Below are 54,721 nucleotides of genomic sequence, written 5' to 3'. Positions count from 1 at the left end.
GCCGCTGGACGTCCTTCTCCGCCGAGGTGATCAGGAAACCGCTGGGCGCGAAGATCTTCGACGGTTCCTCCGGCGATTCGGTGGTCGAGGTATCGCCCGATTTCACGGTCCGGTAGCAGACCCATACCGCGGCGAGCACCACGATCAGCACCAGCACCGCGAAAACGATGGACAGCGCACCCTGGATGAACGTATTGCGGATGACCGCGTCCACGTCGTCCGGTGTTTTCGCCGTCAGGCACAGCTCACCGGCATCGCGGGCGGCCCGGCAGATGCTGTTCTGTTTCCAGTAGCCCACCTTCGGGTCGGCCGAGAAGATCTTCTGCCAGGACGCGGTCATGGTGACGATGAGATCCCAGGCCAGGGCGATACCGGGGATCCAGGCCCATTTCGTCAGGCCTTTCTTCACCAGGATCGTCAGCACCACCACCAGCGCGATCGCGGCCAGCAACTGGTTGGCGATACCGAACAGCGGGAACAGCGCGTTGATTCCGCCCAGCGGATCCGTCACACCCATCAGCAGGATCGATCCCCAGGCCGCCACCACGACCGCCGAGCACAGCCATGCGCCCACTCGCCATGACGGATCGGCGAACTTACGCGCCGGACCGCGCAGGTTGCCCAGCGAATCGGACAGCATGAACCGCGCCACGCGGGTACCCGCGTCGATGGTGGTCAGGATGAACAGCGCCTCGAACATGATCGCGAAGTGGTACCAGAACGACTTCATCCCGGCGCCGCCGAGGAACCCGGAGAACACTTCGGAGATCCCGATGGCCAGCGTCGGGGCGCCGCCGGTGCGGGAGATCACCGACTCCTCACCCACATCGGTGGCGGCCTGGCTCAGTTCGGCGCCGGTCGTCGGTGGACCGGACAAGCCCAGGCTGTTCGTGTAGGCCGCGGCGGTTTCCGCGGTGCCCCCGGTCGCGCCGGCGGGGGCGTTCATGGCGAAGTACAGGTGCTGATCGATGATCGACGCCGTGATGATCGCCATCACCGCCACGAACGACTCCATCAGCATGCCGCCGTAGCCGATCACCTTGGCATGCGATTCCTTCTCCAGCAGTTTCGGTGTCGTACCCGAGGACACCAGCGCGTGGAATCCGGACAGCGCACCGCAGGCGATGGTGATGAAGAGGAACGGGAACAGGCTGCCCGCGAAGGCCGGGCCGGTGCCCGAGGTGGCGAATTCCGAGACCGCGGGCGCCTTCAGCACCGGCAGGGTCACCAGGATGCCGACCGCCAGCAGGCCGATGGTGCCGATCTTCATGAAGGTCGACAGATAGTCGCGCGGGGCCAGCAGCAGCCACACCGGCAGGACCGAGGCGACGAAGCCGTAGCCGATCAGCATCCACGAGATGGTGACGGGATGGAAGGTGAACCACCCGGCCCAGGTGTCGTTGTGCGAGACCCAGCCGCCCGCGATGATCGCCAGGATCAGCAGGACGAAACCGATCGCCGAGATCTCACCGACCCGGCCCGGTCGCAGATACCGCAGGTACACGCCCATGAAGAGGGCGATCGGGATGGTCATCGCGATGGAGAAGACACCCCACGGGCTGTGCGCCAGCGCGTTCACCACCACCAGTGCCAGCACCGCCAGCAGGATCATCATGATCACCAGGACGCCGATGATGGCGGCCACACCGCCGACCACGCCGAGTTCGTCGCGCGCCATCTGCCCGAGACTGCGCCCGCGCCGTTTCATCGACACCCACAGCACCAGGTAGTCCTGCACCGCGCCGGCGAATACGACGCCGACGATGATCCAGATGGTGCCCGGCAGGTACCCCATCTGCGCCGCCAGCACCGGCCCGACCAGCGGTCCCGCCCCCGCGATGGCGGCGAAATGATGCCCGAACAGCACCCGCCGGTCCATCGGCATGAAGTCCTTGCCGTTGTCCAGGATCTCGGCCGGAGTCGCCAGGTCGTCGCGGGGTTTGACGACCTTGTATTCGATCAGCCGCGCGTAGAAGCGGTAGGCGACGATGTAGGTACACACCGCCGCGATCACGATCCACACCGCGTTCACGGATTCGCCCCGCGCGATCGCGAGAATCGTCCAGGCCACGGCGCCGAGTAGCGCGATGGCCGCGAAGATCGCCTTCTTCGCGGGCGTGATCGGGGACCGGTCGACCACACCCACGGGTGGTAGGTCGGGGTCGGTCTTGAGATATTCGATAGTCCCCATCGGGCAACTCCTGTACAGCGAGCTGGAACATGCCGGCCACACGAACGTAACCGATGGCCGTTCGGCGCTTCGACGGTTGCGGTGAACGGTCGCTGTGGTGCGCCGAGCGGAATGTTCCTCTCTTTCCCATTCGGGTAGTTATGGGAATCCCGAATGGTATCTAGTTTGGTATCATTGCGTATGGCCTGGACAATGCGTTTACCCGATGACGAAGAGCAGGCGCTCAACGCGCAGGCCGATGCCGAGGGACGTTCGAAGCACGAGATAACCCGGGATGCCGTGCGCGCCTATTTGTTGCGCCACCGCCGGTGGGATACGCCCCTCCTGACAGACGAGGAGACCTTCGACCTCGGTGGGCCGATCGGTAAGGATGAGATCCGCGATGCCATGAACCGGTCGGCGTGATAATCGTCGCGGATACTTCCGGACTCCTGGCTCTTTTCAACCGTTCCGACCCTGAACACTTCGCGGCGCGCAGCGCTGCTGATTCCGCCGGTGCCGTCGTGGTGAGTCCGCTCGCGCTGACAGAGGTACACCACGTGGCGAGTATCCGAGCCGACCGCCGCGTAGCGGACGGAATTCTGCGGCTGATAGCCGATCGCATCGCCGCGGGTCGTATCGTCGTGCCAGAAGTCGACGCCAGGGCGATCCGTACGGCTGTCGAGATCCGCGGACACTACGCGGCGATGAACCTCGATCTGGTCGACGCGATGTGCGTGTGTCTCGCGGAGGCGTTCGATACCGATGCGGTGCTCACTCTGGACCGCCGCGATTTCCGGGTGCTGCGACCGCTGACCGGATACTCGGCCTTCAGGTTGCTGCCCGATGATCTGCAGTAGCACCTCCTCCCGGTCGGACGGCAACCGCGCGAACCCGGTATATCGAGCAATTTCGGTCAAACGAAACACGGTCCGGCGCGCATACGGTGGGGCAATGCGCGAAACCCCCGAAGAACTGGCCGCCCTGCAGACCCTGCTCGACACCTCTCTCGCGGGTGCCACGGGGCATCTCCGCTCGATCATCGCCGCCGACCGCACCCTGACCGCCGCGCAGCTCACCTCGGTTCTCACCGGTATGTGCCTGCTCACCCTGTCCACCGTGACCGCCAAGGGCGAGCCGCGGGTGAGCGGGGTCGACGGGCATTTCCTGCACGGCCGGTGGTATTTCGGCACCGCGCGCACCGCCGCCAAGGCCCGCCACCTCGCCGCCCGCCCGGCCGCGAGTGTCGCGCATATGCGTGGTGAGGGATTGGGTGTGTTCACGCACGGCACCGCCGAGACCTTGAACCCGGCCGGTGGTGAACCGGATGCCGAGTGGCCGGAGCTGCGCGCCTACCTCCAGGATTTCTACGGCGACGACGCGTTCGACTGGGACAACGATGTGGTGTTCTTCCGGCTGCGCCCGCACTGGACGACCGTCTACGCGCCCGATTTCGCCGAGCTCATCGCGCAGTGATCGCCGCCCCGGCCGATCGGTGCCGGCCGGGGCCGCGCGGTAGCCGCGGGGAACGGTGTCAGGAACGCGGGCCCGGCGCGCTCGGTCGCCGCTCGGTGGACCGCCGGGTGACCGCGTCGGCCACCTCGTCGAGCGCGGTGCGGATCATCGCGCCGTAGGCGTCGTCGGAGAGGGCGTCCAGCCGTTCGCGTGCGGCGGCGAGCTGTTCGGCGGCGGCATCCCACGATCCCAGCCGTCGATAGTTGTCGGCCAGGTTCAGGTGCAGCGACGGATAGAACCCCGCGACGTGCAGGCTCGCGTGGTGCCGCTGCACCCGGTCGTCGGTGAGGGCGTCGGCCGCGTCGAGGGCGCGGATATCCCAGGCCAGCGCCTGGGCGGGATCGTCGTGGAGATCGGCCAGGTAGTGCGCGAGGGTGCAGCGGTGGAAGGGGTCACCGGCGACGCCGATACCGCGCCAGATCTCGAGGAGACGGGCGCGGGCGGCGGCGGTGTCCCCGGATCGGCCGAGCGTGACGGCCGCGGTGATCGCGTCCATGGTGGTGTCGGGGGAGCGCTGTTCGGTGGAGGTCATCGGGGGGATCCGTTCTGGTCGACAACTGCGGGGTCGGCCGGCATGGCCAGGGTGGTGAGGTCGCCGTTGTCCGCGGACCGGACGACCATCGGATCGGTGCGGCCGCCGATATCCAGCCGGACATCGGGTCCGATGGCGGTGGCGACGGCCGGGTGCAGGATGGTGAACCCGAAGACGAGTTCGCTGTCGGGGCCGGTGACCCGCGCGGCCAGTTCGGCCGGCGGCTCGCCTCCGGCGCCCGAGATGCTGAGGGTGCCCGGCACGGTCCGCACCCGCAGGTAGCGGTCGCGCTGCTGTTCCAGCGCGCGCATCAGGTCGTGTTTGGCGACCACGGCGTGGGTGGGTGCCGCCGGCAGGGCGGCCAGCAACCTGCGGTGGTCGGGGAACGGTTCGGCCAGCGTCCGGCAGGTGCGTACGGCGCCGTCGGCGGATCGGAACCGGACGCTGCGTTCGCCGGCTTCGATGTCGATGGTGTGGGCGCCGCGGATCTCCGGCAGCGCCGCGCTCAGTTCGACGCCATCGACCGTGGCGGCCCACTCGGCCGATCCGGGTTGTTCGGGAACCATCGTGCGGGTGGACAGCCGATAGCGGTCGGTGGCGGTGAGGGTGAGCGATTCGGGTGTCGCCTCCAGCCGCACTCCGGCCAGCACCGGCAGGTCGGGGTCGGTGCCGGTGGCGGCGAGTATCTGCTCGACCGCCGCCGCCAGCACCGGCCCGCGGACTGTCGCCACCCACCAGCCGGAGGGTTCGCCGAGCGCGGCCTTGACCACTTCGGCGGTCCGTCGTGCCTGCTGGGACCGCTGGAGCATCCCCGCCACATGGTCGTCGATGAGCCGGGCCGCGGTGTGCGGGTCGGTCGCGAGCACGCGGGCGATCTCGTCGAGCGGCATATCGATGGCGCGGAGGCGGCGGATCGTCACCGCGCGCTCGACCTGGGCGGGAGCGTAGTAGCGGTATCCGGTGGCCGCGTCGACCCCGGCCGGTGACAGCAGGCCGGAGTCGTCGTAGAAGCGCAGCGCACTGGCCGTGATACCGCACGAGCGGGCGAACGCGCCGATGGTGATCAGGTCGGATTCGGGCACGCGCCCATCATCGGGCTTCGAGCAACCCGAAGGTCAAGCCACGACGGCACGGCCCGTTTCGGAAAGGCGCCGCGGCAGGGCTCGACACCGCCGCGGCCACCGGGAACAGCGAACCATGTGCCGGCTCCGAACCGGCGCAGCGACGCGGTTCACTGCCCTCGATAGGTTCCGAAGCTCCAGTAGTTGCCCTCCGGATCGGCGACTGTGAACCCGCGCGACCCGTAGTCCTCGTCCTTCAGCCCGGCGACGGTTTCCGCGCCGGCCGCGGTGGCTCGCTCGTACAGCGCGTCCGGGTCGGCGCAGACCACATAGATCGATTCGGTGCCCGGTGTGCGCCGCTCCGGCAGCCCACCGCCTTTGTCGGCGGTGCCGAACATGATTCCGCCGCCTTCCGGCCAGCGCATTTCGGCGTGTTCGATTACCGACGGGTCGTTCTCGCGGGCGTACATCGCCGTCAGTTCGAAGCCGAACGCCCGGACCAGGAAGTCCGCGGTGCCGCGGGCATCGGTGAAGGCCAGGCACGGCCAGACGGCCGGTGCGGTGGTGGTGGTTGTGGGAGTGTTCTCGGTTGCGGTCATGGTTTCAGCCTGGTCCGCCGGCCATCTCCGGGTCTTGGACGGATGGAATCTCCTCGGCCAGCCACCGGGTGGGGCTGCATCCGGCCAGCCGGGCGAATTCCCGGTTCAGATGTGGCTGGTCGTAGTAGCCGCAGGTGGCGGCGACCTGGGCGATCGAGACGAACGACGGCGTGTGCAGCAGCATCTGTTTGGCCCGCTCGAACCGCGCCACCCGCCCCGCCACCTTCGGGCTCGAGCCGAACTCGCTCGTGAAACGTTTGGTGAGGTACTGGCGGCTCCACCCGATCCGTTCGGCGAGGGGTTCGACGCCCATCGTCCCGTGCGACCCCGTCACCGCCCGCCACGCCCAGCTCAGTTCCGGTCCCACCGACCGTTCGGGCACCAGCAGCCGGGTGAGTACCCGGTCGCACGCCGCGAACCGCTGCGGCCATCCCGGCTGTTCCTGGAGTTCCTCCCACAGCTGCCGTCCCGGCGCGCCGATGAGGTCGGCGAACTCGATCGAGGTATTCCACAGTTCCGCCGCGGGCAGCCCGAACAGGGCCCGGCTGCCCAGCGGGGTGAGCTTGATGGCCACACCTTCCTGGGTGCCGTCGTGCGCGATCATCGCCGGGCCGTCCTGGAGCCCGCTGAGCACACAGCGGTAGTCGTCCGGCGACTGGCGGGCGTCGGTCTGGCTGATCACGTCGATGGACGGTCCGATGGCGACGATGAACGTCATATGCCGCGAAGGCAGCCCGCGGTGCAGACCCGCCTCGTACCCGGTCATCCGATATCCGATGTACCGGTCGATGAAGGCGGCCAGTGCGGGGGCCGGGTATGCCGTCACCACCTGGGAGTTCGGCTCCATGAGGTCACGCTACGCTGCCCGGCCGACACATCAACGCTTTGACACGATGAGATAAAATCATTTCATTACTCTCAGGTTCTGGTATTCCGGGGCCCCGGTCGAGGAATTACGCAATGACGAGTTCGCAGGCGCCCGCGCAGCGGGAAATCGCTCACCACTCCCTGCTGCGCAGATATCTGCCCGACCGCCGCTTCCTGCTGACCCTGCCCCGCGCCGTCGCCCTGCAGATCCTGCACCCCGCGATCGCCGCGTCGTTCACCGAGCACGTCCACACCGGTCTGTGGGCGCACAAACAGCGCACGGTCGACCACATGATCGGTCTGGCCTGCCACGACCACCCCGACCCAGCCCGCGTCATCCGCTACGCCCACGAGCACGTCAAGGGTCGCGACCACACCGGCGCCCGCTATCACGCCCTGACCCCCGACCTGTTCCACTTCCAGCACGCCACCTACGTCGACACCCTGGTCACCGCCGTCGACACCTACGTCCACCCGCTGACCCCCGCCGCCCGCGAACGCCTCTACCAGGACTGCTGCGACTGGTACCGCCTCTACGGCATCTCCACCCGGCCCCTCCCCGGCAGCTGGCCCGAGTTCACCGAATACTTCACCGACGCCCTCGCCACCCGGCTCCAGCGCACCGAGGCCGCCGACCGCCTGGCCGCGCAGGCCCTGAACCCGCCGTGGTGGGCGCTCGGCGTCGTCCCCGGGTTCGCCGTCCGCGCCGTCCAGCACGAACGGGCCACCGAACTCCTCGGCATCACCCGGCAGCCCGGCGACCGTATGAAGTTCGCCGCCTTCTCCGCCGCCCTCCGTGCCGGTGCCCGCGCACACGCCCCGGCCGACCGTCGCCCTCGGCACTCACCCGCGTAGACTGCTGTCCTCGTGAGTCTCACCCTCGGAATCGTCGGCCTGCCCAACGTCGGAAAATCGACGCTGTTCAACGCGCTGACCCGCAACGACGTGCTCGCCGCGAACTACCCGTTCGCGACCATCGAGCCCAATGTCGGCGTGGTTCCGCTGCCCGACCCCCGCCTGGACAAGCTCGCCGAGATCTTCGACTCCGCCCGCACCGTCCCCGCGACGGTCTCCTTCGTCGATATCGCCGGCATCGTGAAGGGCGCCTCCGAGGGCGCCGGCCTCGGCAACAAATTCCTCGCCAACATCCGCGAAGCCGACGCCATCTGCCAGGTCGTCCGCGTCTTCGCCGACGACGATGTGGTGCACGTGGACGGCCAGGTGAACCCGGCCTCCGATATCGAGGTCATCGAAACCGAACTGATCCTCGCCGACCTGCAGACCCTCGAGAAGGCGGTCGTCCGCCTGGAGAAGGAAGCCAAGGTCAAAAAGGACCGCAAGCCCTACGCCGACGCCGCCAAGCAGGCCCAGGAAATCCTCAACGGTGGGCGGACCCTGTTCCACGCGGCGAAGGAGATCGACGGCGAACTCCTGAGGGAACTGTCGCTGCTCACCACGAAGCCGTTCCTGTACGTCTTCAACGCCGACGAGTCGGTGCTCAGCGACGAAGCCAAGGTTGCCGAACTGAAAGCCTCGGTGGCCCCGGCGGATTCGGTGTTCCTCGACGCCAAGGTCGAATCCGAACTCCTCGAACTCGACGAGGAATCCGCCACGGAACTGCTGGAATCCATCGGCCAGACCGAACCCGGCCTGCACGCCCTGGCCCGCGCCGGATTCCACACCCTCGGCCTGCAGACCTACCTCACGGCCGGCCCGAAAGAGTCCCGGGCGTGGACGATCCACCAGGGCGACACCGCGCCGAAGGCGGCCGGGGTCATCCACACCGACTTCGAACGCGGGTTCATCAAGGCCGAAGTGGTGGCTTTCGACGACCTGGTCGAGGCGGGATCGATGGCAGCGGCTAAGGCGGCGGGCAAGGTTCGGATGGAGGGCAAGGACTACGTCATGGCCGACGGCGACGTGGTCGAGTTCCGCTTCAACGTGTAGAGCTCTCGTGCCGGAAGAGTGGTTTGCTCTTTGCCTCAAAACCCTGACAAACAGCTCATGTTGCGCTTTGCATTGCTAATGCATGATGATCAACCTCGGCAGGGGGCAAAGTCTCTCTTCATCGAAGTTTGCTTCTACTGGGGGTAGACGTGTCCTTCACGGAAAACCGGACTCATCGGTTCGCTGTCGAGTAAAGGCACGTTCCAGATAGCAGTCCGGGCCTGACCGGCAGTTGATCAGTTACAGCGGATAGAACTCACTGAGGAGCCAGATGGACCCGCTCGTCGCCGGGCTTTTTAAGAGTTCTCGCAAACGGCTGATCCCCCGCGGCTACGCCAGAGTGCTGTCGGCGGTTGGCTCCCCACGGATTGATCATGGTGGTGTCGGTGGACGGCGAGCCCGCTGAATGACCGTACCTGCCGGAGTCGGTGGCACTTCACTGCCGATGGTTCGGTGATCAAGCAGCCCCTGGAGTCCGGTGAGCCTCAGACATCGACCGCGAATCCCAGATCGACATCGCACGCGGCCTGGCCGCCGCGGATCCCCCAGTTCTCCATGGGAATGTCCCGAATAGTGATCGAGACATGGTCCCGCGGGATCCCGATCCTGGAGAGACGCTCAACGATCTCGGCGTAAAGCCTTCGCTTGGCGTTGGTAGAGCGGCCCTCGAAGCAATCGATGTGGACCAAGGTCAGGAGGTCCGGCCGGGCCAGCGTCGAAGGGTGCGCGAAGCGATGCGGCTCATGAACGACCAGCCTCACGTGCTTGTCCTCGACAGGAATTCGGAAGGCGGCGACGAGGGCCCCGTGCACCGCATCGATGATGGCTACCTCCTCGTCGGTGGACCAGTGACGACGGACCTCGATCTGTGCGTGGGGCATTGCTGTGCGCTCTCCTTTTCGTTCGGTTGTCCGAGCCCGATCTTCTCCACCCCGGGCCGAGTCGTCGACCCATTTCCCGTGGGGAGGGAATTTAGGCGGTAGCCCGGAAGGTACCGCGTCGCCGCCGGGGCGATAGGCGTCGTCGTGGCGACGGCGCGGTTGGATGTGGCCCCATGGCGCGGGTCGATATATAATCGGTCATATAATACGGAGGAGGGGTAATCATGGCAGTCACCAGCGTCGACCTGGATCCGCAGCTCATCGAGCGTGCCAGAGAGCTCACGGGCGAGCGATCGAACCGGGCTGTGCTCGACCTCGCGTTGCGTCGGCTCATCGCCTCGAAGCAGAAAGGCGCGATGATCCGCGGCATCGCGGGACTGACCGACCTCGATAACGAGCTCGGCGCGCCAGTGGTCTCTCCGGGCGAGTCTCAGTCCGCGTGACCGACTACCTGGTCGACAACTCGGTGTGGGCAAGGCTGGCTACTGGAGACCCGGCTATCACTGCGCGCCTGCGGCGAATCGAACGAGCGCCGGCGGACCTGTTCGTCACGTGCCCGCCGCAGGTGCTCGAGTTCTGCCACAGCGCTCGGACGCCCGATGAACACGCGAACTACCGAGAGCAGATCTCTCTCGGGTTCCCGCTCGAGCGCGCACCGGACGAATCGCTTGTCCTCGATATTCAGGCAGCGCTATGGAACGCGGGGCTCGTCCGGGCGGCCGGCTCGCACGACATCCTCATAGCCGGCTACGCCATCGTGAACGATGCGACCGTGCTTGCCGCAGACCACGACTTCGAGCACATCGCAAGGGTGTCCGACCTGCAGTGCGAGTACATCGCGCCGTCGCCGTGACATTGCTTCGTACCGGTACGGAGTCGAACGTGGAGCGTTTCGCGGCTGTCACAGGATCGGCGAGCTTGCATGGTGGATTCCTGAACCATGCGGAGAGGTATCGGCTAGAGGCGTATTGCGGTGCGGACGAGGGCGGCGACGGTTTTGGATCTGCTGTGTGGTGGCCAGGCGATGACGGTCGTGACTGCCGGCGCGTCCGGTACCGGCACGATGGCGTGCTTGTCGTGCAGGTGAGTTCGGACGGACTCCGGCATGACCGCACAGGTCCGGCCGAGCGCGATCAGCTGGGTCAGCTGGGTATGGTCGCGGACCTGTGGGCCGGGGCCGTCCGGATAGCTCCCGTCCTGTCGAGGCCAGCGCGGCAAGGGCAGGTCCGTCAGGGCGGAGACCTCGGCCGAAGACATATGGGCCCGGTTGGCGAGGGGATGCCCGGCGGGTAGGACCAGGACCTGCTGTTCGGTGTGCAGGTCCTCGGTGTCGAATCCGGCCGTCGTGTCGAAGGGGCGGTGGAGCAGGGCAACGTCGGCACGACCGTCGCGCAGGAGTCTTTCCTGTTCGCCGGGCCCGCACAGCATCACTTCGACGGCGACCGCGCCCGGTTCGGCGGCGTATGCGTCCAGCAGCTTCGACAACAGTTCGCTGGACGCCCCGGCCTTCGTGGCCAGCACCACGCCCGGCCGATCGGCCGCGGCGCGGCGGGTGCGGCGCTCCGCGGCTTCGACCGCGTCGAGCACGGCGCGGGCCTCGAGCAGCAGCACGGACCCGGCCTCGGTCAACGCGATCGCGCGAGAGGTGCGGTGCAGCAGCACCACGCCGAGCCGCCGTTCGAGCTGCTGGATCGCCCGGGACAGTGGCGGTTGCGCCATGGCGAGCCGCTGTGCCGCCCGCCCGAAGTGCAACTCCTCGGCGACCGCGACGAAGTATCGCAACTCCCGCGTCTCCACCGTGGCATCGTATCCGGCGCTGACCGCGACCGATACCCGTGCGGTATCGCTGGCCACCCGGTCGGTCTTGGACGCGCTACCCGAGGCCGCATCAGGATCGACGGTATGAGTGCACAGACGATCGCGCTGGTGACCGGCGCGAACAAAGGAATCGGATATGAGATCGCGGCGGGCCTGGGTGCCCTCGGCTGGCGGATCGGTGTGGGCGCGCGGGATTCACAACGTCGCGACACCGCGGTGGAGAAACTATGTGCGGCCGGAGCCGATGCGTTCGGTGTCCCGCTCGACGTGACCGACGACGCGAGTGTGGCCGCCGCGGCCGAGCTGATCGCCGAGCGAGCCGGAGGTCTCGACGTGCTGGTCAACAATGCCGCGATCACCGGCGGTACGCCGCAAGAGCCCACCATGGTCGATCCCGCGACCGTGCGAGCTGTGGTGGAAACCAATGTGATCGGCGTCATCCGTGTCACCAATGCGATGCTGCCCCTGCTGCGCGGCTCGGCATCACCGCGAATCGTGAACATGTCCAGCAGTGTCGGCTCGCTCGTCCTGCAGACCACGCCCGGCGCCGAGACCGGCCCGATTTCCGCCGCGTACTCGGCGTCGAAGACATTCCTCAACGCCGTAACCGTTCAATACGCAAAAGAGCTGAGCGACACCGATGTCCTGATCAACTGCGGCTGCCCCGGTTTCACCGCTACCGACCTCAACGGCTTCCGCGGCCACCGCACCCCCGGACAGGGCGCGGCAATCGCGATTCGCCTCGCGACCCTTCCCGATGACGGACCGACCGGCGGATTCTTCGACGACGCCGGAACAGTGCCCTGGTGACAGGCTCAATTGTTTCGCATCCTCCGGCAGCGGTGCGTTCTGCCCTTTGGGCAGCGTCGGAGGAGTCACAGCCCATCTTCTGCAGCTGACGGAAGCAGCTCGGGGAGTACCGATCTGTTGGCACGTGGGGTCGAACGGTCGAGCCTGCAGGCAATGTCGTGGCACTGCACGGATATTCGACGATTCGGCGAAGCTTGCTGCCGGTTGGTTCCGAACTGCTATGCCAGAGTGCTGTCCGGGGTCGGCTGCCATGGGTTGATGATGGTGATGCCGAGGTCGGTGAATTCCTTGACGTTGCGGGTTGCCACCGGGCAGTCGTTCACCAGGCAGATCGCTGCGATCTGTGCATCCGCGTAGCCGATCGGGCGGCCGATGCGTCGGCGTGTGGCAACGATTCGGCCGTAGGCTCGTGCTGCCCGGGAGTCGTAGGTCTCGACCTCGTCGCCGAATTCGTCGAACAGGTCGGTAGCCAGCGTAACCAGGCCCGCCTTGCGCGTGCCCTCCGGTAGATTTTCGATACCGGCCCATATCTCGCCGATGGTCACGGTGGTGATCGTGATGTCCGTGGACTTTTCCAGCCAGCTGAGCACGCGGGTGTCCGGGGTGGGTTTGAACAGCTCCGACACCACATTCGTATCGGCGACGATCACAGTTGAGCTGCCCCGGCCTCCGGCTGTTCGGGAATATCCAGTTCGGTCGCGTAGGGGCGGCTGCGTTCGTAGATTTCGTGCAGCAACCGAGTCGGGCGTACTGCGGCGGCAAGGATATCCCGGGCTTCGGCTTCCATACTCCTACCGTGCGCGGCGGCCCGGCGCCGCAGGCGCTCCTTGACGTCGCGGTCCAGATCGCGGATGGTTATGCTTGCCATGCAATCAATGATAGCACTGGTTGCATAGTGGCCTGGGTGAAACCGCGGGACATCTGCCGAAGCGCCGTCCCTCTCGACACGGTCTACGGCCTGGCCGACGAGGTGATCGGCAGCCCGGTCGGGGCCCCGGAGTCCGGTATCCCCGCGTAGTCGGGCAGCTCGACGCCGTTGATCGCGCGCTCGACCAGTTCGGTGAACCATTCGCTGCCGAAATCGATGCTCGACTCGGGGACGTCGCGGCTGCGTACGTGCAACCGGCCGATCTCCTGGTTCGCCTCGACGAACGAGCGCATCCGCCGCTCGTAGCCGGCGAATCCGGCTTCCGGCTCCCACCCGGCGGCGGCCAGCTCTCCGGCCAGGAGGTAGGCGCCGACCAAGGCCAGCCCGGTGCCCGCTCCGGACATCGGCGACGAGCTGAACGCCGCGTCCCCGAGCAGCCCCACCCGTCCGATCGACCAGCGGTCCATCACCACCTGGGCGACCTGGTCGAGGTAGAAATCCGGGGTGTCGTCCAGGTGCGCGAGGATGCGTGGGGTCCACCAGCCCAACCCGGCCATCTGCTCGCGCAGCAGGCGTTTCTGGGCGGCGATGTCGCGGTGGTCGACGTCGAGGTCGGCCGCGGGGAAAGAGAGCATGGCCATCGCCCGGGTGGCGTCCCGGAGGGGCCGCAGGCCGGCGGAGCGCCCGGACTCCTGGTAGTCGAGCAGCCAGCGGTCCAGCCCGAACTCGTTGGGCACACTGTAGAAGGCCAGCACGTGCCCGAGGTGGCGGATGAACCGCTCATGCGGCCCGAAGGCCATCGCTCGCAGCGCCGAGTGCAGCCCGTCCGCCCCGATGACCAGGTCGAAGCGCCGCCGGTCGCCGCCCTCGAAGGCCACGTCGACCCCGTCGGCGTCCTGGGTGAGTTCGGCGATCCGGTCGCCGAAGATGTACTCGACCCTGTCCCGGGTGTCCTCGTGGAGCACCCGGGACAGGTCACCGCGCAGGATCTCGATCTCCGCTATGTACCCGTCGCCGCCGTTGTCGTCCGAGCGGTAGGTCTCCAGCACGTTCCCCTCGGCGTCCACGGTGTACGCGCCGGCGGTCTCGGTACGGGCCGCGCGCACCGCCGCGTCCAGCCCCATCCGCGCGATGACCTCCTTGGCGATCCCGCGCGCGTCCACCGCCTGCCCACCGGGACGCAGCTCGGGGGCCCGCTCCACCACGGTCACCTCGGCCCCCCGCCGGCACAGCCAGTGGGCCAGTGCGGGCCCCGCGATACTCGCCCCTGTCACCAAAACCCTGGTATCGCTCACTGCGCCACCTGCTCACTCGTCCGGATCGGCTGCTCCTGCTCGGGGCGCACGATGCTCATCCGGGTGTCCCGGATCCCGTGGTCCACCCGAGCGCTTCCGTCGTCGAGCGAGATGTAATGGCCCGGAATCGACTTCCGCATCCCAATGCCTCCGTGTGTTATTCCGCGCTGGGTCGGTCTCGGCACAGGCCCACCGCCATCGGTTCGTTCAGAGGTATCGACCGGGGATCCGTCCGAAATTCATCGGTTCGGCTGCACGTCGATCACCGGACCGACCGAGTGCAACCACCAGCCGGTGGCAGGATCGTGTGATGACAACTGCCAGGAGCGACCGGCACCGGGAACTCTCGGCTTTCCTGGCCGCCCGCAGTGACAGCGAACTCACCGAGCTCGTGGACAGGGGCCGACCGAACACCGTGGGAGTGGGCGGCGGTACGGCCGTCCTCGACATCGACGGTGTGCCGGTGTTCGCCAAACGAATTCCGCTGACCGATCGGGAACTCGCGCACCAGGGCTCCACCGCGAATCTCTTCGACCTGCCGGTGTTCTGCCAATACGGCATCGGTGGCCCGAGTTTCAACGCATGGCGTGAGCTGGCCGCGAACATTCTCGTCACCGACGGAGTGCTGGCCGGTGCGACACAATCGTTCCCGATGCTCTACCACTGGCGAGTTCTCCCCGGCCGCTCGCCGGTCGCCGCCGAACACGCGGACATCAACGCTGTGGTCGCCGCCTATGCTGGGTGCTCAGCTGTGCGTGCGCGTCTCGAGGCACTGGCCGCCGCACCGTCGAGCCTCATACTGTTCTGCGAATACATTCCGCGCGCATTGCCGGACTGGCTGCGCGAGTGCCCGGCAGGCAAGGCCACCGTGGTCGAACAGCAGTTCTCGGAGATCGTGACCTTTCTGAGCGATCGGCAGCTGCTGCATATGGATGGCCACTTCGGCAACCTCCGCACCGACGGGCGGCGGATCTATCTCACCGACTTCGGGCTCGCCACCTCGCCGCGTTTCGATCTGTCGCCGGCCGAACACGACTTCGCCGAACGCCATATCTCGCATGACTCCTGCTATGCCGCCATGCGACTGGTCAACTGGCTGGTGACCGACGTCTGTGGAATACCGGCGCCGCTCAGCGGCGGCCCCGTCACCCGCAACGAGTACGTACTCCGGTGCGCCGGCGGTGACGTCCCGGAGGACGTATCGCCGGTCGTGGCCTCGATCCTGACCCGCCACGCCCCTGCTGCCGCGCGGATGAACGCCTTCTACTGGAGATTGTTCGGTGGCGATATACGCGCGGAATACCCGGGCGGGTAACGCAGATCGGGTCGGCACCCCTCGCTTACAAGAATTTGCTGAGCGGGTGCCCGTAGCCGGCGCCGCTACTGATCCCCATCGAGAGACTCGGTGGGGAGCGGTCGTAGGGTCGGAGTGCTCGCTGCGCCGGCGGGAGTCGATGCGTTCGGGAAAGTGGGTACCGCAGACCGGCCTACGTTCAGGCCTGGATCACTTCGATCCTCGTCATTGCGTTGAACGAGTCGCAGCTGGCCCAGGACTGGTTCTGCCCGTACTGCACCGGGCCGTACTTCCAGTAGGTGAACGGGACCGGCCACGCGACGCAGGTGAGCTTCACCTGATGCCAGGTCGGCAGCTCGCAATTGGCCATCCCGCCGGTATTGAAGACGTTGTAGACATGACAGTTGGCCTGCCACACCGGTACGTCGGCCTGGGCCACGCCACCACCGGCGAGCACAGTGGCCGCAGTCGCGCCGGCGACGACGATGCCGGCGGCAAGCCGCTTCGCAGAGAACATTTCGAACCTCCTGATTTGATGTTGTATGAACACATCGCACAGGAATCGCGCTCGTTACTCGAACCGTTCATCACGTTAACTCCCGGATCGCTGGCAAGCCTGAATGCGCCCTGCGCCGCCTGCGAATATCGCTCGGCCGAAGAAGGCTTCGGGCGAGGATCCGTCGAGGCCGATGAGGGCCCGAGTTCGAGGCGGTGTCCATTGCCGCGGCGAGGTAAGCAGGCAAGGTCGGAGGGAGGTGAAGGAGCACGACGCGGCCGATGGTGACGTGGGGGCGTTGGGCCGGCCGGCAGCGACGTGATGGAGTTCCGGTATGGATGAAAAGAGTCTGCGGGCGGAGGCGAGCCCGTCGCCGCGATCACACCTGCGTGACTGCCTCGGGGCAGCCGAATACGGCCGCTTGGTCGGTGTGTGGCGCAGCGCGGTGAAGGCGACCCATCACTTCCTGGCGGAAGCCGACCGCGTGGATATCGAGAGTCGGTTGATCGATGCCTACTTTCCCCAGGTCCGGCTCACGGTTATGGACGTCGGCGGAGAGGTGATCGCCTTTTCGGGGACGGCCGGGGACAGCCTCGAAATGCTGTTCGTCGCGGCCGACGCCCGGGGTCGCGGTGCCGGGAGCGAGCTGCTCGCGCACGCGGTCCGCGAGCAGGGGGTACGGCGGGTGGACGTGAACGAACAGAACGAGCAGGCGGTGCGCTTCTATGCGCGGCGCGGGTTCGTCGTCGTGGGACGGAGCGATCACGACGAAGCGGGGAGGCCGTATCCGCTGCTGCATATGACGCTGGAAGAGTGAAGGTGGGGTGATCAGTGCTCGGGTCGCGAAAGCGCGCGATTCGAGGGATCGCGCCGTGGCCGGGCTCCTCCTCGAGCACCTGAGGCCGGAGCGCGGCTCGGATGGACGCCGGGCTCCGCTGCGGCCAGGTCGACGATGGTGCCGACGTTGCGCGGATCTCCGGTCGGGAGGCCGTTCCTCGAGGTAGCGCGGAGTCGCGGGCGGACCGAAGTCGATGCCGCGGTGCGCCGCTGACATTTCTTCAAGACACAGGTAGTTGCCGCCGCGCAGAGTAATCCTCCGGATCGTCGCCCGATGTCCGACCCATAAGCCCCGGGGCAGGTCGGCCTGCCCGGGCCCGATGAACGTGAGGCACACAATGCGGATCCTGATCTCCGGCGCCAGCATCGCCGGGCCGGTACTGGCCTATTGGCTCACCCGATACGGTTTCTCCGTCACAGTCGTCGAGCGAGCGCCGGAGCCGCGCAAGACCGGTGGCCACGCGGTCGATCTGTTCCGGCCCGCAATGGACATCTCGGAGAGGATGGGCGTACTTCCGCGCATCGAGGAGCGGACCACCGGCACGAACCGGATGGTCATCTTCCCCGAGGGGCAGCGGCGGCCCGCCCGGGTGGACCTGTCCAAGATCTTCGGTGCCGCCTCGGACCGGCATGCCGAGATCATGCGCGATGATCTGAGCGAGATCTATTACGCGGCCGCGTGTGACGAGGTGGAGTATCTGTTCGGGGACTCGATCACCGCGATCGCGCCGGACGGCGAGGTGCTGTTCGAAAACGCCGCGCCCCGTCGCTTCGACCTGGTCGTCGGCGCGGACGGGTTGCACTCCACCGTGCGCCGCCTGGTCTTCGGTGACGAATCCCGTTTCAGCACCTTCATCGGGGCCTATCTCGCGGTGTTCCCGCTGCCCGAAACCTTCGGCGTCGACGGCGAACTCCGCATCCACGTCGGTGTCGGCCGCACCGCCGGGATGTATCGCGCGCGGCACGTCGGCGAAGCGCGCGCCCTGTTCCTGTTCCGTAGTGAGCGCGAACTCGAATACCACCATCACGATGTGGCCCGGCAGAAAGAACTGCTGCGTACCGCGTTCGGCGGTGTGGACCCGGAGGTGCGGGGTTGGCTGGAAGCGCTCGACCACAGCCCGGCCTTCTACTTCGATTCGATCACCCAGCTCCGCATGGACACCTGGTCACGGGGGAGGGTGACGCTCGTCGGTGACGCGGGCTACTGTCCCGGCCCCGCCGTCGGCGGCAGCACCAGCCTGGCCGTCGTCGGGGCGTATGTGCTGGCAGGTGAACTGGCGCGGGCGGGCGGCGACCCGGAGCGTGCCTTTCCCGTCTACGAGCGTGCGATGGCCGAGCATGTCCGGGGCAGCCGGGCGGTGGGGCTGAGTGCGGCGAAAACCCTGATTCCCACGTCCCGCCTCGGGGTGCGGGGCCTGGTCATGGGCACTCGCCTGCTCTCGGTCCTGCCCGCGGGGGCCGGTCGGGCCTTCCTCCGCCTCACCACCGAGAGCGCCCGCGTCCACAACTCCATGACCGTCGACGACTATGCGTCGCTGCCGGAACCGTCGGCCTAACCGGCAGTGGCGGCGGGGCCACCGGGCCGAGCCCGCTTCAGGGTGCCGACACTCAGCGATCCACTCGCGGTGGTCCGCAGCTCTTTCTCCGCTGTGCGGACGTAGCCGACGGGATCCTTGTCGACCGGGCGGACACCGGCGTAGTTCCGCGCCTCGTACGCGGCGAAGGCGACGGCCAGCCGATGGCGGTGCGACAACCCCGCCAGACGACGGAAATCGGTCAGGCCCTCGCGCTCTTCCTCGGCCATATGATCGCTGTTGGCCGTGTTCGCTGCCGCTACTGCCGTGTACCAGTCATCGCCGCCGACCCGATGACGTGCCACGTCGGCGACCGCGTCCCTGATCTCGTTGTGGTCGTGGACGGCGTCGATGGTCTCTGCCTCCACCCCGGCCGCGCGCCGGGCCGCGATACCCACCTGGAGCAGCGCGGGATAGAAGATCTCCTCCTCCGCCTGCGCGTGCAGTTCGAGGAAGGCCGCCAGTCTGTCCCAGATCGCGGAGAGTACGCCGGTCTCCCGGCGATCGATCTGCTCCAGAATCGCGAACAGCCGCCGCTGCTCGTGATGGTCGTCGAGGATCAGCTGGGTAATGTCCATAGGCCCTCCCTGCTACCGCGCTTCGGGTCGGTACAAACGGTAATGCCGGCTGTCTCTCGGGCGGCCGGTATGTCCGTCAGGAGAGCCGACGATAACGCATCACCCAGCCGCCTCGTTGTGAACGCGCCGGTGAGCGGGCCGGTGCGGTGTCCGGCTCCGAGACGGGTGTCCGCTCGGGACTATCCGATTTCTCGATCGAGCCGCGTTTCGGGCCGCCGACTCGGCTACCCGCCGGAACCGCTGGACGAACCGCTCTTCAAGCCGTTCGCCGATCCAGAGGGTAAGCGGAGGTTGGCATCGGGAACGCCGGTTCCGTCTTCGGCCGGCACCCCGTCCTGATCGGCGTGGTGATGGTCAGGGTCCGGCCGTCTCCGGAGATCTGCCGGCGCAGCGGCAATGCCTGGCCGTCCAGGGAGTATGTCAAGGGCAGCGTGTCGACGATTTCGGCCGCGGTGTTGCGGATGGCAATCGAGTCGCCGGCGTCCGTGCGGGCGAACGTGCCGTGGTCCAGAGTCGTGACCACGGATCGTTCGACCAGCGCCGCGCGATAGGACACGATGGGCGCAGGCCGGTCCGGGTCGGCGTATGCGGTCGCGGCTACCGAAATGACGCCGATGGCAGTGAGCGCCGCGGTGAAGGTCGATCGGCCGAGTTTCATCGTGCCTGCCCGTCTGCGAGTTCGCGGATCGCCGTAGCGATGGGTTTCCATGCGTGTTCGGGTAGGTCGTGTCCGACTTCGGGCAGTAGTAGCAGGCGAGAGCCGGGAATCCGTGATGCGATGGTACGAGCGGCGCGGGGTTTGATCAGCGGGTCGTCCTCGCCATGGACGACCAGGGTGGGCCGGGTGATCTCGGTGATCGCCGGACCGTTCCACTGGGCCCCGATCTGCCGGCTCTGCGCCTCGTGGTCGTGAATCCCGCTGTCCGGGTTGCGCTCCAATTTCGCTCGTACAGCGGGCTCGTCGAATGCGCGCTTGGGAGAGGCAAGCAGTTTCGCGACCGCGACGCCTGCCTCGATCGCGCCCTCCTGGGTGTCGGGAAACTTCACCCTGGCGAACTTCGTGAGCGTACCCAACCGGATGTAGCGCAGGGTGCTCAGTCCGGTGACATCTCCAGGGATCGCGTCGGCCGATATGAGGGTTGTTACGCGGTCGGGGTGCCGGAGGGCGACGCGCTGGGCGACCGCGCCGCCGAGGGAAACCCCGAGTACATGAGCCGAGTTCCAGCCCAGTTCGTCGAGAACCGCTACTGCGTCGTCTGCCATGTCCTCTGCGGTGTACGCCTCACCGCGCCGGCTCAGGAGTGCGGTGATCGGGTTTCGCACGGCTATCGGTGGCAGGTGGGTCGATTCGCCGCCGTCGCGTTGGTCGTATCGCGCTACGGCGAAACCGTGGTCGACGAGTTGCTCGCAGAAGCCGTCGGGGATCCAGTGCCGGTTCGCGCCCAATCCGGTGGCGATAAGCAGCGGCTCTCCGCCTCGCTCCGGCGCGAACCGATCGAACGCGAGGCGTACCGCTCCGTTGTGCGCCCATCGTCGCGGTCCCCATGCGTCGTGGGACATCATCCCGAAACCTCCTTAAATAGCGTTCATCGAACGCAGTTTTAGAATAGGGCATGTCGGCGTCGGCGAGTGGAGGGGTATGGCGAGTGGAACAGCTCGGGAGGGCGGACCCGACGGTGTGGGAACGCACCGACGGTAAGCGCGGTCCGGCCCCGTCACGCAGCCGGGACGAACTCACCGCCGCGGCGATCGAGCTCGCCGACCAGGGCGGTTTGGCGGCTGTATCCACGCGCCGGATCGCACGTCGGCTCGGGGTGAGCCAGTCGGCGCTGTACCGCTATGTGTCGGGTCACGACGACGTACTGGACCTCATGGTCGACGCCGCTGCCGGCGAGATCGATGTCGACGTACCGCTGAGCGGTTCGGCGATCGACGACCTCATTGCGTTGGGAACCCGGGCGAAGGACGTCTACACGAGGTATCGGTGGTTGCTCGATATCCCGATCGAGCCGCTACGTGTCGGACCCCGGGGAATCGACTACCTCGAGTACGCACTGCGGGCAATGGCGGACGTGGATGTGCCGGGGCCGGTGAAACTGCAGACAGTCGCGGTGCTGAATGCGCTCGTCCAGCAATTCGCGCGCGCCGAGCTCGCTGGGAGGACAACGAGTCGGTCACGCCGGATCACCCACGCGGCCTACGTTCACAAAACCGCCGAGGCAGGTCATCATCGGTATCTCGCGCAAGCGCTTGCCGCTTCGACTCGCGACGCGGGCCCGGAGAATATGTTCGAGCACCTGCTACGCCGGGTGCTCGAGGGTGTGCTGACACCAGAGTGAAAACACCACCGCGTGCTTTCGATCCGGTCCGAGCGGTGAAACACCGTCGGCGGGCCGCGGCCGTGCTGACGGATCGGGTTTTCGGAAACTGGTCGGCGACGCCGAGCCTCAACGTATAGCTGGACTGGGGGCCGCCCAGACCATATGGACCCCGGCCGGCCCGGCGCCCCGATCGGTCGCGACGATCAATGCCACGCAACCGATTCCCGACAGCACCAGGCTCGACCCGAACAGCGCCGGATACCCGAGCAGCTCGCCGACCGTCCCCGCCGCGAACCCCGCGATGCCCTGCACCACCACGATCGCGCAGGCCAGCAGCGTGTAGTCGCTGCCGGCATGGTCGGGGTCGGCGGCGTCCATCATGAGGGTGAACACCGCTACGGTCGCGGCGCCGCCGAGAATGTGTTCGGCCAGGCTCGCGGTGACGATCAACTCGAAGCCGCCGATGCCCAGCGCGACGAGGAGGTAGAGGGCCAGGCCGAGGGTCTGCGTGACCCCGCCGATCAGCAGGGCGCGCCGCCGGCCGTGCCGGTAGCACAGCCAGCCGCCCAGGGCCGCGCCCGCGAGCGCGCCGGCGGAGGACAGAACCCCTTTGACCATTGCGATCTGCCCCAGGGTGAGTCCGGTGTCGGACATGAACGGCCCGACCATCGCCGAGCCCATCGAATCGCCGAACTTGAAGCCCCCGATGAGCAGGATGAACGCGAGCATCCCGGGCCGGCGCAGCCGCTGCCACCATCCGATGGTCAACCGGCTCGGGCTCGACGGCGTCTTCTCCGAGGTGCTGCGGAGCGTGGTACGCGGTGACCACCACACCGGAACGGCCGTGAGCAGCAACAGAATCGACATGGCGACGAACAGGACGCGCCACCCCGCGAGCGCGAAGAGCCACAGCAGCGCGCCGCCGCCCACGATCATGCCGATCCGGTACGCGCCGACCTGGATTCCGTTGCCCAGGCCGCGTTGCCGAGGTCCGAGGAGTTGGACGGCGAGCCCGTCGGTTGCGACATCCTGGGTGGCCGATATCGCGTTGACCACGGCGATACCCACCAGCAGGACGCGCAGTGACGCCGACAGGTCCATGCAGGCGAGCGCCAGTGTCACCGCCGACGCGGTGAGTTGCAGGGTCAGCAGCCACTGCCGGCGGGTGCCGTAGTGGTCGACGTAGGGCGCCCACAGGAACTTCAGGGCCCACGGCGCGAAGAGAATTCCGGTGGCGCTGATCTCGATGAGCGAGAAACCGGATTCGCGCAGCACCACCGGCAGTGCCTGGGTGAAGAACCCGTACGGCAGTCCCTGGGCGAAATACAGGGCGGACAGCAGAACCAGAGTCCCGGCGGAGATCGGCCCGGGGCGGGTCATGGTTCTCATGCGGTCATCCTGGCAGATCTTCGGAATCACCGGCTCCGGTGCACTCACCGTCTCGATCCGGTCGCGCGGCCCAAGGTGTACGAAAACGATTGCCGGTCTTGTATCTTGACCGGTATGGATCGGTCCGGCCTGAACCCGCACGAGCCGCATATCGCCCGCATGTACGACTACTACCTCGGTGGTAAAGACCACTACCCGGCCGATGCGGAAGCCGCGGAGAAGGTACTGCAGGCACTGCCCGACGTGCGGCTGGCCGCGCAGGCGAATCGGGGGTTCATCCATCGCGCGACCCGGTATCTCGCCCGGGAGGCCGGGGTGACCCAGTTCCTCGATATCGGTACGGGAATCCCGACCGAGCCGAACCTGCACCAGGTGGCCCAGGAGGAGGCACCGGCATCGCGGGTCGTCTATGTGGACAACGATCCGATAGTGCTCGCGCACGCCCGCGCCCTGATGGTCGGCACCTCGGAGGGGCGTACCGATTACATCCAGGCCGACGCGACCCGGCCGGAGGAGATCCTGGCGGCCGCGCGTCGTACCCTGGATTTCGATGAGCCGATCGCGGTGTCGCTGATCGCCCTGCTGAACTTCGTGCCCGGCGCCTACGAGATCACCGAAACCATCATGGCCGCGGTGGCTCCGGGTTCGTATCTGGCGATGACCCACCTGACCGCCGACTTCGACCCGAAGGGGATCGCGGCCACGGTGAAGGTGTACGAGGAGCGCGGCATGCACTGCCATCCGCGGACCCGAGCGGAGATCGCGAAGTTCTTCGACGGGATGGAAATCCTGGAACCCGGTGTGGTGCCCATCCACCGGTGGCGGCCGCCGATCGAACCGGCGAAGTCGATGGACACGAAGGTGCCCGGCTACGCCGCGGTCGGCCGCAAGTCCTGATCTGCGCGGCGTCGCCGAGCTATGAGCGACTGGAAGGTCGATCGCGTGCGGTCCGCGATCGAGGGCCGGAATCCGACCGTCTTCGCCGAGCTCGACGCGGCGTTCGCGGTGATCGGCGATGTCCAGTTCCTGCCCGGCTACTCGCTCGCCCTGACCAGAGTGCCGGGCGTCGACCGGCTCACCGATCTGCCCCGGGTCGAACGGGTGCGGTTCCTGGCCGATGTCGATCTCGTCGCGACCGCGGTCGAAGCGGTGTGTACGGCGCGGGACCCGGGGTACCGGCGCACCAATGTCGAGATCCTGGGCAATACACACCATTTCCTGCACGCTCATCTCTGGCCCCGGTACGACTGGGAACCCGAGGAGATCGTCGGCAATCCGGTGTGGCTCTATCCGCCCGGACGATGGCACGATCCGGTGACCGCGCTCGGGCGGCGGCACGGGGAATTGCGGACGGCCCTTGCCGCGGAGGTCGCCCGGCTGCGGGCCTCGGCCGAATACGGGTACGGCGCATAGATGTGGACTCGGTGGTCGTGCGCGCCGCGGTGGCCGGATTCGGCGGGAGTTGACCTCAACTTTTGTTGAGGTCATAGCGTCGCGTTCGGAAGGGAGTCGACGTGACGGTATTGGTAACGGGCGCAACCGGGAACACCGGCAAACACGTGGTGTCGGAGTTGCTGCGCAGGGGCAGGAAGGTGCGGGCGTTGACCCGTGATCCGGGGCGGGCCGCGGCGCTGCTGCCCGCGGACACGGAACTGGTGGCGGGTACGCACACCGAGCCCGCGACGCTGGACGCGGCGCTGGACGGCGTCACCGGGCTGCACATCACCGTGACCGCCGGCGTCGCCGGGACCGGACCCGAACTGGTCCGGCGCGCGGTCGCCGCCGGGGTCGAGCGGATCACCATCCTCTGGGGTGGTTACGTCGGCCCGGCCGAGTCGGCGGTGGAGCGGTCCGGGGTCGCCTGGACGCGGCTGGAACCGCAGGAGTTCATGTCCAATGCGCTCACCTGGGCGGAATCCGTTCGCGCGGAGGGGGTGGTGCGGGAACCGTTCGATCTGCCGAGCGCGGTGGTCCACGAGGGCGATCTCGGTGCGGTGGCGGCGATCGCGCACACCGAGGAGGGGCACGCGGGCCGTGCGTACAACCTCAACGGACCCGAAGCGCTGACCACCGGAGAGCGGGTGGCGCTGCTCGCCGGTGCGCTCGGCCGCGATATCGCCTTCGAGCAGATCGGTCGCGACCGGGCCATCGAAAGGCTGCTGCGCGAGGGGGTCTCGCGGTCCGATGCCGAGTACGTGGTGGGCTGGCACGCCGACCCGCCGCCGGAGGCGCGGATCCCGGACGGGACCGTGGATCGGATTCTCGGCCGGCCCGCGCGCACATTCGCCGACTGGTTGGTTGAGCACAAAGACCGGTTCTGAGCGGTGGGACGCGGCGGCGGACCCTCGGACGGCACCGCGGCCTCGGCCCGGGGCGATGAGATGCCCGGCGCACCGCCGATCGAGTAATGCCGAAGTCGACGCGGTGCGCGATCCCGGGCGCGGATTCCCGCGGGGACTCCGCGCCCGGGCGCCGAGGACTCGGAAGTGCCAGGGGAATCAGTCCTTGTGCTCCGCGATCTGGATGAGGTTGCCGCAGGTGTCGTCGAGGACCGCGGTGGTCACCGGGCCGTGGTCCACCGGGGGCTGGGTGAAGCGCACGCCCAGCCCTTGCAGCCGCTCGTACTCGGCGTGGATATCGTCGACCGCGAAGGAAGTGAACGGGATTCCGTCCTCCACCAGCGCGTTCTTGAAAGGTTTGGCGGCCGGGTGGGCGTCGGGTTCCAGGAGCAGCTCCACCCCGTCCGGCGCCTGCGGTGAGACGACGGTCAGCCAGCGGTACTCGCCGGTCGGGACATCGGTCTTCTTCACGAAGCCGAGTGTGTCGGTATAGAAGGTGAGTGCCTTGGCCTGGTCGTCGACCCAGACGCTGGTCACGTTGATCCGCATTCCTACTCCTTCAGCCAGCGGTCGGTGAGATTCCGCAACGGTTCTCGCTCGAGGTAGTGGAACTTGTACCGGCCTTCCCGGCTCGTCCGGATCAGACCGGCGCCAGCGAGTACGTCGAGATGCTGGGAAATGGCCTGCCGGGTGGACGACAACTGGTGGCGCATCGTCAATCGGCCGCACAGTTCGAACAGTGTCTGTCCGTCCCGTTCGGCGAGTTCGTCGAGGATCACCCGCCGGGTCGGGTCGGCCAGTGCGCGGAACACATCGGCCGAGTCGGTACTTTCGTTCACGCCACCACTATAGGCAAGTATTTACTTGCATGTCACGTCGCGGCCTCCACCGGCGCCTTCCTCGCCCGATCCGGGTTCCGGTCGTCGGGGGCTGTCGTCACTCGGGCCGGGAGCCGGGGGCGCGTGCCGCGGACGCGGTCACCATCTCGTGTTCCAATACCTCCTCCGCCGCCCGCTCACCCGACCGCACGGCGCCGTCGACCCACCCGCACATCACCGCGGAACTCTCGGTGCCGGCCCAGTGGATGCGTCCGCACGGTGCGCGCAGGGCGGGGCCGAACTGGGTGAGGACGCCGGTCGGCGCGTGGCTGAGCATCCCGCCACCGGAATAGCGTTCGGCGCTCCAGTTCTGTTCGATGTAGTCGGCCGGGGTGCGGGCCTTGTCGCCGAAACGTTCGGCGAGGGCGTCGAGGATCGTGTGCCGCCGCTCGGCGGGGTCGAGCCGGCCGATCTGCCGTGCGATGGGCCCCTCCACGATGACGCACAGGACGCCGGGACGGCCGGTATCGGTACAGGCGTCGAGGGTGATGGTGGCCGGCGAGCCCGGCGCCGCCGACTGTCCCGACAACCCGTCCGCGCGCCAGAACGGTTCGTCGTACACGAGGGAGATCTTGATGATGGCGCCGCTCGGCATCCGCTGGTGCAGCAGCGACCGGTCGACCGGCAGTATCGGCTCGTAGCGGATCTGGCTCGCGATCGCCAGCGGAACCGCCACGATCACCCGGCGGGCACGCACCGTCGTCTTGCCGGAGAACACCGTGACGCCGTCGGCGTCCTGCTGGATGCGGCGGACGGGCTGGGCGAGCATGACCGCGTCGCCGAGTTCGGCCGCCATCGGGCAGTAGATGGCGCCCATCCCGCCCACCGGCCGGGAATCCTGGGCGCCGTCCTCGATACCCAGGACGAAACCGGGTCCGCCGCCGGATGCCATCTGATATAGCGCGAACAGCAGCGACACCTCGGACGCGGCGGACGTGTAGGCGCCGGCGATCGCGGTTTCGAGCAGTTCGTGCGCGGCCTTGGAGACGACGTGGGTGTTCAGCCAATGCGCCAGGGTGAGGCGATCCCAGCGGTCGGCCTGCTCGGCCGTCCATGGTGCGTCGAGCGGTATGGACTTGCACAGATGACCCAGGTCGAGGAGCGCGGCGCCGAGGTTCATCGCCACCCACGGGCTCATCGACCACGGGATCGTGCCGGTGTAGCGATACTGCTTGCCCTCGACGAGCATCATCGCCTCACCGTCGGTGTACTGCTTGTAGCTCGCCACCCCGTAGTCCTGCATCAGGGCGCGGATCCGGTCCTGGCCGGGGCCGATCCAGGCGCCGCCGCGATCGATCCACGACCCGTCGGGCCGGGTTTCGGTGAACGTACGCCCGCCGAGCCGGTCGCGGGCTTCCAGTACGCGCACTGTGCGGCCTGCCTGTTTCAACCGCCGGGCGGCGGTCAGGCCGGCGAATCCCCCACCTACTACGCAATAGTCGACGTCTGTCATGAGCGCCGCCTCGGATCGGAGTTTCGGTGCGAAGCCGCCGCGCGGGCGGACGCACTCGTTCGCGCACCACACGGTGACGGTGCGCATCGCGGGAAGAACGGGTGAGCGCTTCGAGTTGTAGGGCAATTCTAGGGCAGGACGGGGTCCGGGGGCCGTCGCGGCCGCCCACGATCGGACGGTTCGCCGTAGAAGATCCGCAACGGAACTATCATGGGCGTATGACCGCAATGGCTCCCGTCCGCGCCGAAGCGGACCTGTCGTTTCTGCTCGACCGCACCAGTCACGCCCTGCGCACCCGGATGGCGGCGGCGCTGGCGGAGATCGGGCTCACGGCCCGGATGCACTGCGTGCTCGTCCACGCTCTGGAAGAGGAGCGGACCCAGGCGCAACTCGCGGTGCTCGGAGATATGGACAAGACCACCATGGTGGTCACCGTCGACGCGCTGGAGCAGGCCGGGCTCGCCGAACGGCGGCCTTCCACGGCGGACCGCCGGGCTCGCATCATCGCCGTCACCGACAAAGGGCGGGAGATCGCCGAACGCAGTCAGCGGATCGTCGACGGCGTGCACAGCGCGGCGCTCGGCTCGCTGCCGGCGGGGGAGCGGGAGGTTCTGGTGCGTGCGCTGCGGCATCTGACCGAGGGCCATCTGGCGGAGGCGGTGGAGGCGCCGTCGGCGGCGCGCCGCGCCCGCCAATAGATCTCCAATAGATTGTCTGCAACAAAACTATCTACTACAGTCTCTCCTGTCGGGTTCCGGACAGGAGAACATCATGAACACCCACGCACGTCTCGCCCTCGCCGTGCTGTCGGCAGCCACCCTGATGACCGTCCTGGACGGCAGCATCGTCACCGTGGCCCTCCCGGAGATCCAGCGTGACCTGGGATTCGGCTCGGCCGGATTGAGCTGGACGGTCAATGCCTACCTGATCGCATTCGGCGGGCTCCTGCTGCTGGGCGGACGCCTCGGCGACCTGTTCGGCCGCAAAACGGTATTCCTGATCGGGAACGCGGTGTTCACCGCGGCCTCCCTGATCGCCGGCGCGGCCACCACTCCCGCGCTGCTGATCGGCGCCCGCTTTCTCCAAGGCGTGGGCAGCGCCTTCGCCTCCGCCGTCGCGCTGGGCATTCTGGTCACCCTGTTCACCGACAACCGGCAGCGCAAAGTGGCCATCGGGGTCTTCGGTTTCACCGGCGCCGCCGGTGCCGCGATCGGGCAGGTCCTGGGCGGGGTGCTGACCGATGCCTTCGGCTGGCACTGGATCTTCCTGATCAATCTGCCGATCGGGCTGGCCACCGTGGCCCTGGCGGTCGCGGTGTTGCCGGCGGACCGGGCCGGCGGGGACGTACGCCGCGCGGATCTGATCGGCGCCACGCTGGTCACCGCCGGGCTGATGCTGGGTATCTACACGGTGGTCGGGATCGAGAGCCACGGCTGGACCTCGTCGCGCACGCTCGGTCTCGCGGCCGTATCTCTGCTCCTGCTGGCCGCGTTCGTCCTCCGGCAGTCCCGGGTCGCCCACCCGCTGCTTCCGCTGCGGGTCTTCCGTTCGCGTGCTGTCTCCGGGGCGAATCTCGTGCAGATGCTCACGGTTTCGGCCATGTTCGCCTTCCAGGTGTTGCTCGCGCTGTACCTGCAGCGCGTCCTGGGCTACGCGGCCCTGGAGACCGGGCTGGCCATGCTGCCGGCGGCCGTGGCGATCGGCGGAGTGTCGCTGTTCGTCTCGGCCCGCCTCATCCTCCGCTTCGGTGAGCGCGCCGTGCTGATCACGGGGCTGCTGCTCCTGCTGGCCGCCATGGTCCGGCTCGCGAGCGTGCCGGTGCACGCCTCCTACCCGGTCGACGTGCTGCCGGTGATGGCGCTACTCGCCGGATTCGGGCTGGTACTCCCGGCGCTCACCGCGCTCGGTATGTCCGGTGCCGCGGCCGACGACGCGGGGCTGATCTCCGGACTGTTCAACACCACCCAGCAGATCGGTATGGCGCTCGGCGTCGCTGTACTGACCACCCTCGCCGCGTCCCGCACCGGCGCCCTGGCGGCCGCCGGCGCCTCCGATGCCGAGGCGCTGACCGGCGGCTACCGAACCGCCTTCGCCGTCGCCGCCGGCCTGCTGGTGGCCGCACTGGCGGTGACGGTCACCGTGCTGCGCCCCGCGGCGACAGTCCTCCCGGCCACCCCGCCCGCCGCGGCTCGTCCGGCCTGACCCGGGCCGCTGCTCCCGCACGACCTCCCACCGAACCGAAACACCACGAAGGAACCGATATGACGATCGAATTGCCCGCAGAGGCCCGCCGCCTGCTGGACGGGAAGAATTTCGCCACCGTGGCGACCATCGACCCGGACGGCCGCCCCCAGACCTCGGTGGTCTGGATGGACCGGGAGGGCGACACGATCCTGTTCAGTTCGACGACCACCCGCCGGAAGGTGCGCAATCTGGCGCGTGATCCGCGGGTCGCGCTCACCGTTCTCGATGCCACGAACCCCTACCGCTCGGTGGATATCCAGGGCACCGCCGAACTGATCGAGGATCCGGACAAATCGTTGCCGTTGCGACTGTCCCGGAAGTATCTCGGCGAGCAGCCGCCCCCGGAGTCCGACAGTATCCGCCGGTTCATCGTCCGCGTGACACCCGAACGGGTCACCGGGTTCTCCCTGCCGGACCCGTCGAAGCCGGATGCCGGCTGATCGGCGCGGTGACCGAATCGGCCGGACCCGTCGAAACCCGACGCGGCCGAGGGCCCGGTGAACCGAATCGGCCGGTCGGGCCGACCCGGCAGCGCGGTCGCGAGGACTCCGCCGCGACCGCGCTGCTGTTCCTCGCTCCCGTCCAGGCCCGAACACGCCGGGTTCAGATGCCGGCCTCGGCCCGACCCTTCAACCGCACGAGGCCTTTCTCGAAGTCCGGGCCGATGAAGCGATCCATGGGGAACAGGAAGCCGACCACTTTGAAGAACAGATTCTTGCGGCCGGTCATCCGCCAGGTCACCTCGGTGGTTTCACCGGAGGCGACCAGCAGGAACGTCACCTCGTTCCGGCTCTCGAACGGTTTGCGGAAGGCCAGGTCGATCCCGACCCGCCCGGGCTCCGAGGCGGTGATCGTCATCGTCCCGGCGCCCGCCTTCCGGTTGCCCTCCCAGTCGTAGCGGGCGCCCACTCCCGACCCCGGACCGGAGTAGGTGCGCCGCAGATCGGGATCGGCGTCCTCCCAGGGCGACCAATCACGCCAGTGGTGGAAGTCGTCGATGAGGGCGCGGATCCGGGGCTCGGGCGCGGCGATCCTGGTCGCGCGTTCGACGAGGTACGTGCTCGAATCGGACATACCCACTTCTCCTGCGGGAAGGGAGGCGCGACGTCACGGGAATGCGCCACGGTCACCGGAATTATGCCCCGCGCACACCGCGATGTGCGGCTGCCACGGTTCACCCGTTTCAGGTGAATCCCATGGACGGCTCCCAGGCTCTGAGGTACGGGAACGTCCGCGTACAGCCGAGCGGACCGGGTTCGGTCCGTGACCCAGGGAACAGCGGCGCCACCCGGTGGTCGTGCGGTGCCGGCGGGTGAGGAGGCTGGGTACCGTTCGATTCGGTATCGACCGTGGAGGTGGATCGTGTTCGGATTCGGAGATCTCGCCGTGCCGATCGTGGCGGCGCCGATGGCGGGTGGGCCCTCGACGCCGGAATTGGTGGTGAGCGTCGGGGAAGCGGGCGGACTGGGTTTTCTGGCGGCCGGGTACAAAACCCCCGAGGCGGTGGCCGAGCAGATCCGGCAGGTGCGGGCCGGTACGGACGCGGCGTTCGGGGTGAACCTCTTCGTGCCGCAGCGCACTTCCTACGACGCCGCGGCGGTGGAGCAGTACCGGGACAGGCTGCGGGAGACGGCCCGGCAGTACGGGCTCGAAGTACCCGCCGTCCGGGAATTCGACGACGACCGGTTCGACGAGAAGGTGGATCTGGTCGTCGAACAGCGGGTGCCGGTGGTCTCGCTGACCTTCGGCCTGCCGCCGGTGGACACCGTGCGGCGGCTGCGTGCCGCGGGATCGATGGTGGTCGCGACAGTGACCGGCCCGGAGGAGGCCCGGGCCGCGGTGGAGGTGGGCGTCGACGCGCTCTGCCTGCAGGGGCCCGACGGCGGGGGTCACCGGGGCACCTTCCGGGTCGCGGACGAGCCGGGTACGACCTCGCTGATCGACCTGCTCGACGAGGTCACCGCGTGGTGCCCGCTGCCGGTGGTCGCGGCGGGCGGCATCTCCGACGGGGCGCGAATCGTGGAGGTGCTCGCGCACGGGGCGGTCGCGGCCCAACTGGGTACGGCGTTCCTGCGCAGCGCCGAATCCGGGGCGAAAGCCGCACACAAGAACGCGCTCGCCGATCCGCGGTTCGACCGGACGGTCGTGACGCGCGTGTTCTCCGGGCGCCCCGCCCGCGGGCTGGCCAACGGTTTCATCGCCGAGTACGGCACAGCGCCCGCCGCGTACCCGCAGATCCACCACCTCACCAGCCCCATCCGGGCGGCCGCGGCCGAGCGGGACGGCGCCGACGATATGGCGCTCTGGGCGGGGACGGGGTTCCGAAAGGCGGTGCCGGACCCGGCGGGGACAATCCTGCGGCGGCTCTGGGACGAGGCGCGGGCGTCGGGCGCCGCACACGACGACCGCTGACAGTCGAAAGGTCGTCCGCAAGCGAGGATCGACAGCGGCCCGGCGATCGACCGCCACCGGCGGAGCGCCGTCGGCGATGGCATCCCGACACCTGCCCGACCAGCCCGCTGAGGCCCGGTGGTATCGGCAAGCTCCGGTTGGTGCCGGCCGTCGCCGCGGATCCGGCAGGTGAGTTCGCCGACGGTTGTCCTCGGCATAGGCCGGCATGCCGAACCAGAGCTTCGGGGATGGTCCGGGTCGGACGATATGTCGGTGCCGATCCGTAGTGTGCGGTTCGTCACCCCCGATCCGGGGGTCGAGCCGATCTGGAGGAATCGTGCAAGACGTGTGGCCGACGGTCCGGTCCGAGAGACTGGCGCTGATCGCGGATCTCGACGGGCTCACCGCCGAGCAGTGGGCGACGCCCTCGTTGTGTTCCGGATGGACGGTGCACGATGTGCTCGCGCATATCGTGGCGACCGCGAAAACATCCCGGCTCGGTTTCGTCCGGCAGTTCGCCCGGGCCCGCTTCGATTTCGACCGGTTCACCGCGAACGGTGTCGAACGGGAGCGGGCGGCCACCCCCGCCGAAACGCTGGACCGGTTGCGTGCGGCCCTGGACCGGACGGTCACTCCGCCCGCCCCGCTCGACAGCAGACTGGTCGAGATGATCGTGCACGGAGAAGACATCCGGCGACCGCTGGGGATCACCCGGGAATACCCGGCCGATGCCGTCGCCGACGCGCTGCGGCTGCAGATCCGCACCACGGCCGGGTTCGGTGGCGGGAAGGAACTCGTCGCCGGGCTCACACTGGTGGCCGACGACGCCGAGTTCTCCGCGGGCTCGGGGCCGCAGGTGCGCGGTCCGCTGCTGTCGCTGCTGCTGATCGCCTCGGCGCGCGGTATCGCGGCCGCAGACCTGCGCGGGGACGGTCTCGATACATTGCGGCGGCGGCTGGGCTCCGGGGTCGCCTGAGGCCGCCGCACGCCGGCGAACCCACGCAGAGCGGGGGATACGGCGCGCCATCTGTCGACCGATGGGGGAAATCGTCGTAGCGTCGATGAGGTGACTGTGTCCTCAGAGCTGCCCGCCACCGCGGGCGCGTTGCGGGCGGCCGGGTACGCGCCGCGGAGTGTGAAAGCCGAGATCCGGGAGAATCTGCTGGCCCGGCTGGGCTCGGGCGAGGATCCGTGGCCCGGGATAGTCGGCTTCGAGCGGACTGTGCTGCCGCAATTGGAGCGCGCGCTGCTGGCGGGTCACGATGTGGTGCTGCTCGGCGAGCGGGGCCAGGGCAAGACCCGGCTGCTGCGCACCGTCGTCGAACTGCTCGACGAATGGACCCCGGTGATCGCGGGCGCCGAACTGGGCGAACATCCGCTGGAACCGATCAGCCCGCAGGGCCGGCGGCTGGCGGTCGAACTCGGCGACGACCTGCCCGTGACGTGGCGGCATCGCAGCGAACGTTACGCCGAGAAGCTCGCGACCCCCGACACCTCGGTGGGCGACCTGATCGGCGATGTCGATCCGGTGAAGGTCGCCGAAGGACGCAGCCTCGGCGATCCCGAGACCATCCACTTCGGCCTGGTGCCGCGGGCGCACCGGGGCATCGTGGCCGTCAACGAGCTGCCCGACCTCGCCGAACGTATCCAGGTCGCGCTGCTGAACGTCATGGAGGAGCGCGATATCCAGGTGCGCGGCTATACGCTGCGGCTACCGCTGGATGTGCTGCTGGTGGCGACGGCCAACCCCGAGGACTACACCAATCGCGGCCGGATCATCACCCCGTTGAAGGACCGTTTCGGCGCCGAGATCCGGACGCACTATCCGCTGACCGTCGAGGCGGAGATGGCGCTGGTGCGCCAGGAAGCCGAACTGGTCGCCGAGGTGGGCGACCCGCTGATCGGGGTGCTGGCCCGGTTCGTGCGCCGGTTGCGCGAATCCCCGGCCATCGATCAGCGCTCCGGGGTTTCGGCCCGGTTCGCGGTGGCGGCCGCGGAGACGGTGGCCGCGGCGGCGCTGCGGCGTTCCGCGCTCACCGGGGAGAACCCCGCGGTGGCCCGGCCCGTCGATCTGGAATCGGTGCCGGCCGTCCTGCGCGGGAAACTGGAGTTCGAATCCGGCGAGGAAGGCCGCGAAGAGGAACACCTCACCCATCTGCTGCGACGGGCCTTCGCCGATACCGCGCGGGAGCGGCTCGGCGGATTGGATCTGCGGCCGCTGGCCGACGCGGTGGGCGAGGGACATTCGGTGACCACAGGTGAGCGGGTGCCCGGCGCGCAGGTCCTGTCCGCGCTACCGGAGCTTCCGGTCCTGCACGAGGTGGCGCTGCGGCTCGATGTCGCGGCGGGCGATCCACCGCAGCGGATCGCCGCGGCCGTCGAATTCGCCCTGGAGTCCCTCTATCTGGCACGCCAGGTGGCCAAGGACTCCGACGACGAGGGCAGCGCGGTGTACGGCGGATGACCGCGGCAGCCGGTTTCGAAGAGGTGCGATGACAGGGGCGGACCGATACTCTTACGGGCCCTACCATGAGGGGCCCGATCCGCTGGCGCCTCCGCTGGATCTGCGCGAGGCGCTGTCGGAGATCGGGCGCGAGGTGATGGAGGGTTCCTCGCCGCGTTCGGCGCTCGAGGAACTGTTGCGGCGGGGGACGTCCGGTATGCCCGGGCTCGAAGAACTCACGCGCCGCCTGTGGGAGCGGCGGGCCGAGATCCCGCGGTCCCACCGCCTGGACGGCACCCTGCAGCAGGTGCGGGAACTGCTGGACCGGGCCCTGGAGGCCGAACGGCGCGCGCTGTTCCCGGACCCCTCCGACGATGCGCGGTTCGCCGAAATGCAGTTGGACGCACTCCCGTCGAGTACCGCGAAAGCGGTGAACGAACTGAGCGAATACTCCTGGCGTTCGGAAACCGGCCGGGAGAACTATCAGAAGATCCGTGATCTGCTCGGCGAGGAACTGCTGGAATCCCGTTTCCAGGGCATGAAACAGGCGCTACAGGACGCGACACCGCAGGATGTGGAGCGGGTCCGGCAGATGATGGCGGATCTCAACGATCTGCTCGCGGCCCACGCCCGCGGCGAGGACACCACCGAGCGGTTCGCCGAGTTCATGGACGAACACGGCGAGTTCTTCCCGGAGAACCCGCGGGACACCGAAGCATTGATCGACGCGCTGGCCGCGCGGGCCGCGGCGGCGCAGCGGATGATGAATTCGATGTCGGCTCAGCAGCGGGCGGAATTGAACGAGCTGATCGGACAGGCCTTCGGGGATCCTCGGATAGCGCAGCAGATCGCCGACCTGGACGCGAATCTGCGTACGCTACGTCCCGGCGAGGACTGGGAGTCGGCGCGGCGTTTCCGCGGCCAGGACCCGCTGGGAATGGGCGAAGCCGTGGCAGCCATGCAGGACCTGGGTGAACTCGACGAACTCGCCGCCCAGCTCGCCCAGTCCTATCCGGGTGCGCGGCTGGAGGATATCGACCTGGAAATGCTGGAGCGTCAGCTCGGCGCCGACGCCCGGGTGGATGCCGCCCGGCTGGCCGAGCTGGAACGAGAGCTGCGCCGCCAGGGCCTGTTCGAGCGGGCCCCCGACGGCTCCCTGCGGCTCACCCCGAAGGCGCTGCGGCGGCTCGGGGAAGTCGCGCTCCGGGATATCGTCGGTAAATTGCGCAGTCGCAAGGGGCAGCGGGACACCGCGCTCGCCGGGGCGGCGGGGGAACCGACCGGCGCGAGCCGGCCGTGGCAGTTCGGCGATACCGAGCCGTGGGATGTCTCGCGTACGGTGCGCAACGCGGTGCTGCGCTCGGCGTCCACCGGAAGCCGGACGGTATCCCTGGATGTGGCGGATGTGGAGATCGCCGAGACCGAACAGCGCTCCCGGGCGGCGGTCGCGTTGTGCGTCGACACCTCGTGGTCGATGGTGCAGGACGGGCGCTGGGTGCCGATGAAGCGAACGGCGCTGGCCTTACAGCACCTGATCAGCACCCGGTTCCGGTCCGACGCACTGGAGCTGATCACCTTCGGCCGCCAGGCCGGCACCGTGGACATCGCGGAACTGACCGGGCTGGAACCGGTCTGGGAGCAGGGCACCAACCTGCACCACGCGCTGCTGCTGGCCGGCCGCCATCTGCGCCGGCATCCCGACGCGGTACCGGTGGTGCTGGTGGTGACCGACGGGGAGCCGACCGCGCACCTGGAGCCGGACGGCACCTCCTATTTCAATTGGCCGCCGGATCGCCGCACCCTGACAGTCACCATGACCCAGGTGGATTCGCTGGCCCGGCTGGGCGCCTCGATCTCGGTGTTCATGCTGGGTGAGGAACCGCGGCTGGCCGCGTTCGTGGATCTGGTGGCCCGGCGCAGCGGCGGCCGGGTGGTGGCGCCCGACCTGGACGGGCTCGGCGCCGCGGTGGTCAGCGATTATCTGCGCGGCCGGCGCTGAGTGCGCCGGACACGGGACCGGAGCGAGGTGTACATATGCGGCTGGACCGTGATCGGGCGCGGACGCGCTTCGCCGCAGCCCGGGTCGCCCGGCTCGCGACGGTGACCACCGCGGGCGCGCCGCATCTCGTCCCGATCGTGTTCGCGCTCGCCGGCGACACCGTCTACACCGCGGTCGATGCCAAACCGAAGTCGACCACCGCCCTGCGCCGGCTGGCCAATATCGAGGCGAACCCGGAGATCGCCGTACTGGCCGATTTCTACGATGAGGACTGGACCCGCCTGTGGTGGGTGCGTGCCGACGGGCGGGCGCGCATCGTGACGGGCGACGAGGCGCGCCACGGCCTGACGCACCTGACCGCCCGCTATCCCGTCTATGTGACGGAGCCGCCGCCCGGACCGGTCATCGCGCTCGATATCGCGCGCTGGTCGGGCTGGGCGGCGAGCTGATCACGTGCGGCGGATCAGGAAGCGCCGCCGCCCATGGCGAACCGCAGCAGCGCCTGCTTGTCACCCTGCTTGATCTTGCCTTTGCGGTTGAGCACCTCGAGCTGCCAGACATCACCGTTGCGGAAGGCGCGGGCCACGGCGTTGGCATTGTCGTTGCCCAGCAGCGACGGCCAGATATCGGCCACCTGCTGGCTGCTGCCGCCGGTCGCGTCGTAGACCTTGAACGAGATGTTGTTCGCCTTCTCGAAGGAACTGCCCTTCTTGAAGGCGGCCGCGACGAAGACGATGGCGTCGATACCGCCGGGGACCTCGGCGAAGGTGACATGGACGGTTTCGTCGTCACCGGCGGCCGCGCCGGTCTGTTCGTCGCCGGAGTGCTGGACCGACCCGTTGCCCAGCGGGTCCAGCGAATCCAGTCCGGCGAAACGGACCGGTTCGCTGCCCTGCATGAGGATGGCGATCAGGTCGAGGTCGACGCCTTTCTTGCGGCGCGCCCAGCCGAGCGCGCCACCGCTGGCGCCCGCGGAGGGTTCCCAGCTGACTCCGACACTCAGCTTGGCGATCCCCGCGAGATCCGCTGCGCCGTCTTCCTTTTTGAGCGTGATCATGGCTCAACGGTACCGGCTGCCGGAGAACACCGGGTGACCACTGGGTTCTCGGTCAGTGGACCGGGGAACCGGTGGTCCGATGGGGGCGCGGCCAGGGATGGCGGGCCAGCCCTTCGACCCCTTCGTTGAACCGCTCCAGGAGGCGGACCAATTGCTCGACCTCCGCGTCGGGCCAATCGGTGAGCACGGAGCCGACACCGCGGCGTTGCAGGGCCAGATCGGCTTCGAACAGCCGGAGCCCTTTCTCGCTGGGCCGGACCTTGCGGGCGACGCCGCCTTCGGGGTCCGGTACCCGCTCCACCAGGTCCTGGTCGAGCATGGCGGCCACCTGGCGGTTCACCGTGGACACGTCCAGACCGAACGCTTCGGCCAGTTCGCGCAGGGACAGCGGATCACCGAGACGGAGCCGGGTGAGGATCAGGTACGCGGATCTGTCCAGCTGGAACGGCGAATTCCGGCGGGCGGCCGGATACTGCCGGGACAGCAGGTTCAGTTCCAGGACGAGCCGCGCCAGGACGGCGGGGTCCCGGCGGTCCGCCGCGGAGGCGGCGAGCGGTGCAGCCGAATCGGACATTCGGACACTATGTCGTCTGTTTCGCCCGAATACAAAATTGTGCACCATACACAGGCTATGTAACGTGCATATGCGTGACTGCCGTGGCCGACGACCCTTCCAGATCCGGCGAACGCGATCGGCACCGCACCGCACCGACAGTGCTGGTGGCCACCCTGAGCACCATCGGCATCGTCGTCTCACTCATGCAGACTCTGGTCGTTCCGCTCATCCCGAGCCTGCCCACCCTCCTGGACACCACCGCCACCAACGCGTCCTGGGTGATCACGGTGACCCTGCTGGCCTCCGCGGGTCTGCACCCCGATCAGCGGCCGGCTCGGCGATATGTTCGGCAAACGCCGCATCCTGCTGTTCGACCTGCTCGCCATGATCATCGGCTCGATCCTGTGCGCGATGTCCTCCTCACTGCTGCCCTCGGTGGCGGGCCGCGCCCTGCAGGGCGTCGCGATCGGGGCCATTCCGCTGGGTATCAGCATCCTGCGCGACGAACTGCCGCCCGAACGCGTCGGTTCGGCCATGGCCGTGATGAGTTCCACCCTCGGGGTGGGCGGCGCGATCGGACTGCCGGTCGCCGCCCTGATCGCCGAACACGCGGATTGGCACGTCCTGTTCTGGGCGGCCGCGGCGATGGGCGGCGCGGGTGCGCTGCTGATCTTCCGGTTCGTCCCGGAATCCCCGGTGCGCACCCCCGCCCCCTTCGATTTCGGCGGCGCCGCGGGACTGGCGACCGCCCTGCTCGCGCTGCTCCTCGCGATCACGCAGGGCGCGCAATGGGGATGGGCCAGCGCCTCCATCCTGACCCTGTTCGCCGTGGCGATCCTGGCGTTCCTCGGCTGGGGCCGTTACGAACTCGGCCGCCGGCATCCGCTCGTCGATCTACGGGTCTCGGCGCGGCCGCGGGTGCTGTTCACCAATATCGCGTCGATCGCAGTGGGTTTCGCGCTCTACGGTATGTCGCTGAGCTTTCCCCAACTGCTGATGGCTCCCGCGGAAACCGGCTACGGCCTCGGATTGACGATGGTGGCCGCCGGACTCGCCCTGGCACCCAGCGGTTGCGTGATGATGCTGCTCTCGCCGGTCTCCGCCCGGATCTCGGCGCGCTTCGGTCCCAAACCGACCCTCGGCGTGGGCTCGGCGGTGATCGGCCTCGGCTATCTGTGCGCCGCGGCGATGATGGACACCGTCTGGCAGATCATGATCGCCTCGGTGCTGGTGGCCGGTGGTGTCGGCCTCGCCTACGCCGCGATGCCCGCGCTGATCATGGGCGCGGTACCGATCACCGAAACCGCCGCGGCCAATGGACTCAACGCGCTCATGCGCTCGGTCGGCACCTCCACCTCGGCGGCGGTGATGAGCGCGGTACTGGCCACTATGACCATCACCCTGGGCACCCGGCAGCTACCGTCACGGGACGCGTTCCAGACGGCCTTCCTCATCTCGACCACCGCCGCCTGCGTCGCCATCGCGCTCACCGCCCTCATCCCCATGCGAACGGCAGCCGCCGACCCCCGATGACTCCGCTACCGAAAATCGTTCGGCATCGTCCCCGCGAACGGGCATGCTGGACAGCGCCGGTCGATCACCGGAAAGTTCTGCCGAGGCACGGGGTGTGGGAATGGTCGAATCTTCGGAACAGGTACGCGCGCGGAGGAAGCCGGTGCGCGGCATCGCGCTCCTGCTGGTGGCCGCCGCGCTGTGTCTGTGTGGCTGTTCGTTCTTCTCCGGTTCCGCCGAGGGACTCGTCGGTGAGCAGCTGACCTCCTTCCCGGTGATCGACCGGGCCACACTCACCGCCGCCCAGGCGCGGGTCGTCGACGCCGCGGCGACCGAATTCGCCGATCCTCGCGAGGGAGTGGGCTACTCCGAGGGCAATACCGAACCGTGGTGCGCCAACTTCGTGAGCTGGGTGATGCGTGCGGCCGGGCTGCCGCTGGCCAACCCGAACTCGGGATCGTGGCGGATCCCCGGCGTCTACACCTTGCAGGAGTACTACGAGACTTCGGGCCGCTTCGCCGCCGCCGGGTCGGGATACCGGCCGGTCACCGGTGATGTGATCCTCTACAGCCCGGAGAGCAGATTCGGCCAGCACACCAATATCGTGCTGGCCGAGGACCACGGCACCCTCACCACGATCGGCGGTAACGAGGACGATGCGGTCGGTATCGAACGCTGGGACCCCGCCGCCGTCCCCGATATCCACATCGTCGGTTACGGGCGGCTGTCGCCCGGGTGGTGACGGGCCTGCCGGATCGATACCTTCATCGCGTACCGTGACGCTTATCCGGTGGAGGTAGAGGTGTCGGAACGACTCATGGAACCGATCGAGGTAGGCGACCCGGGGCGGATCGACTACGCCGAGTTCGGCAGGCGGTTCGTCACCCACGCGGTGACCGAGCGGCGGATCGAGAAGGCGGTCGCCGGTATCACCGGGCGTGGGCTGACCATCGGTCCGGTCAATCTGGCGCCCGCCGGACTCGCCGGGTTCCTCGCCGAGGGCCGGATCGACCGTCCCGTGGTGGTGCGCCGCGGCTCCGAAGTCGCCTTCGACGTCCGGATACCGGTATCCCTGCGGGCCAAGATCCTGCTCGGCGGCAAACCCCTACGGTCGGAGACGGTGGTATCCATCGGACTCACCTTCCACGCCCGCACCGCCGATCCGCTGCTGATCGTGATCGATATCCCGCGCGTCGAGCCCGCGGATGTCAGTGTGCTGGTGCGCCTGTCCGCCGCCGACTCGGTGGCCGAATGGCTCCTCGACCCGATCGCCGGCCTGTTACAACGCGAGGTCGCCAATCGGGTGAACGGTATGCTGCGCGATCCGGGCGTGATGCGCAGCCGGATCTACGATATCGAGGCCATCGTCGCCCGCGAACGCTCCCCGCACCGCAGCCGCACCCGGTTCGACTGGATCGACTACGCCGAATTCGGGCGGCGGTTCTTCCCGCGCATCGTCACTCGCGATCGGCTCGAACAATTCGTCACCCATCTCGCCGACCGGCAGATCGAGATCGGCCCGCTGCGCGCCGGCCCCCGGGCGGCGGCCGAGGTCACCGTGCGCGGCGAGGTCGGCCGGCCCGCACTGACCGACCGGGTACCCGAGACCGCCACGGCCGACGACGATCCGGCGCTGGTCCGCTTCGACCTGATCGTCCCGGTCACCCTCGACATCACGGTCAGCGTGCTCAAGGACAACCACTACCGCGCGGACGTGGAGATTCCCCTGCAACTCACCGCGCACGCGGCCGAACCCCTGCTCATCGTGGTGGAAGTCGTCCCGCCGGAACGGGATAAGGTCCGCCTCGACTACGCCGCCCAGGGCATGCGCGCCGCCGTTCTCGGTGTCCTGGCGGGCATCAAGAAACAGATCGTCGCGCAGGTGGTCCGCGTCGTCCGCACCGAACTCGCCGATCCCGCCATGCGCACCCTCGATGTAGGTGAACGCATAGACCGGCTCTTGTAATTCTGTCTTTTTGGCGCCGCCTTCGGCGTCGCGGGGTGGCGGCCCCCTTGGTCTCGCCGTTTCGACCTCGGGACTCGCGGCTTCGCCGCATGCGATGTGCGGTGGGCCGTCCATAGAGTGCGACCTTCGAGCACCTTCGGCCAAAGGGCGAGACGGGCCTCAACCCTTGGGGTGCTTCGTAAGTCTCGACGCATGGGGTTGCGTCGGCATCCGGAACTGCCCGCTGGATGGGTAGCGCATCCGACCATGTGACCACGGTCTTTTCTCGCGCCCGTTCTGTCTGTCTCGGGCGGAGTTCCGGGCCCGCGGCGACGCGTGCAGTCGTCGGTCGTGGTGGTTGCGTTGTGGATGTGGTGGAATTACCCACGTTCGAGGCTCCCGGCGCACGCAGTGCTGATGGGGAAGGTGCGCCGGGCACGCCGTTGCTGTCCACCCGGGGTGTGCGAAGGAGTCTCGATGGTTTCTGCACTGTCTCGCCGGGCTCTGCTCGGATATACGGCCGCCGCTGTCGCCGCGGGTGCGGTGGGGTCGGCTTTCGGAACTCCCCGCGCCGGTGCGGCTTCGCTCGGGACCCTGCTCGATTACGCGGCGGGTGTGCCGTCCGCGGCGGCCATCAAGGCGGCCGGGCACACCGGGGTCATCCGGTATGTGTCCGACCGTCGGCCGGGCGCGGAATGGATGGCCGGGAAACCGCTGCTCGCCGGGGAAGTCGAGGATCTGCGGGCCGCCGGGCTGGCCATCGTGTCCTGCTACCAGTTCGGCAAAGGGCCCACCGCCGACTGGCGCGGCGGATACGACGCGGGTCGGCGGCACGCCGAGCGTGGGCTGGCGCTGCACCGCGCCGCCGGAGGACCGGACAACCGGCCGATCTACGCGTCTATCGACGACAACCCGAATCCTGTGGAATTCGCCACCATGATCCTGCCGTATCTGCTCGGCTGGCAGGCGGTGATCGGCCGGGAGAACACCGGCGTCTACGCCAATGCGCCCACTATCGATCTGGCCCGGACGGCCGGGGTGGGTGGGTGGTTCTGGCAGCACGATTGGGGAACCGCGCCGGGGTACGTGCATCCGGCCGCACATCTGCACCAGTTCGAGATCGACGACCGCACGGTCGACGGGGTGGGCGTGGATGTGAACGATATTCTCGCCGCGGAGTACGGAGCCTGGTGACCCTCGCCGACCGGCGGACCGGTCAGCCCGCCGGGCTTCTCGTCCGGTTGGCGGCCACGTACAGGTAGACCAGCGGCGCCACCGCCCCGCACAGGAACAGCAGCAGCGTCGGCAGATCGCTGCGCAGCGGGACATCACCGCCGGGGCCCCGGCTCGCCGCGATCAGGAAGGCACCCAGCCAGGCGGCGATCGGCAGGAACAGCACGGTCGGCCGGGTGGTCACCGTGGCGGCCGCCCAGACCAGGGCCACGTTCACCGGCGCGGCGATCAGCGCGGCCAGCGGTACGGCGACGCTGCCGAGATAGGAGGGCAGGTAGAGCACCTCCAGCGCCAAGGTGATCACCGCGTCCACGATCAGAACCGCGATAAGCACCGGGCCGAGTGCCGCGGTCGCCAGTGCGGTCCAGCGGGCGCGGGAATCCGCACCGGCGCGATCGTCCACGGCGGCGGTCATCCGTGCGACCGGGTCGCCGAACACCCTCGGGCGGTCGCTGTGGGTCCGGTCCCGCTCTCCGATTCCGAGTGCTGCATAGTGCGAGTCTATTGGTGCTTGGGCGTCGCTCGGCTACAGCGAACCGGCGAAGAGGTCGTCTTCCCGGCCGTCCGGCCCGCCCGCCCAGGCGCGACCGCGGACCAGAATGTAGTGCTCCTCCGGCAGGATCGGCTGGGCGATCATATTGGTCAACGCGAATTCCCGGCCCGACGGCGCGACCGTGAGCTGGGTGGCGTGGGCGCGCAGCGCGGCGCGTTTCCGGGGTAGCGATTCGGTGACATCGATCGCCGTGGTCACCGAACTACTCGGTACGCACGCCAACTCGTCCTCGGCCGGCAGCCGCCAGCCGGGAGGGAGCGCGCCGGGCAGGCCGTCCACCGTGCGGCGGGCCAGCGCCCGCAGATGGTCGCGCAGGATTTCGGCGTCGGTCACGGTCCAGTAGAACTTGGGCGTGTCCCAGCCCTGCCCGGCCGCGGCCTCGACGGCTTCGGTGGTCACCCGGTGGGCACGGATATGGTCCGGGTGGCCGTAGCCGCCGTGCGGGTCGTAGGTCACCACCACGCGGGGCCGCAGGTCGAGGATCACCTCGGTGAGCGCTCGGACCGCCGCCGGACCGGACTCGACGAAGGCCCGTGGATGCCGCGCCGCCGGAGTCCCGGCCATACCGGAATCGCGCCAGCGGCCGGCGCCGCCCAGGAAACACGGCGGTCCGGCACCGAGTTCGGCCAGGGCGCGGGTGAGTTCACCGATCCGGTACCCGCCCAGTTGATCCGCGCGGTCGGCGGTCAGGCCGGCCCAGCGGTCGCCCATCACCTCGCCTTCTTCACCGAGTGTGCAGGTCACCACCGTCACCGGAACACCGAGACGCCGGTAGTGGGCGATCGTGCCCCCGGTGGTGATGGTTTCGTCGTCGGGGTGGGCGTGGACCAGCAGCAACCCGCCTGTCCGGCCGGCACCGGGACCGGTCACGGGACGCGCCGCCACATCGCCGCGTCACCGAATATCCCGGCCTGGATCGCTCCGCTCAGCGACGCCCCGTCCACCGAGGGGCCGGCCGCCGCCACCACGTTGTCCTGCACGATCGGCAGTACCGTGGACGCACCCCACATCCGGGGTTCGGCCTCGCCCAGGGTGCGCGGTACTTCCACGCCGTGCAGTGCGCCGTCGATCGACGGCTGGAACTGCGGATCGCAGATACCGGACAGATTGCTCGGCGCCCGGCGCGCCGCCTCCACGGCGGCCGGAACCTCGGTCTGTTCGCCGTCGGTCGTGGGCAGGACGGGCGCCACGGGCGGGCAGCCGTAGCGGGAGGCCAGCGCGGTGGCGGGATCACCGCCGGTCGCCTCCCAGCCCACCACCGCGTCGACGGAGTTCTCCACCAGACCTTTGCCGTACAGTTCGTCGGCCGCCAGATTGAGCACGGACGCGTCGATCCCGGCGCTGCGCAGCTGGTCGGCCGCGGTATTGGCCACCGCCAGAGCGGTATCGTCTCCGGTCACCGCACCGATCCGCAGGACCAGCGGTTCGCCGTTGCGGGCCAGCGAGCGGGGCCGCGGGGCCGGTGAGGTCGCCGAGACCGGCGGCGGCTCCGGGGCGCGGCCGAAACCGGCCTCGGCCAGCAGGCCGAAGGCCTGGTCGGGGTTGAGGCGCGGCGGTTCGGTCGGTGTGTAGCCGGGATCGGAGGGGGAGAGCACCTGCGCGCGCACCGGTTCCACCCAGTTACCGGTCTGCGCGCCGACCGTGGCCAGCAGCGCGGGATCGAGCAGCGCGAGGACCGCGGTCCGGACCCGGTGGTCGCCGAGCACCCCCTCGCGGCCGTTGAGGGTGAGTCGCAGCTGCCGGGACTGCGGCATGATCGCGGTGCGCACCGACGGGATCGCGGCCAGCTGGGCCTGGGTGGCGACCCCGCCGTGCACCAGTGCCATCTGGGTGTCGCCGGTGCGCAGTGAATCCGCCAGCTGGGCGGGGGTGCCACCGCGGCGCAGCAGGATCTGGTCGGGGCGGGCCGGGGTGCCCCAATAGCGGTCGTTGCGTTCCAGCAGGATCTCGTCGCGACCGGGATCGGCGGATTCGATGGTGAAGTTCCCGCCGGAGACCGGTATCTGCTCGACCAGCGTCCGCTGGAAGCCGCCCGGCGAATCCTTCATCAGATGCGACGGCAGCAGGTTCGCGAACAATTGCGGCCAGGCCGGATAGGGCTTGTCGAACACCACGGAAACCGCTTTACCGCCGCCCGAGGAACGGACCTCGGAGATGAGGCGGTACCCGGCCGGGTCGATCACACCCGGCTGCGTGATCATCTGCTGCCACAGGTAGTGGAAATCCTCGGCCGCGATCGGGGCGCCGTCGGACCAGTTCGCCTGGTCCTTCAGCTTGTAGGTGACGGTGAACGGGGCCTCGGCGGTCACCGTCGCCGAATCGACGAGCGCCGTATCCGGAACCCACAGCGTGCCGCCGGGCAGGGCCGGGTCGGGCGTGGGCCGGAACGGACTCGGCAGCACCATGGCCGCCACCGCGGCGGTCGCCGGGGACTGGTTCGACCGCAGATGCGGGTTGAAACCGATCCCGATGTCGTCGATGGCGACCACCACCGTGTTCTTGGTCGGCTGCGCCGGCTCGGTCTTCGGGCTGTCCGTACTGGCGATGGGCGGCGGCGGGTCGGCAGTGCATCCGGCAAGCACCGGAACGAGCACCGCCACGAGTACCAGCAGCCCGCGCCACACCGCGCGCCTCCCCGAAATCACGTTCGGCACTCTACCCAAACCCGTGCCGGGCCGTCCGGGGGCGAAACCGCTTACAGCGCGGCCCGGTCGCGCGCCTTGCGGCGCGACAGCTCCCGGGCCCGCTCGTTGGCGGCCAGGGTGACCTTGCGCACCCGTACGAACTCCGGCGTGACCTCGACGCATTCGTCGGCGGCGCAGAACTCCATGGCCATTTCCAGATCGAGCTGCAGCGGCTTGGCCAGCGTCTCCATCACATCGGCGGTGGAGGAGCGCATATTGGTGAGCTTCTTCTCCTTGGTCACATTGATATCGAGATCCTCGGCACGCGGATTGATCCCGACGACCATGCCCTCGTAGGTTTCCGCGCCCGGCTCGACGAAGAACTGCCCGCGGTCGGCGAGCTGGATCATGGCGAAGGGGGTCACCGAACCGGAGCGGTCGGACACCAGCGAACCGGTGTGCCGGGCCCGGATCTCACCGGCCCACGGCGCGTAACCGTGGGAGACGGCGTTGGCGATACCGGTGCCGCGGGTCTCGGTCAGGAAGTCGGTACGGAAACCGATCAGACCGCGCGAGGGCACGATGAACTCCATCCGCACCCAGCCCGCGGCGTGGTTGTTCATCTGCACCATCTTGCCCTTGCGGGCGGCCAGCAGCTGGGTGATGGCGCCGAGGTACTCGTCGGGGCAGTCGATGGTGAGTTCTTCGTAGGGCTCGTGCACCTTGCCGTCGACCTGCCGGGTCACCACCTGGGGTTTGCCGACGGTCAGCTCGAAACCTTCGCGCCGCATCTGCTCGACCAGGATCGCCAGCGCGAGCTCGCCGCGGCCCTGGACCTCCCAGGCGTCCGGGCGGCCGATATCGAGTACCCGCAGGGAGACATTGCCCACCAGTTCCTGGTCGAGCCGCGACTTCACCATGCGGGCGGTGAGTTTGTGTCCCTGGACCCGGCCGACCAGCGGTGAGGTGTTGGTTCCGATCACCACCGAGATGGCCGGTTCGTCCACCGTGATGCGAGGCAGCGCGACGGGCTCGTCCGGGTCGGCGAGGGTGTCGCCGATCATGATGTCGGGGATACCGGCGACGGCGACGATATCGCCGGCCACCGCGACCTCACCCGGCTGCCGTTCGACGCCGATCGTCTGCAGCAGTTCGGTGATCTTGACGTTCTTCACGCCGTCGGCGTGCATCCACGCCACGTTCTGCCCCTTGCGGAGTTCACCGTTGTGGATGCGGACCAGCGCGAGCCGGCCCAGGAAGGCCGAGGCGTCGAGGTTGGTCACATGGGCCTGCAGCGGCGCGGACGCGTCGCCCTTGGGTGCGGGGATGTTCGCCAGCAGGACGTCGAACAGCGCGTCCAGGTTCTCCGCGTTCGGTACCTCGCCGTTCTGCGGCTGCTCCTTGGACGCCTTGCCCGCGCGACCGGAGGCGTAGAGCACCGGCAGGTCGAGGGCGAGTTCGGCCGCTTCGGCGGCGTCGTCGTCCAGATCGGAGGCCAGGTCCAGCAGCAGGTCGTGGCTCTCCTCGACCACCTCGGCGATCCGCGCGTCGGGCCGGTCGGTCTTGTTGACCACCAGGATCACCGGCAGACAGGCCGCCAGCGCCTTACGCAGCACGAACCGGGTCTGCGGGAGCGGGCCCTCCGAGGCGTCGACCAGCAGCACCACCCCGTCGACCATGGACAGGCCGCGTTCCACCTCGCCACCGAAGTCGGCGTGACCCGGGGTGTCGATGACATTGATGACGGTGACGCTGCCGTCCGGATGGTGCCGGTGCACGGCGGTGTTCTTGGCGAGAATGGTGATGCCCTTCTCGCGCTCCAGATCGCCGGAGTCCATCACCCGGTCGACCGGTTCGGCCCGTTCGGCGAATGCGCCGGACTGCCGCAGCATGGCGTCGACGAGCGTCGTCTTACCGTGGTCGACGTGCGCCACGATGGCGACGTTGCGAAAATCGCGTGCAGACGACACGCCGGTTCCTCCTGCTGTTAACTGTTGCTTGCGGCCGGACCCTGCCACAGGGACATTCGAACTCACCGGGCATCTGGGCCGGTTACACCCTACCGGGAACTCGGTGGCCTGCTGGCGCCGCCCAGAGGTAAGGGTATGCTAACCCGCATGGGCAAGGTCAAGGCGAGCGAGGTTTCGAGCCTCAAGCCGAAGAAGAAGTGCTGTCGTAAGAAGACGCGCTGCGTGAAATGCCCTGTGGTCATCATGCGGATGAAGCGCCTGGAGGCCACGGGCGCCTCCGGTAAGGAACTGAAGAAGGGCCTCAAGAAGGCACGTGCCGCCTGAGGGGGAGGCGACCTCCGCCTTCGCTCCGGCGTCCGCCACGGATGTTGGACAGTTCGTAATTGGGGGAGCGCGCGGTTGTAGACGACGGGGTGCGGTTGTAGGACCGTGGTGGCGGGGTATGTCCGCGGTATGACCACATCACTGCTCTCCGAATCAGAGATCACGGCGGCCCTGGAGACCCTGCCGGAGTGGAGCCGGGCCGGGGACGCGCTGACCCGCACGGTCCAGGCGGCCACCTTTCCCGCCGGCATAGAACTCGTCCGGCGGGTGGCCGATATCGCCGAATCCGCGAATCACCATCCCGATATGGATATCCGGTGGCGCAAGGTCACCTTCACCCTGTCCACGCACTCCGCGGGCGGGCTCACGGCACAGGACGTGGCGCTGGCCCGGGAAATAGATCGGCTGGCGCCGTAGCGGTCCGGGCGGTGGTCCGGCCCGCCCAGGCGATCCAGCCGTAGCAGACCAGCGCACCGAGCACGTACACCGTGCCGAGCCAGGACCACACCCCCCAGCGGGAGATGGTCCAGATCGAATCCTGCAGGAACGAGAGCACCCACGGCGCGCCGATCAGCGCCGTCACCAGCCAGTATCCGGCCAGTGTCTTCGCGCCGGGCACCGCCCGGTACGGCCCGTGGAGCAACCAGAGGACGGTCGGCAGCAGCCAGCCCCAGTGGTGCGACCAGGAGATGGGCGAGACCAGCAGTCCGAACAGTTGCACGATCAGCACGGTGCCCAGCAGATCGTCGCGGCGCAGCGCCCGCCACGCGCACCACCCCAGCGCCGCCGCCACCGCGACCCCGGCAATCCACCACGGCCCGGTCCCCACATCGCTGCCCAGCAGCCGGCTCAGCGCGCCGCGCAGCGACTGGTTCCACACCGAGCCCACCGGCCCGATCCGGTCGGCGTCACCGAGCAGGGTGCCGAAATAGCGCCGGGTCTCCTCCGGATTGATCAGGAAACTGGCCGCTACGGTCAGGCCGAACACCACCGCCGACCAGACGGCCGCGGCCCAGCGGCGCCGTGCGACGAAATAGAGACCGCTGATGGCGGGCGTCAGTTTGATCCCCGCGACCGCGCCCACCAGGGTTCCCGACAGCCACCACCGGGAACTGCGGATCGCGACCATCACACCGAGCATCAGGAAGACATTGACCTGGCCGTAGTCGATCGTGGTGCGTACCGGCTCGAACCAGAGGCCCACCGCCGTCCACGCCACCATCGCGGTGCGCCACCGCGCTTCGCGCAGGGCGTCCCGTCCCAGCATCAGCTCGAACGCGATTCGCACCACCCAGTACAACGCCGCGACGATGGCGAACAGCCACAGCATCGCGACCACGGTGAAGGGCAGGAAGTGCAGCGGAAAGAACACCACCGCGGCGAACGGCGGGTAAGTGAAGGGCAGCGGGAAATCCGGTGTCTTCTCGGCGTAGGTGAAATCGTAGAGATGGTCGGTGAGCAGGGCTGCCGACCCGTCGACGTAGACGTGCAGGTCGACCAGGTTCATCCCGTTCGGGGTCAGCAGCATCCACAGCAGCCGCGCCAGTACGGTGATCCCGAGCGCCACCAGGGCCAGGCGAAACGGTACGAACCCCCGAATGTCGGTCCGGGCGCCGCTGGGCTGATTCAATACACGAGCTTTCGAGTCGGTCCGGGCCGGCGGCCGGACCCGGTGCTGTTGGGCGCGTCGCCGGTTTTTCCGGCCCGGAATACATTAACCCCACCGGTTTCCGGACGGACGCGAGCCTTGCGCGCGCTCTGCGCCGTGGGCGGCAAACAGTGCGCAGTGGGCCCGGTAACCATCGAGCAACCGATGAGTCACAAGTTCACATAAGACCCAATTTTCACACCGGTCACTCGCGTTACCCGCTACTGTCCAGTAGCACAGCGAATTGGGGCTCGCAATCCCTACCCCGGTGCTGTACAACGCGCGTCAGTGTCCTTAGAGTGACCCCGAAACGACGGCTTTTCAGCGTCGCCCAGATGTACCCGAGGTAAGGACGGCTAGACCAGTGCTTCGCACCCGAGGATCGCGGATCGCAATGTCCGCGCTCGCCATTACGGCGGGCGCCTCCCTCGTGGCGCCCGCGACGGCCGTCGCGGCTCCGGCCACCGAGGCGTCGGTGAGCAGCGTCCCGATGGTCCCCGAAGGGGTTCCCGTCGACGTTCTCGCCGCCCTGGCCCCGGCCATCGTCAACGCACCGGCTCCGGCGGCCAAGGACATCGCCGCGCCGGGCAGCCCGCAGGAGGCCATTCTGTCCCAGGCCCGCGCGCTGCTGGCCGCGGTGAATCTGCCTCCGCAGATCAAATCCACGCTGGAACGGGTCATCACGTTCCTCGACGGCAGTGGCGGCGGTGGCCCCGAGATCCCCGAATCCGGGCCCGCGATCGCCCAGTTCCTCTACCCGACCATCGGCCAGGGTTGCATCGCCCCGTCCGGCGATTCGGTCGGTACCGCCCTCGCGGTGCCCGGCCCGGCGCAACTGCCGCCGCCCGGACCCGCCGCCGGCCAGACCGGTTTCGTGTTCACCGCGCTGGGCACCGAACGCCCCACGGCCGAGCAGGCGCAGCCGATGACGGTGCAGTGGCGGAACCTGGACACCGGCGAGGCGGGCTCGCAGCCGCTGACCGATGCGGCCAAGATCAACCCGGACGGCCCGGCCACCCTGTCGGCCATCGCGAACACCGGCACCGGCCGTATCGTCGCGGTGATCGGCGGCGGGCTCACCACCCAGGCCACCGAAACCGAGGCCCGCAGCTGCACCTTCATGCCGACCATCGGATTCTTCACCGTCGGCTGACCATCGGCCCCGCCTCCGGCGCGGTGGGCGGACCTCGGCAACTCCGAGCCCTCCCGCCCTCGGTCGGCCCGGATCCGGGCCCGACCGTTCGGACGCGAGGTGTACGCGGACACACACCTCGACCCGGCTGAGCAGACTCACAGCACTATCGGCGCGATAGCTGTCCGTTCCTGTGGACGCCCGCCGCATGCGCTCGATTGCTTGTTGTTGCAGAACTGCGGCGGGCCTCGACCACAGCGGCCGAATATCCGCGGGAAGCGTGTGGTCGTGTGCCCTGTTCATCCTGGGTAGGCTCACAGCACTGTAAGTGCTCAATGGTTGCCGATCTATGGACGAGCCAACCGCACGCCGCGCGTGGCGCCCGGCTGTGGTAGACCGGGTTGATGGCGACTGTCCGAAGTTCGCGCAAGTCCGGCATCCATAGCCGACGCTCGTCACGGTCGATTCTGTCGATTCGCTCCGAAGGGTCGATCCTGTCCATCGGCTCGGCGTATTCGATTCTGTCCATCGGCAGCGTGGGGTCGGTGCTGTCGATCGGGTCCATCGGATCGTTCGGCTCGGCGATCTCCAGCGGGTCCTTCCTGAGTCTCGGCTCGGCCCTGTCCGGTCTGTCCCGGTGGTCTCTGCTGTCGTGGATGGGTGATCACGCCAGTCCGGACACCCGTCCCGGCCTGCGCGTGGTAGCCGACGAACCCGACCTGCGGGAGTCCGCCACCTGCCACTGCCAGACCTGACATCGGCGTACTACGGCTCCCTGCCCACCATCCGTCTATTCCGGATGGTGGGCGTCCGTGGCCGGGCCTCGCCCCGCGACGCCGACGCGATCCAATATCGCCCAGGCGCGATCCTGCGGGATGTCCTGGACCAGGTAGAGCTTCTTACCCGCTGCCGTGGCGGCGCCCACCGTGGCCAGGCCGGCTCGGCGTTGCCAGAAGGTCTGCCGCACAGTCCAGCCGATGATGCCGGGCGCTTCGAGGCAGGTGCGTTCGCGGTCCAGGGAGCCGGAACGGACGACCAGCCAGGTCGGAGAGCCGGCGGTGGCGGGGACGACCGCGTGACCGAGGCCGCGGTAGCGGTCCTCGGCGAGCAGCGCGCAGACCGGCGCCAGGCCGGCCGGCAGCAGCCACCACCACACCGTGACCTGCCAGTCCGCCGCGGTCAGGAGGAGCAGGGCCACCGCGGTGAGCGGAACAGGCCAGCAGGCCCGGACATATCGGCGGCGCCGGGCGGCCGGACCGTGCCGGGTCAACGGGATATCGGCGAGAGCGGCCGGTTGTGCCGTTGTCGCGGAGGTGGTCGCGTTCCGGTGGGGACTCGGCAGCCGGGCCAGCGTTCGGTCGACCGCCGCGCGGGGGGATTGCGGCAGGATCTTCTGGCGCGGATTCTCGCCGGTCATCACGGCTTCCAGTTGCGCGGCTCCGGCGAGGCGCAGCAGAAGTGGTTCGCGGATGGTGGCGCCGCGCAATCGTGCGGTGTCGAAGGTGATCCGGCGCAGCGTGAACAGTCCGCGGCGGATCTGCAAGGTGCTGCCGTGATCGGTGACGCGGAGTCCGTAATACGTGGCGAGGTAGTGCGCGCACGCCGCCACGCTGACGACGACCACCAGGGCGAGCAGCGCCGCGAGGCCCGTCAGTAGCAGCGACAGGATCCCGAAACCGCGTACGGTGTCGACGGTGTCGTGGCCGATGCCGATCTCGGCGGCGCCGAATCCGAACTGGGCGGCCAGGCCGAGGGCCGAGGCGGCGAGCGCGAAACCGGTCAGCGACAGAGGCGCGTACCGGACCCAGCCCGGCTGCCAGTGGCCGATCTCGGTGCCTCGCTCCGCCGCGGGGACCTCCGGCCCGGTCTCCGGGCCGATGGCGGCGAAGCGGGCGGGAGCGGCATCGCCGGCAGTGGTACGCAGGGTATGGGCCAGGAGTTCGGCGCGCAGCGGCCGGACCTGTCCGGCGGCAAGTGCGTCCAGTCTGAATCGGTCGCCGGCCTCGGCTTCCTGGCCGGTGCCGATCACGATTACGGCCAGGCCCAGGATCCGGTGCAGCGGGTCGGCCTCGATATCCACCGATCGGATTCGCGCCCGCGGCACCGCCAGCCGTTTCCGCCGGATCAAACCGGTGCGCAGTTCGACATGGGTGGGTCCGACCCGGTAGCTGGTGGTGAACCACAGGGTGAGCGCGTACGGGACCACGAATACCAGGCCCAGCAGGCTGTAGAGCGGGTTACCGGAACTGACGCCCAGGACGACCGCGCCGATCACGGCGGGCAGGAACTTCACGATCTCCTGAATCGGATGGACCAGCAGCATCCGGCGATCCAGGCGTAGCCACGGCTCGTCGTCGCCGGGAACGAGGGTCTCCGGCTCGGCGGCCGGGCAGGGCCCGCCCGCCGGACGCGGTCCCGTCATGTGGCGTCCTCGCGGTGACGCGCCGCGATCTCGGTCAACCGGGTCACTGTCTGCTCGGCCACCGCGCGGTCCAGCAGGCTGATGTGCACCGCGCCCGCGGACGAGGCCGTGGTCACCGTGACCGTCGACAGGTCGAGAATGCGTTCCAGCGGGCCGCGTTCGGTGTCCACGGTCTGCACCCGGGAGATCGGCGCGACCCGGCTCTCCTGGGTCAGCCAGCCCGATCGGGAGTAGACGGCGTCGTCGGTCACCTCCCAACGGTGCACCCGGTACCGCCAGCGGGGCACCACGATCGCGGTGAGCGTGGCCGTCAGTACCGCGACCACCGCCACCGCCGCCTGCCACGTCCGGCGATCGGGGTCGAAGACGACCCACCCGAGCAGCACGGCGAACACACCGAGCCACGACAGCACGATCTGCACGGTCCACAGTGCCTTCGCGCGCGGACTGGGCCGCCACGACGGATCGGCCAGAACATCGGGTGGGCGTGGCGGGCTGTCCGGCGACATATATTCATCGTCGCACGGCTCGACGTGCTGCCCGGCCGACCATAGATGGCGACCACGGAGCACTTAAGTGACGTGAGCCATCCAGGTTTGTCGAGCACATGCTCTCCGCCTGCCCTTCCGGCCCGCCGGATGGTCGACATCCGTGGTCGGGGGCCCGCCCCCGGTTCCGGAGCGTGTGCCGCCGCTCTGTCCATAGATCGGTGACCGTTGAGCACTTACAGTGATGTGAACCTCCCAGGCTGCTCGAGGCGCACGACAGCATCCACCTTTTGCCTATTCCGGACAGCATGCACCTTTTGTCTATTCCGGATGGTCTACCTCAGTGGTCGGGGCCCGCCCCCGGTTCTGGAGCGACAGAGCGAAGGAGCGCAGCGACTGAGCGGCGGAGTGAAGAACCGGGGTCACAGGGCCCCGACCCGCCCCGCCGGAGGCGGGGCAAATGAACACAGTCCCGACCTGCACGGAATAGCCCGAGAGGCACGGGGGTTGTGAACGCTCAACGACCTGGGAGGAGACAGTTCCGGATGTGTGCCGCATGATCGAGGGCGTGACCGAACTACCCGAACCGACCGTCCCGACCCCCGTGCCGCCCCCGTCCGCCATGCGCCGGGCGCTGCGCCGGGCACGTGACGGGGTC

The 54,721-nt window shown here is 68.5% G+C and carries 61 protein-coding genes (2 of these 61 only partly in view); 32 read left to right on the top strand and 29 right to left on the bottom strand.

What is annotated here, in order from left to right:
* Positions 1–2,191 carry the 5' portion of a carbon starvation CstA family protein gene (locus IG75_RS0116365; protein WP_030522142.1) on the bottom strand. It extends 71 nt beyond the left edge of the window, so only the first 2,191 of its 2,262 coding nucleotides appear in the window; it begins with the start codon at positions 2,189–2,191; its stop codon lies off the left edge, out of view.
* A gap of 192 nt (positions 2,192–2,383) precedes the next feature.
* Between IG75_RS0116365 and IG75_RS0116360 the strand changes: the two genes are divergently transcribed.
* The 3 genes from IG75_RS0116360 (at position 2,384) to IG75_RS0116350 (ending at position 3,646) form a co-directional block, all read left to right on the top strand.
* Complete coding sequence (locus tag IG75_RS0116360; RefSeq protein ID WP_162183796.1) at positions 2,384–2,596, top strand: ribbon-helix-helix domain-containing protein; 213 nt, start codon at positions 2,384–2,386, stop codon at positions 2,594–2,596.
* Positions 2,593–3,030 carry a type II toxin-antitoxin system VapC family toxin gene (locus tag IG75_RS0116355; protein ID WP_030522140.1) on the top strand — a complete coding sequence of 146 codons (438 nt, stop codon included), beginning with the start codon at positions 2,593–2,595 and terminating at the stop codon, positions 3,028–3,030. The genes IG75_RS0116360 and IG75_RS0116355 overlap by 4 nt, the downstream gene beginning before the upstream one ends.
* Before the next feature lie 94 nt (positions 3,031–3,124).
* Positions 3,125–3,646, top strand: a complete 522-nt coding sequence (locus IG75_RS0116350) for a pyridoxamine 5'-phosphate oxidase family protein (RefSeq protein WP_030522139.1) — start codon at positions 3,125–3,127, stop codon at positions 3,644–3,646.
* Positions 3,647–3,704: 58 nt separating this feature from the next.
* On the opposite strand, the gene IG75_RS0116345 is transcribed toward IG75_RS0116350, so the two are convergent.
* The 4 genes from IG75_RS0116345 to IG75_RS0116330 all read right to left on the bottom strand — a co-directional run bounded on the left by IG75_RS0116345 (position 3,705) and on the right by IG75_RS0116330 (position 6,724).
* On the bottom strand, positions 3,705–4,217 hold the full coding sequence (locus IG75_RS0116345; protein ID WP_030522138.1) for a hypothetical protein: 513 nt from the start codon (positions 4,215–4,217) through the stop codon (positions 3,705–3,707).
* Positions 4,214–5,299, bottom strand: a complete 1,086-nt coding sequence (locus tag IG75_RS0116340) for a DNA polymerase III subunit beta family protein (RefSeq protein ID WP_030522137.1) — start codon at positions 5,297–5,299, stop codon at positions 4,214–4,216. Before IG75_RS0116340 ends, IG75_RS0116345 begins: the two co-directional genes overlap by 4 nt.
* 149 nt (positions 5,300–5,448) lie before the next feature.
* Entirely contained in the window at positions 5,449–5,877 is a 429-nt protein-coding gene (locus tag IG75_RS0116335) for a VOC family protein (protein WP_030522136.1), read from the bottom strand.
* A gap of 4 nt (positions 5,878–5,881) precedes the next feature.
* Complete coding sequence (locus IG75_RS0116330) at positions 5,882–6,724, bottom strand: helix-turn-helix domain-containing protein (RefSeq protein ID WP_030522135.1); 843 nt, start codon at positions 6,722–6,724, stop codon at positions 5,882–5,884.
* Positions 6,725–6,837: 113 nt separating this feature from the next.
* Here IG75_RS0116330 and IG75_RS0116325 point away from each other — a divergent pair, with 113 nt between their 5' ends.
* Together IG75_RS0116325 and ychF are read left to right on the top strand one after the other, a co-directional pair.
* The gene (locus tag IG75_RS0116325; RefSeq protein WP_051714658.1) at positions 6,838–7,599 is read left to right on the top strand and encodes an oxygenase MpaB family protein; all 762 of its coding nucleotides are present in this window, start codon (positions 6,838–6,840) and stop codon (positions 7,597–7,599) included.
* 12 nt (positions 7,600–7,611) lie between these two features.
* Positions 7,612–8,691, top strand: a complete 1,080-nt coding sequence (gene ychF, locus IG75_RS0116320) for a redox-regulated ATPase YchF (RefSeq protein ID WP_030522133.1) — start codon at positions 7,612–7,614, stop codon at positions 8,689–8,691.
* 485 nt (positions 8,692–9,176) lie between these two features.
* Here ychF and IG75_RS0116315 read toward each other — a convergent pair whose 3' ends face one another.
* On the bottom strand, positions 9,177–9,572 hold the full coding sequence (locus tag IG75_RS0116315; RefSeq protein ID WP_030522132.1) for a tautomerase family protein: 396 nt from the start codon (positions 9,570–9,572) through the stop codon (positions 9,177–9,179).
* Positions 9,573–9,796: 224 nt separating this feature from the next.
* Between IG75_RS0116315 and IG75_RS0116310 the strand changes: the two genes are divergently transcribed.
* Together IG75_RS0116310 and IG75_RS0116305 are read left to right on the top strand one after the other, a co-directional pair.
* Complete coding sequence (locus IG75_RS0116310; protein ID WP_030522131.1) at positions 9,797–10,015, top strand: type II toxin-antitoxin system VapB family antitoxin; 219 nt, start codon at positions 9,797–9,799, stop codon at positions 10,013–10,015.
* Complete coding sequence (locus IG75_RS0116305; protein ID WP_030522130.1) at positions 10,012–10,425, top strand: PIN domain-containing protein; 414 nt, start codon at positions 10,012–10,014, stop codon at positions 10,423–10,425. The genes IG75_RS0116310 and IG75_RS0116305 overlap by 4 nt, the downstream gene beginning before the upstream one ends.
* Positions 10,426–10,529: 104 nt before the next feature.
* On the opposite strand, the gene IG75_RS0116300 is transcribed toward IG75_RS0116305, so the two are convergent.
* Positions 10,530–11,426: a LysR family transcriptional regulator gene (locus IG75_RS0116300; RefSeq protein ID WP_210436817.1), complete on the bottom strand. Its 897-nt coding sequence runs from the start codon at positions 11,424–11,426 to the stop codon at positions 10,530–10,532.
* Between the two features lie 48 nt (positions 11,427–11,474).
* On the opposite strand from IG75_RS0116300, the gene IG75_RS0116295 reads away from it, so the two are divergent.
* Positions 11,475–12,200: an SDR family oxidoreductase gene (locus IG75_RS0116295; protein ID WP_030522128.1), complete on the top strand. Its 726-nt coding sequence runs from the start codon at positions 11,475–11,477 to the stop codon at positions 12,198–12,200.
* 218 nt (positions 12,201–12,418) lie between these two features.
* On the opposite strand, the gene IG75_RS0116290 is transcribed toward IG75_RS0116295, so the two are convergent.
* The 4 genes from IG75_RS0116290 to IG75_RS39115 all read right to left on the bottom strand — a co-directional run bounded on the left by IG75_RS0116290 (position 12,419) and on the right by IG75_RS39115 (position 14,503).
* Complete coding sequence (locus IG75_RS0116290; protein WP_030522127.1) at positions 12,419–12,850, bottom strand: type II toxin-antitoxin system VapC family toxin; 432 nt, start codon at positions 12,848–12,850, stop codon at positions 12,419–12,421.
* The gene (locus IG75_RS39865) at positions 12,847–13,068 is read right to left on the bottom strand and encodes a FitA-like ribbon-helix-helix domain-containing protein (RefSeq protein ID WP_030522126.1); all 222 of its coding nucleotides are present in this window, start codon (positions 13,066–13,068) and stop codon (positions 12,847–12,849) included. Before IG75_RS39865 ends, IG75_RS0116290 begins: the two co-directional genes overlap by 4 nt.
* 83 nt (positions 13,069–13,151) lie before the next feature.
* Positions 13,152–14,363, bottom strand: a complete 1,212-nt coding sequence (locus tag IG75_RS0116280; protein WP_030522125.1) for an FAD-dependent monooxygenase — start codon at positions 14,361–14,363, stop codon at positions 13,152–13,154.
* Positions 14,360–14,503: a hypothetical protein gene (locus IG75_RS39115; protein WP_156058940.1), complete on the bottom strand. Its 144-nt coding sequence runs from the start codon at positions 14,501–14,503 to the stop codon at positions 14,360–14,362. Before IG75_RS39115 ends, IG75_RS0116280 begins: the two co-directional genes overlap by 4 nt.
* Positions 14,504–14,673: 170 nt before the next feature.
* Here IG75_RS39115 and IG75_RS0116270 point away from each other — a divergent pair, with 170 nt between their 5' ends.
* A complete protein-coding gene (locus IG75_RS0116270) occupies positions 14,674–15,678 on the top strand; it encodes a serine/threonine protein kinase (protein ID WP_030522124.1) in 1,005 nt (334 codons plus the stop codon).
* Between the two features lie 178 nt (positions 15,679–15,856).
* Here the strand turns inward: IG75_RS0116270 and IG75_RS0116265 are convergent, their stop codons facing one another.
* Positions 15,857–16,174, bottom strand: coding sequence for a hypothetical protein (locus IG75_RS0116265; protein WP_030522123.1), 318 nt, complete (start codon positions 16,172–16,174; stop codon positions 15,857–15,859).
* A gap of 313 nt (positions 16,175–16,487) precedes the next feature.
* On the opposite strand from IG75_RS0116265, the gene IG75_RS0116260 reads away from it, so the two are divergent.
* Together IG75_RS0116260 and IG75_RS0116255 are read left to right on the top strand one after the other, a co-directional pair.
* Complete coding sequence (locus IG75_RS0116260; RefSeq protein WP_051714657.1) at positions 16,488–16,970, top strand: GNAT family N-acetyltransferase; 483 nt, start codon at positions 16,488–16,490, stop codon at positions 16,968–16,970.
* Positions 16,971–17,328: 358 nt separating this feature from the next.
* Positions 17,329–18,546: an FAD-dependent monooxygenase gene (locus IG75_RS0116255; RefSeq protein ID WP_030522121.1), complete on the top strand. Its 1,218-nt coding sequence runs from the start codon at positions 17,329–17,331 to the stop codon at positions 18,544–18,546.
* Here IG75_RS0116255 and IG75_RS0116250 read toward each other — a convergent pair.
* The 3 genes from IG75_RS0116250 to IG75_RS0116240 all read right to left on the bottom strand — a co-directional run bounded on the left by IG75_RS0116250 (position 18,543) and on the right by IG75_RS0116240 (position 20,705).
* Positions 18,543–19,142 (bottom strand): hemerythrin domain-containing protein, encoded by a 600-nt coding sequence (locus IG75_RS0116250; RefSeq protein ID WP_051714656.1) that lies wholly within the window; start codon positions 19,140–19,142, stop codon positions 18,543–18,545. The genes IG75_RS0116255 and IG75_RS0116250 overlap by 4 nt on opposite strands.
* Before the next feature lie 256 nt (positions 19,143–19,398).
* Entirely contained in the window at positions 19,399–19,800 is a 402-nt protein-coding gene (locus IG75_RS0116245) for a DUF8020 domain-containing protein (RefSeq protein ID WP_051714655.1), read from the bottom strand.
* Complete coding sequence (locus IG75_RS0116240) at positions 19,797–20,705, bottom strand: alpha/beta fold hydrolase (RefSeq protein WP_210436816.1); 909 nt, start codon at positions 20,703–20,705, stop codon at positions 19,797–19,799. The genes IG75_RS0116245 and IG75_RS0116240 overlap by 4 nt, the downstream gene beginning before the upstream one ends.
* Positions 20,706–20,788: 83 nt before the next feature.
* Here IG75_RS0116240 and IG75_RS0116235 point away from each other — a divergent pair, with 83 nt between their 5' ends.
* On the top strand, positions 20,789–21,481 hold the full coding sequence (locus IG75_RS0116235; protein WP_036514225.1) for a TetR/AcrR family transcriptional regulator: 693 nt from the start codon (positions 20,789–20,791) through the stop codon (positions 21,479–21,481).
* A gap of 108 nt (positions 21,482–21,589) precedes the next feature.
* On the opposite strand, the gene IG75_RS0116230 is transcribed toward IG75_RS0116235, so the two are convergent.
* Positions 21,590–22,852, bottom strand: a complete 1,263-nt coding sequence (locus tag IG75_RS0116230; protein ID WP_030522116.1) for an MFS transporter — start codon at positions 22,850–22,852, stop codon at positions 21,590–21,592.
* Positions 22,853–22,966: 114 nt separating this feature from the next.
* On the opposite strand from IG75_RS0116230, the gene IG75_RS0116225 reads away from it, so the two are divergent.
* The 3 genes from IG75_RS0116225 (at position 22,967) to IG75_RS0116215 (ending at position 25,173) form a co-directional block, all read left to right on the top strand.
* Entirely contained in the window at positions 22,967–23,749 is a 783-nt protein-coding gene (locus tag IG75_RS0116225; protein WP_036514223.1) for an SAM-dependent methyltransferase, read from the top strand.
* A 45-nt stretch (positions 23,750–23,794) separates the two neighbouring features.
* Positions 23,795–24,265 carry an HIT family protein gene (locus IG75_RS0116220; protein WP_245713338.1) on the top strand — a complete coding sequence of 157 codons (471 nt, stop codon included), beginning with the start codon at positions 23,795–23,797 and terminating at the stop codon, positions 24,263–24,265.
* A gap of 101 nt (positions 24,266–24,366) precedes the next feature.
* The gene (locus tag IG75_RS0116215; protein ID WP_030522113.1) at positions 24,367–25,173 is read left to right on the top strand and encodes an NmrA family NAD(P)-binding protein; all 807 of its coding nucleotides are present in this window, start codon (positions 24,367–24,369) and stop codon (positions 25,171–25,173) included.
* A gap of 177 nt (positions 25,174–25,350) precedes the next feature.
* On the opposite strand, the gene IG75_RS0116205 is transcribed toward IG75_RS0116215, so the two are convergent.
* The 3 genes from IG75_RS0116205 to IG75_RS0116195 form a co-directional block, all read right to left on the bottom strand.
* Positions 25,351–25,740 carry a VOC family protein gene (locus IG75_RS0116205; protein WP_030522112.1) on the bottom strand — a complete coding sequence of 130 codons (390 nt, stop codon included), beginning with the start codon at positions 25,738–25,740 and terminating at the stop codon, positions 25,351–25,353.
* Positions 25,741–25,742: 2 nt separating this feature from the next.
* Complete coding sequence (locus IG75_RS0116200) at positions 25,743–26,030, bottom strand: ArsR/SmtB family transcription factor (protein WP_030522111.1); 288 nt, start codon at positions 26,028–26,030, stop codon at positions 25,743–25,745.
* A 97-nt stretch (positions 26,031–26,127) separates the two neighbouring features.
* Positions 26,128–27,522, bottom strand: coding sequence for a flavin monoamine oxidase family protein (locus IG75_RS0116195; protein ID WP_030522110.1), 1,395 nt, complete (start codon positions 27,520–27,522; stop codon positions 26,128–26,130).
* 218 nt (positions 27,523–27,740) lie between these two features.
* On the opposite strand from IG75_RS0116195, the gene IG75_RS0116190 reads away from it, so the two are divergent.
* The 3 genes from IG75_RS0116190 (at position 27,741) to IG75_RS0116180 (ending at position 30,206) form a co-directional block, all read left to right on the top strand.
* On the top strand, positions 27,741–28,220 hold the full coding sequence (locus IG75_RS0116190; RefSeq protein WP_030522109.1) for a MarR family winged helix-turn-helix transcriptional regulator: 480 nt from the start codon (positions 27,741–27,743) through the stop codon (positions 28,218–28,220).
* A gap of 73 nt (positions 28,221–28,293) precedes the next feature.
* Complete coding sequence (locus IG75_RS0116185) at positions 28,294–29,724, top strand: DHA2 family efflux MFS transporter permease subunit (protein WP_036514221.1); 1,431 nt, start codon at positions 28,294–28,296, stop codon at positions 29,722–29,724.
* Positions 29,725–29,783: 59 nt separating this feature from the next.
* Entirely contained in the window at positions 29,784–30,206 is a 423-nt protein-coding gene (locus tag IG75_RS0116180) for a PPOX class F420-dependent oxidoreductase (protein WP_030522107.1), read from the top strand.
* Positions 30,207–30,369: 163 nt separating this feature from the next.
* Here the strand turns inward: IG75_RS0116180 and IG75_RS0116175 are convergent, their stop codons facing one another.
* Complete coding sequence (locus IG75_RS0116175) at positions 30,370–30,840, bottom strand: SRPBCC family protein (RefSeq protein WP_030522106.1); 471 nt, start codon at positions 30,838–30,840, stop codon at positions 30,370–30,372.
* Positions 30,841–31,128: 288 nt separating this feature from the next.
* On the opposite strand from IG75_RS0116175, the gene IG75_RS0116170 reads away from it, so the two are divergent.
* The 5 genes from IG75_RS0116170 (at position 31,129) to IG75_RS0116150 (ending at position 37,048) form a co-directional block, all read left to right on the top strand.
* The gene (locus IG75_RS0116170; protein ID WP_030522105.1) at positions 31,129–32,178 is read left to right on the top strand and encodes an NAD(P)H-dependent flavin oxidoreductase; all 1,050 of its coding nucleotides are present in this window, start codon (positions 31,129–31,131) and stop codon (positions 32,176–32,178) included.
* A 316-nt stretch (positions 32,179–32,494) separates the two neighbouring features.
* Positions 32,495–33,133 carry a maleylpyruvate isomerase family mycothiol-dependent enzyme gene (locus IG75_RS0116165; RefSeq protein WP_030522104.1) on the top strand — a complete coding sequence of 213 codons (639 nt, stop codon included), beginning with the start codon at positions 32,495–32,497 and terminating at the stop codon, positions 33,131–33,133.
* 90 nt (positions 33,134–33,223) lie between these two features.
* Complete coding sequence (locus IG75_RS0116160) at positions 33,224–34,621, top strand: ATP-binding protein (protein ID WP_030522103.1); 1,398 nt, start codon at positions 33,224–33,226, stop codon at positions 34,619–34,621.
* A 28-nt stretch (positions 34,622–34,649) separates the two neighbouring features.
* Positions 34,650–36,599 carry a vWA domain-containing protein gene (locus tag IG75_RS0116155; RefSeq protein WP_030522102.1) on the top strand — a complete coding sequence of 650 codons (1,950 nt, stop codon included), beginning with the start codon at positions 34,650–34,652 and terminating at the stop codon, positions 36,597–36,599.
* 35 nt (positions 36,600–36,634) lie between these two features.
* Positions 36,635–37,048 (top strand): TIGR03668 family PPOX class F420-dependent oxidoreductase, encoded by a 414-nt coding sequence (locus tag IG75_RS0116150; RefSeq protein WP_030522101.1) that lies wholly within the window; start codon positions 36,635–36,637, stop codon positions 37,046–37,048.
* A 14-nt stretch (positions 37,049–37,062) separates the two neighbouring features.
* On the opposite strand, the gene IG75_RS0116145 is transcribed toward IG75_RS0116150, so the two are convergent.
* Positions 37,063–37,656 carry a TerD family protein gene (locus IG75_RS0116145; RefSeq protein WP_030522100.1) on the bottom strand — a complete coding sequence of 198 codons (594 nt, stop codon included), beginning with the start codon at positions 37,654–37,656 and terminating at the stop codon, positions 37,063–37,065.
* A 52-nt stretch (positions 37,657–37,708) separates the two neighbouring features.
* Positions 37,709–38,230: a MarR family winged helix-turn-helix transcriptional regulator gene (locus tag IG75_RS0116140; RefSeq protein WP_030522099.1), complete on the bottom strand. Its 522-nt coding sequence runs from the start codon at positions 38,228–38,230 to the stop codon at positions 37,709–37,711.
* A 324-nt stretch (positions 38,231–38,554) separates the two neighbouring features.
* Here IG75_RS0116140 and IG75_RS36300 point away from each other — a divergent pair, with 324 nt between their 5' ends.
* From IG75_RS36300 to IG75_RS0116120, 4 genes are all read left to right on the top strand, one after another.
* A complete protein-coding gene (locus tag IG75_RS36300; RefSeq protein WP_373863775.1) occupies positions 38,555–39,745 on the top strand; it encodes an MFS transporter in 1,191 nt (396 codons plus the stop codon).
* Positions 39,746–39,845: 100 nt separating this feature from the next.
* Entirely contained in the window at positions 39,846–40,466 is a 621-nt protein-coding gene (locus IG75_RS36295; protein ID WP_036514218.1) for a CHAP domain-containing protein, read from the top strand.
* A 60-nt stretch (positions 40,467–40,526) separates the two neighbouring features.
* Positions 40,527–41,690 carry a hypothetical protein gene (locus IG75_RS0116125; protein WP_245713337.1) on the top strand — a complete coding sequence of 388 codons (1,164 nt, stop codon included), beginning with the start codon at positions 40,527–40,529 and terminating at the stop codon, positions 41,688–41,690.
* 456 nt (positions 41,691–42,146) lie between these two features.
* The gene (locus IG75_RS0116120) at positions 42,147–42,863 is read left to right on the top strand and encodes a DUF1906 domain-containing protein (RefSeq protein WP_030522096.1); all 717 of its coding nucleotides are present in this window, start codon (positions 42,147–42,149) and stop codon (positions 42,861–42,863) included.
* A gap of 22 nt (positions 42,864–42,885) precedes the next feature.
* Here IG75_RS0116120 and IG75_RS0116115 read toward each other — a convergent pair whose 3' ends face one another.
* The 4 genes from IG75_RS0116115 to typA all read right to left on the bottom strand — a co-directional run bounded on the left by IG75_RS0116115 (position 42,886) and on the right by typA (position 48,049).
* Complete coding sequence (locus IG75_RS0116115) at positions 42,886–43,317, bottom strand: hypothetical protein (protein ID WP_051714690.1); 432 nt, start codon at positions 43,315–43,317, stop codon at positions 42,886–42,888.
* 111 nt (positions 43,318–43,428) lie between these two features.
* On the bottom strand, positions 43,429–44,325 hold the full coding sequence (gene mshB, locus IG75_RS0116110) for an N-acetyl-1-D-myo-inositol-2-amino-2-deoxy-alpha-D-glucopyranoside deacetylase (protein WP_030522094.1): 897 nt from the start codon (positions 44,323–44,325) through the stop codon (positions 43,429–43,431).
* On the bottom strand, positions 44,322–46,109 hold the full coding sequence (locus tag IG75_RS0116105) for an ABC transporter family substrate-binding protein (RefSeq protein ID WP_281181637.1): 1,788 nt from the start codon (positions 46,107–46,109) through the stop codon (positions 44,322–44,324). Before IG75_RS0116105 ends, mshB begins: the two co-directional genes overlap by 4 nt.
* A gap of 41 nt (positions 46,110–46,150) precedes the next feature.
* Positions 46,151–48,049, bottom strand: a complete 1,899-nt coding sequence (gene typA / locus IG75_RS0116100) for a translational GTPase TypA (RefSeq protein ID WP_030522092.1) — start codon at positions 48,047–48,049, stop codon at positions 46,151–46,153.
* A 147-nt stretch (positions 48,050–48,196) separates the two neighbouring features.
* Here typA and IG75_RS39720 point away from each other — a divergent pair, with 147 nt between their 5' ends.
* Both IG75_RS39720 and IG75_RS0116090 read left to right on the top strand, forming a co-directional pair.
* Positions 48,197–48,373, top strand: a complete 177-nt coding sequence (locus IG75_RS39720; RefSeq protein WP_168165626.1) for a hypothetical protein — start codon at positions 48,197–48,199, stop codon at positions 48,371–48,373.
* A 129-nt stretch (positions 48,374–48,502) separates the two neighbouring features.
* On the top strand, positions 48,503–48,790 hold the full coding sequence (locus tag IG75_RS0116090) for a 4a-hydroxytetrahydrobiopterin dehydratase (RefSeq protein ID WP_030522091.1): 288 nt from the start codon (positions 48,503–48,505) through the stop codon (positions 48,788–48,790).
* Here IG75_RS0116090 and IG75_RS0116085 read toward each other — a convergent pair.
* Positions 48,738–49,901: a mannosyltransferase gene (locus IG75_RS0116085; protein WP_245713339.1), complete on the bottom strand. Its 1,164-nt coding sequence runs from the start codon at positions 49,899–49,901 to the stop codon at positions 48,738–48,740. The genes IG75_RS0116090 and IG75_RS0116085 overlap by 53 nt on opposite strands.
* Positions 49,902–50,415: 514 nt before the next feature.
* Between IG75_RS0116085 and IG75_RS0116080 the strand changes: the two genes are divergently transcribed.
* Both IG75_RS0116080 and IG75_RS0116075 read left to right on the top strand, forming a co-directional pair.
* Positions 50,416–51,174, top strand: coding sequence for an Rv1157c family protein (locus IG75_RS0116080; protein WP_245713336.1), 759 nt, complete (start codon positions 50,416–50,418; stop codon positions 51,172–51,174).
* Between the two features lie 383 nt (positions 51,175–51,557).
* Positions 51,558–51,908 carry a hypothetical protein gene (locus tag IG75_RS0116075; RefSeq protein ID WP_030522088.1) on the top strand — a complete coding sequence of 117 codons (351 nt, stop codon included), beginning with the start codon at positions 51,558–51,560 and terminating at the stop codon, positions 51,906–51,908.
* 35 nt (positions 51,909–51,943) lie between these two features.
* Here IG75_RS0116075 and IG75_RS0116070 read toward each other — a convergent pair whose 3' ends face one another.
* Both IG75_RS0116070 and IG75_RS0116065 read right to left on the bottom strand, forming a co-directional pair.
* Positions 51,944–53,575 carry a PH domain-containing protein gene (locus IG75_RS0116070; protein ID WP_051714653.1) on the bottom strand — a complete coding sequence of 544 codons (1,632 nt, stop codon included), beginning with the start codon at positions 53,573–53,575 and terminating at the stop codon, positions 51,944–51,946.
* Complete coding sequence (locus IG75_RS0116065; protein WP_030522086.1) at positions 53,572–54,084, bottom strand: PH domain-containing protein; 513 nt, start codon at positions 54,082–54,084, stop codon at positions 53,572–53,574. Before IG75_RS0116065 ends, IG75_RS0116070 begins: the two co-directional genes overlap by 4 nt.
* Before the next feature lie 535 nt (positions 54,085–54,619).
* Here IG75_RS0116065 and IG75_RS0116060 point away from each other — a divergent pair.
* Positions 54,620–54,721: the beginning of a bifunctional FO biosynthesis protein CofGH gene (locus IG75_RS0116060; RefSeq protein ID WP_030522085.1), read on the top strand. The gene runs 2,481 nt beyond the window's last position; only the first 102 of its 2,583 coding nucleotides appear in the window; it begins with the start codon at positions 54,620–54,622; its stop codon lies off the right edge, out of view.

This window comes from Nocardia rhamnosiphila NBRC 108938 (genome assembly GCF_000720425.1).
Classification (GTDB): Bacteria; Actinomycetota; Actinomycetes; order Mycobacteriales; family Mycobacteriaceae; genus Nocardia; species Nocardia rhamnosiphila.
This window is presented reverse-complemented; position numbering and strand designations above follow the sequence as displayed.

Bases quoted from the DNA above. Each gene is read 5' to 3' on its own strand.
- IG75_RS0116360 (WP_162183796.1), top strand. From the start codon at position 2,384: ATGCGTTTACCCGATGACGAAGAGCAGGCGCTCAACGCGCAGGCCGAT.
- IG75_RS0116350 (WP_030522139.1), top strand. From the start codon at position 3,125: ATGCGCGAAACCCCCGAAGAACTGGCCGCCCTGCAGACCCTGCTCGAC.
- IG75_RS0116345 (WP_030522138.1), bottom strand. From the start codon at position 4,217: ATGACCTCCACCGAACAGCGCTCCCCCGACACCACCATGGACGCGATC.
- IG75_RS0116335 (WP_030522136.1), bottom strand. From the start codon at position 5,877: ATGACCGCAACCGAGAACACTCCCACAACCACCACCACCGCACCGGCC.
- IG75_RS0116330 (WP_030522135.1), bottom strand. From the start codon at position 6,724: ATGGAGCCGAACTCCCAGGTGGTGACGGCATACCCGGCCCCCGCACTG.
- IG75_RS0116325 (WP_051714658.1), top strand. From the start codon at position 6,838: ATGACGAGTTCGCAGGCGCCCGCGCAGCGGGAAATCGCTCACCACTCC.
- IG75_RS0116315 (WP_030522132.1), bottom strand. From the start codon at position 9,572: ATGCCCCACGCACAGATCGAGGTCCGTCGTCACTGGTCCACCGACGAG.
- IG75_RS0116310 (WP_030522131.1), top strand. From the start codon at position 9,797: ATGGCAGTCACCAGCGTCGACCTGGATCCGCAGCTCATCGAGCGTGCC.
- IG75_RS0116295 (WP_030522128.1), top strand. From the start codon at position 11,475: ATGAGTGCACAGACGATCGCGCTGGTGACCGGCGCGAACAAAGGAATC.
- IG75_RS39865 (WP_030522126.1), bottom strand. From the start codon at position 13,068: ATGGCAAGCATAACCATCCGCGATCTGGACCGCGACGTCAAGGAGCGC.
- IG75_RS39115 (WP_156058940.1), bottom strand. From the start codon at position 14,503: ATGCGGAAGTCGATTCCGGGCCATTACATCTCGCTCGACGACGGAAGC.
- IG75_RS0116270 (WP_030522124.1), top strand. From the start codon at position 14,674: ATGACAACTGCCAGGAGCGACCGGCACCGGGAACTCTCGGCTTTCCTG.
- IG75_RS0116265 (WP_030522123.1), bottom strand. From the start codon at position 16,174: ATGTTCTCTGCGAAGCGGCTTGCCGCCGGCATCGTCGTCGCCGGCGCG.
- IG75_RS0116260 (WP_051714657.1), top strand. From the start codon at position 16,488: ATGGATGAAAAGAGTCTGCGGGCGGAGGCGAGCCCGTCGCCGCGATCA.
- IG75_RS0116255 (WP_030522121.1), top strand. From the start codon at position 17,329: ATGCGGATCCTGATCTCCGGCGCCAGCATCGCCGGGCCGGTACTGGCC.
- IG75_RS0116250 (WP_051714656.1), bottom strand. From the start codon at position 19,142: ATGGACATTACCCAGCTGATCCTCGACGACCATCACGAGCAGCGGCGG.
- IG75_RS0116245 (WP_051714655.1), bottom strand. From the start codon at position 19,800: ATGAAACTCGGCCGATCGACCTTCACCGCGGCGCTCACTGCCATCGGC.
- IG75_RS0116240 (WP_210436816.1), bottom strand. From the start codon at position 20,705: ATGATGTCCCACGACGCATGGGGACCGCGACGATGGGCGCACAACGGA.
- IG75_RS0116230 (WP_030522116.1), bottom strand. From the start codon at position 22,852: ATGAGAACCATGACCCGCCCCGGGCCGATCTCCGCCGGGACTCTGGTT.
- IG75_RS0116225 (WP_036514223.1), top strand. From the start codon at position 22,967: ATGGATCGGTCCGGCCTGAACCCGCACGAGCCGCATATCGCCCGCATG.
- IG75_RS0116205 (WP_030522112.1), bottom strand. From the start codon at position 25,740: ATGCGGATCAACGTGACCAGCGTCTGGGTCGACGACCAGGCCAAGGCA.
- IG75_RS0116195 (WP_030522110.1), bottom strand. From the start codon at position 27,522: ATGACAGACGTCGACTATTGCGTAGTAGGTGGGGGATTCGCCGGCCTG.
- IG75_RS0116190 (WP_030522109.1), top strand. From the start codon at position 27,741: ATGACCGCAATGGCTCCCGTCCGCGCCGAAGCGGACCTGTCGTTTCTG.
- IG75_RS0116185 (WP_036514221.1), top strand. From the start codon at position 28,294: ATGAACACCCACGCACGTCTCGCCCTCGCCGTGCTGTCGGCAGCCACC.
- IG75_RS0116180 (WP_030522107.1), top strand. From the start codon at position 29,784: ATGACGATCGAATTGCCCGCAGAGGCCCGCCGCCTGCTGGACGGGAAG.
- IG75_RS0116175 (WP_030522106.1), bottom strand. From the start codon at position 30,840: ATGTCCGATTCGAGCACGTACCTCGTCGAACGCGCGACCAGGATCGCC.
- IG75_RS0116155 (WP_030522102.1), top strand. From the start codon at position 34,650: ATGACAGGGGCGGACCGATACTCTTACGGGCCCTACCATGAGGGGCCC.
- IG75_RS0116150 (WP_030522101.1), top strand. From the start codon at position 36,635: ATGCGGCTGGACCGTGATCGGGCGCGGACGCGCTTCGCCGCAGCCCGG.
- IG75_RS0116145 (WP_030522100.1), bottom strand. From the start codon at position 37,656: ATGATCACGCTCAAAAAGGAAGACGGCGCAGCGGATCTCGCGGGGATC.
- IG75_RS0116140 (WP_030522099.1), bottom strand. From the start codon at position 38,230: ATGTCCGATTCGGCTGCACCGCTCGCCGCCTCCGCGGCGGACCGCCGG.
- IG75_RS36300 (WP_373863775.1), top strand. From the start codon at position 38,555: ATGTTCGGCAAACGCCGCATCCTGCTGTTCGACCTGCTCGCCATGATC.
- IG75_RS36295 (WP_036514218.1), top strand. From the start codon at position 39,846: ATGGTCGAATCTTCGGAACAGGTACGCGCGCGGAGGAAGCCGGTGCGC.
- IG75_RS0116120 (WP_030522096.1), top strand. From the start codon at position 42,147: ATGGTTTCTGCACTGTCTCGCCGGGCTCTGCTCGGATATACGGCCGCC.
- IG75_RS0116115 (WP_051714690.1), bottom strand. From the start codon at position 43,317: ATGACCGCCGCCGTGGACGATCGCGCCGGTGCGGATTCCCGCGCCCGC.
- IG75_RS39720 (WP_168165626.1), top strand. From the start codon at position 48,197: ATGGGCAAGGTCAAGGCGAGCGAGGTTTCGAGCCTCAAGCCGAAGAAG.
- IG75_RS0116090 (WP_030522091.1), top strand. From the start codon at position 48,503: ATGACCACATCACTGCTCTCCGAATCAGAGATCACGGCGGCCCTGGAG.
- IG75_RS0116085 (WP_245713339.1), bottom strand. From the start codon at position 49,901: ATGCTGCTGACCCCGAACGGGATGAACCTGGTCGACCTGCACGTCTAC.
- IG75_RS0116080 (WP_245713336.1), top strand. From the start codon at position 50,416: ATGTCCGCGCTCGCCATTACGGCGGGCGCCTCCCTCGTGGCGCCCGCG.
- IG75_RS0116075 (WP_030522088.1), top strand. From the start codon at position 51,558: ATGGCGACTGTCCGAAGTTCGCGCAAGTCCGGCATCCATAGCCGACGC.
- IG75_RS0116070 (WP_051714653.1), bottom strand. From the start codon at position 53,575: ATGACGGGACCGCGTCCGGCGGGCGGGCCCTGCCCGGCCGCCGAGCCG.
- IG75_RS0116065 (WP_030522086.1), bottom strand. From the start codon at position 54,084: ATGTCGCCGGACAGCCCGCCACGCCCACCCGATGTTCTGGCCGATCCG.